This is a genomic window from Streptomyces sp. NPDC059740, assembly GCF_042733155.1.
Lineage (GTDB): Bacteria > Actinomycetota > Actinomycetes > Streptomycetales > Streptomycetaceae > Streptomyces.
This window is the reverse complement of sequence record NZ_JBHWGP010000015.1, coordinates 76,330-132,391: the sequence shown is the minus strand read 5'-3', so window position 1 is coordinate 132,391 and position 56,062 is coordinate 76,330. Positions and strand designations below refer to the sequence as shown.

Below are 56,062 nucleotides of genomic sequence, written 5' to 3'. Positions count from 1 at the left end.
GGAACCGACGCCGCTCGCCCGCAGCCGCTCGTCGAACCCGGCCTGCTGGTCACCACCCCCGTGTGGGCCTCACCGGACCGGCAGCAGGGGGACGCGGCCCGGCGGCTGCTGGAATCGACCCCGCTCACCGACGGCCTGCTCGCCCCCCTCATCAACACCGTGAAGGTGCTGGCGCTGGCCGGACCGGTCGACGAGGCCGAGGAGTGGTGCAACCGGCTGCTGGACCAGGCCGGGGACCGGGACGCGCCCGGCTGGCGTGCGGTGCTGCTCACGCTCCGGGCAGAGCTCGCCCTGCTCCGCGGCCGACTGCCGCTCGCCGAACGGCTGGCCGGAGAGGTCGCCGAAATCCTGCCGTCCGGCGGGGTGTTCGCGACCGGGGCCCGAGCGGTGCGGATCCTCGCGCGCACCGCGATGGGCCGGCACTCGGAGGCGGCGCAACTCCTGGACCAGCCCTACCCGGACGGGCTCTTCGACACCCTGTACGGACTGGGCCTGCTGCGGGCCAGAGGCCGCCACTACCTCGCCACGGGCAGCCACCACGAGGCGCTCGACGACTTCCGCACGCTGGGGCTGCTGGCAGGGGCCTGGGGCATCGACCGGCCGGGCCTGCTGCCCTGGCGCCTGGACGCCGTTCAGGCCCATCTGCTGCTGGGCGAACGGGAACCGGCCGAGGCGTTGCTCGAGGAGCAGATGGCCGACCCCTCATGCTCCGTGCGGACCCGGGGCATCGCCCTGCGGTTGCAGGCCGAGTTGGCCAAGGCCGCGCAACGCCCGCGGCTCCTGACCGCGGCCATCGAGCAACTCCACCTCTCCGGTGACCGGCGCGAACTGGGACTGGCCTACGACTGCCTGGCGACCGCCTTCGGGCACCTCGGGATGCGCCCGCGGGCCACTGCCATGCGGCGCACGGCGAGTGAGCTGGCCAGGGAGTGCGGTGACGTGTCGCCGACCCGAGCGGTGCCGGACGGCAGGGCCGGGGAAAGGCGGCCGGCCGAGGCGCGTACGGGCCTGGCGCCCGGCGGCCTGAGCACCTCCGAACACCGGGTGGCCGTCCTCGCCGCCCGGGGGCTGACCAACCGGGAGATCTCGCGCAGCCTGTTCATCACCGTCAGCACCGTGGAGCAGCACCTGACCAGGGCTTACCGTAAGCTCGGCGTCTCCCGGCGGCAGGAACTGGCTCTCGCCCTCCCCGAACGGGCCTGAGAACCCCCCTGCCGACCACGCCGTGAGGGGCCCGGACCGCCGTCGCGGTCCGGGCCCCGGCGTCTTTGCGCTCCGGCCCCCTGGCGTCGTTCCGCTCCACGCCGGTGCCGCCCCGACCGGGGGCGGCGGACCGCGCCCGGCCCCCGTTCCCTTCGCGCGGCGTACCCCGGCGACGGTCTGCCGGGGAGGAGCGGCCGGCCACCGCCCTCGTACGCCCGCCTCCCGGCGCCCGCACGCACCCGTCGTCCCCGCCCCGCACCCGTACCGGAAACGGACCGCGCGACGCGTGCGCCCGGTGGAAGGCCACGTGCACGGAGGCAGTAGGGGTTCGGTCGGTGGCCTGCGGCCGGTGGCGAGCGGTCCCCGGCCCCTCCGGTGCCTTCCGGCCTGCGCGAGGTTGTCCGAGGCTTGGCTGCCGATGGCGGTTCTCTTGGCCCGCGCTTGCCGTTTCCTTGGTGTGGGAGCCGTGTTTCTAAGGGGCATAGGGGTGCGGGTAAGGGTGCGGTCGGGCCCCCTCCACCTGCCAGGATCCTGGTGTAGGGCACGTAGTCGGGGTTCATGGGGAGAGACATTGCGGTACGAAGTCCTGGGTCCTCTGCGCGTCACCGGTCACGGGAAGGCGTCGTTCATCGCGGCCCGCAAGGCGGAGACGCTGCTGGCCGTGCTCCTGGTACGGGCGGGGCAGGTGGTGTCGACCGACGAGCTGGTGGCGGAGTTGTGGCTGGGGGCGGCACCCAAGCGGGCCAACGCGGCCCTGCACGTGTACGTCTCGCAGCTCCGCAAGATCCTCGGCCCCTCGGCCACGGGCGAGAGTCCCATCGTGACCAGGCCCCGCAGCTACCTGCTCCGTACCCAGCCGGGCGAGGTGGACGCGGGGGACTTCCTGGCGCTGACGGAGGAGGGGCGGGCCCACTTCGCCGGCAAGCGCTACGAGGCGGCCGCGGTGTGCTTCGAGGCGGCGCTCGCACTGTGGCGGGGCCCGGCGCTCAGCGACCTGACCGACAGCCCCATGATCCACGTCTACGCCACCTGGCTGGACGAAGCGCGCCTGGAGTGCCTGGAGTTGTCGATGGAGACCGCGCTGGCCCTGGGGCGGCACCGGCAGGTGGTCGGGCAACTGCGTTCCCTGGTGGCCGAGTACCCGCTGCGCGAGTCCTTCGACAGGCTGCTGATGATCACCCTCTACCGATGCGACCGGCAGGCGGAGGCCCTGCAGGTGTACCGGCTCGCCCGCGAGCGGCTGCGTGAGGAGATGGGCCTGGAGCCCTGCCGCTCCCTCCAGGAGGTCCACAACGCCATCCTGGTGGGGTCCGACCCGAGGGTCCGCCGGGCAGCCTGACCCGGACGGGCCGGCGCCCGCCCTCCCCGGCGCCACAGCCGCGTGAGCCTCCGTGCCCCCCGGGGGCGGGTGCGTGCTTATGATCGCCACCGCGAACGGTCTCCGGAGTGTCCGGAGGGCCTCGGAGTCCGGTGCCCGCGGGGTCGCCGGTGCCCCGGCGGCAGGAGGTCCGCGGCGGCTGCCGTCCCGTGCGGCGTGCGGCGATGCGAGGGAGGCAGGACATGACGGCGGTCCCCGGCGGCCTGGTGCTCGACGACCCGGTGGGGCAGTCGCTCGGCGGCCGGCACGCACCTCTCGCCCGCCGGCGCGGCCGGGCCGCCACCTACCTGCCGGAGGTCGCGACCTTCTCCACGGTCTCCGCCGCACCGCGGGCGGGGGACTGGGCCGACCTGGCCGGGCTGCTCGGTTCCGGCGCCCTCGCCGACATGTTCAGCTCTCCGGCCACTCCGCCGCCGGACTGGGAGCCGGTCTTCTCCCTCGAAGGCCGTCAGATGGTGTGGTCCGGTGGGGCCGGCCACCTCGGACGCGCCGAGGCGCGGAACGGGACCGAGGTGGTGGACCTGGGCGCGGACAGCGTGCCCGAGATGCTCGACCTCGTCGCCCGGACCCAGCCGGGCCCCTTCCGGCCGCGGACCCACGAACTGGGCACCTACCTCGGCATCCGCGAGCACGGCACGCTGGTGGCGATGGTGGGGGAGCGGTTGCGGCCGCCGGGCTGGACGGAGGTCAGCGCCGTCTGCACGGACCCCGAGGCGCGTGGCCGGGGCCACGCCGCCCGGCTGGTCGGCGCGCTCCTCACACGGATCGTGGGCCGCGGGGAACGCCCCTTCCTGCACGTCGCCGAGGCGAACACCGGTGCCCGAGCGCTGTACGAACGGCTCGGGTTCACCACCCGCAGGCAGGTGGTGTTCCGGGGGTTTCGCACGCCGTGAGGGGCCGGCCGGGCGGCAGACCGCGGGGCGTGGCCGGACAGGCCCGCGGCGGCACGGCCGCTCAGAGACGGCCGACCCCGCCGTAGTAACCGACGGCGCGGGCGTCGTGGGCCGGCTCGCCGTCCGGGCGCCAGAAGGGGACCTGCACCAGACCGGGCTCCACGAGCTCGAAGCCGTCGAAGAACCGCAGGATCTCGGCGTGCGTCCGCAGTTTCAGGGCGGCGGTCGAGCTGTTGTACACCGCCTCGGCCTCGGTGCGGTCGGGGTGGATGTCGTTGGCGGTGTGCGAGAGCACGAGGTAGCTGCCGGCCGGCAGCGCGTCGCGCAGGGTGGCCACGACACCCCAGGGGTCCTGCGCGTCGGCGATGAAGTGCACGATGGCGACGAGCGACAGGCCCACCGGCTGGTCGAAGTCGATCACCTTGCGGACGCCGGGGTGGTCCAGGACGGCCTGCGGGTCGTGCAGGTCGGCCATGACGATGCTGGTGTGGCCGACGCCCTTGCCCGCCATCAGCGCGTTGGCGTGCACGTTCACGATGGGGTCGTTGTCGACGTAGGCGACCCGGACGTCGGGGGCTATGGAATGGGCGATCTCGTGGACGTTGGGCGAGGTGGGCAGCCCGGTGCCGATGTCGAGGATCTGCCGGATGCCGTTGTGCACCAGGAAGCGGACCGCCCGGTTCATGAAGCTGCGGTTCTCCCGGACGCTCACCAGGACCTCGGGAGCGGTCTCCATGATGCGGTGCGCCGCGCTCCGGTCGACCTCGTAGTTGTCCTTGCCGCCCAGGAAGTAGTCGTACATGCGGGCCGGATGCGGCCTGCTGGTGTCGATCTCCTCGGCGGGGGTTCCGCGGTCGGCCATGACGCGCTCCGTTCACTGGTGCCACTGGTGTGTCCCGGACGCAGGCCACCCCTTCGTCCTCAGGACCGCACAGCCGCAGTCTCTCACCCCCGGTCGCGGCGGAGGCGGCCGGTCAACGCCGGTGACCGGTGACGGCGTTGCCGGCCGGGGCGAACAGTCCCCTGCTCGCCCCGGCCGGCGGACCGGTCAGTGACCGCGGTGGTGCGTGCGGACCGCGGGCGCCGGCTCCGCCGCGACGTCCGCGGCGTCGACCAGGGCCACGCGGTGGTCGTACTGGACGGTGTAGAACCGCCCGGCACCCTTGACCAGGGTCGCCTGGGTCGCGAAGTAGTCGTCCGAGCCGACGGCCGGCTGCGTGGCGACGTAGGCCTGGCCCGCGGGCACCGAGTAGGCGCTCAGCGGGGCCTGGGACGAGGGGTTCAGGCCCGAGGGGTACTCCGAGGGCTGGGGGTAGCCCTGACCGTAGACGGGCACGGCGGAGGTCCCGGTCGCGCTGACGATCTGCACGTTCCGGGCCGGAGTGGTGTTCTGCCCACCGGGGTTGTGGAACCACACCTTCTTCCCGCTGAACCAGACGGCCGTCCAGTCACCGCTCCGGTCGGCGACCACGAACTGCTGGCCGTCGGAGACGGTGCTGCCCCAGTCGCTGATCGCGTCGCTGCCCGCCGGGTCCTTCGGGTGGATCGCCGGGTCGGCGAAGAGCGGCGCCGTCGCACTGGGGGCGGTGCGCACGTACAGGAAGTCCGAGGGCTTCTTCTGCTCCGTGCACGCCGTGACCTCACCGCTCGGGTCGTCCGCCGGACAGACCTTCGCCGTCTGGAGGTTGGTGGCGAAGCCCGGGGTGATCGTCACCGCGGAGCCCACCGGCCCCACACCGCGCTCACCGCCGTCCGTCGGGGCGCCGAGCAGCCGCATGAAGGAGGCCCAGTCCCAGTAGGGACCCGGGTCCCAGTGCATGCCCGCGACGTAACTCGACGCAGGGCCGGGCACGTTGTCGTGGCCGATGATGTGCTGCCGGTCGAGCGGGACGCCGTACCGGGCGGCCAGGTACTTCACCAGCGTGGCCGTGTTCTCGTACTGGGTCTGCGTGTACCAGGTGGCGCCGTGGGCGGCGAAACCCTCGTGCTCGATACCGAGCGAGTGCATGTTGAACCAGTAGTTGCCGGCGTGGAAGGTGACGTTCTTGTCCGGCACCATCTGCGTCACCGCGCCGTCCGAGGACCGCATGACGTAGTTGGCCGCGTCGGCGCTGCCGGCCTTCTGGAAGGTGTTGATGGCCGACTGGTACGAGGACTCGGTGTCGTGGATGACGATGTACCGGACGTCCATGCCGTCGGCGGGGCGGTTCGCCACCTGGTAGCTGGTGGTGGCCGCCGGCAGGAAGGTGCAGTCCAGGTCGGACGGGCACTCGACCCGGGGGTCGGCGACGGCCTTCAGGCGCAGCCGGCCCAGTTGGCCGGTCGCCGGGTGCAGGGAGGGCCGGGCGGTCAGCGCCACCCGTTGACCCTCGGTGGTCGTCTGCCGCGCACCGGACTGCACACGGGCGAACACGCGGTCGGCGAAGGTCTTGGCGGCCTTCCGGTCGGGGGAGCCGCTGTAGCGGGCGACCGCGCCGTACCAGTCCGCCGGGTCGGTGGACGTGGAGCCGGTCAGCGTCTTCTGGTAGGACGCGAGCAGTGCGGCGCCGCCCCGGATGTTGTCGCGGGAGTTCTCGCGCAGCCGGTCGGCGGAGACTCCGGAGACCTCCGCGGCCTTCGTGAGGGTGTGGAGCGAGGGGTCGGAGACGAGGGCGCTCAGGTCCGCGCGGCCCGCCGCACCCGCCCCGCCCGCCGAGACCATCTTCTGCGTCACGTCGGTGAGGTTCATGGGTCCGTAGCCGCCACCGGTGTTGTACTGACCGGGGTGCGTGGCCCACGCGGACTCCTGGTAGGCCACGGCGAGCAGCACGGACTCGGGCACGTGGAACTCCGCGGCAGCGGCGGTGAAGTCGGCCTGTTCGGCGCCGGTTCCCGCCCCCGGGCCGTCGGCGTCGTGGGCCTGGGAGACGGCCGGGACGAGCGCCAGGCCCCCACCCATGATCACGCCACCGGCGACCACCGCGGAGATGAGGCGGCGTTTGCTTCTTCTGTGCAAGAAAGATTCCTTTCTCTACCACCGGGGGCGTGGAATCGCCCGAACCGCGGTGGAGTGCACCAGCAGTCACAGCAGTGCAATGCCGTCGATTATCTGTCAGCCGATGCCACGCGGGCGGCTCCGGCCGTGAGGGAAATCAAACCGAAGCGTGAAGTGTGTGTGGGCATGTGTCAGGAACTCCGCGGCATCGCTGAGCGGACGTCAGGTGACGGGCGGTCACCGGTACGAAAAATCCCCGCGCGCCCCCAACGCTCGCGCTGTACGTTGAACAGGCGCGCGTTTCCGCAGCTCAGAGGACCTATTCAAGGTAGACCCACGTGTTCTTGACGATCACCACCACCGGCACCCCGGAACGTGACGCCACCGACCTCGGCTTCCTGCTGCACAAGCACCCCGGGCGGGCCCAGGCGTTCTCGACCTCCTACGGCACGGCACATGTCTTCTACCCCGAGGCGACCGCCGAGCGGTGCACGGCCGCGTTGCTGCTGGAGGTCGATGCGGTGGCACTGGTCCGCCGCGGCAAGGGGAAGGGGCATGGTGGCGCACCGGACGCGGCGCTCGCCCAGTACGTCAACGACCGCCCCTACGCGGCGTCCTCGCTGCTCGGCGTGGCGCTGGGCGGGGTGTTCTCCAGCGCGATGAAGGGCCGGTGCACCGCCAGGCCGGACCTGCCGGTCCGCTGCCTGCCGCTGCGCATCGAGGTGCCCGCACTGCCCGCACGAGGCGGCGCCGCGCTCGTCCGCGCGCTCTTCGAGCCGCTCGGGTGGCAGGTGGCCCTCGACGTCGTCCCGCTGGACGAGCAGTTCCCCGAGTGGGGCGACTCCCGTTACGTACGCCTGGTGCTGGACTCGGAGGAACTGACCCTGGCCGAGGCGCTGCGCCACCTCTACGTGCTGCTCCCCGTCCTCGACGACGCCAAGCACTACTGGGTGACGGCCGACGAGGTCGACAAGCTGCTGCGCGCGGGCGAGGGCTGGCTGCCCGGGCACCCCGAGCAGCAGCTGATCACCAGCCGCTACCTCGCCCGGCGCTGGTCGCTGACCCGAGCCGCCCGCGAGCGGCTGGAGATGGTGCGGCTCGCGGAGTCCGACGACACCGAGGTCGAGCGGATCGACAACGCGGTGACCGAGGAGCCGGATCCCGAGCAGAGGAGCACCCGGGAGCCGGCCACGGACGGCGCGGCCCCGGAGATCGCGACCACGGTGAACGCGGCCCGGCGGAACGCGACGGCCGAGGAGGCCGGCACCGGGGAGACCGGCACCCACGAGAAGCCGGTGTCGCTCGCCGTCCGTCGGCGGGAGGCGATCCTCGCGGCGCTGCACGCCTGTGGTGCCTCGCGCGTCCTCGACCTCGGCTGCGGACAGGGCCAGTTGGTGCAGGCGCTGCTCAGGGACGTCCGGTTCGAGGAGATCGTGGGTCTCGACGTGTCGGTGCGGGCACTCACCGTCGCCGCCCGGCGGCTGAAGCTGGACCGGATGGGGGAGCGCCAGGCAGGGCGGGTCACGCTCCTGCAGGGATCACTCGCCTACACCGACAGACGCCTCAGGGGATACGACGCCGCCGTGCTGAGCGAGGTCGTCGAACACCTCGACCTGCCGCGGCTGCCGGCGCTGGAGTACGCCGTCTTCGGCTCGGCCCGCCCGCGGACGGTGATCGTGACGACGCCGAACGTGGAGTACAACGTCCGCTGGGAGACGCTCCCCGCCGGCCACGTCCGGCACGGCGACCACCGCTTCGAATGGACCCGGCAGGAGTTCCGGGAATGGGCCGACCGGGTGGCCGGGCGGCACGGCTACGCCGTGGAGTTCACACCCGTCGGCCCCGACGACCCCGAGGTGGGGCCGCCGACCCAGATGGCCGTGTTCACGCTGACCACACCGTCCACGAAGGAGGAGAAGGCCGCATGAGCGACACCACCGTCACCCAGGGGCGCGTCCTGCCCGTCACCGACCTCTCCCTCGTGGTGCTGGTCGGCGCCTCCGGCTCGGGCAAGTCCACCTTCGCCCGGCGCCACTTCACACCGACCGAAGTCCTCTCCAGCGACTTCTGCCGGGCTCTGGTCGCCGACGACGAGAACGACCAGAGCGCCAGCAAGGACGCCTTCGACGTCCTCCACCACATCGCGGGCACGCGGCTCGCCGCCGGACGCCGGACCGTCGTGGACGCCACGAGCGTGCAGCAGGACAGCCGCCGACCGCTCGTCGAACTCGCCCGGAAGCACGACGTGCTGCCCATAGCCATCGTGCTGGACGTCCCCGAGGAGGTGTGCGCCGCACGCAACGCCGCACGCGCCGACCGAGCCGCCATGCCGCGCCGCGTCATCCAGCGGCACACCCGCGAACTGCGCCGCTCCCTGCGGCACCTGGAGCGCGAGGGGTTCCGCAAGGTGCACGTCCTGCGGGGCGTGGCCGAGGTCGAAGCCGCCGTCGTCCGGACCGAGAAGCGCTTCAACGACCTGACCCACCTCAGCGGACCGTTCGACATCATCGGTGACGTCCACGGCTGCGCCACCGAACTGGAGACGCTGCTCGCCAGGCTCGGCTACGTCGACGGATCGCACCCCGAGGGCCGCACGGCCGTCTTCGTCGGCGACCTGGTCGACCGCGGACCGGACACCCCCGGCGTGCTGCGGCGCGTGATGTCCATGGTCGCGGCAGGCGACGCGCTGTGCGTCCCCGGCAACCACGAGAACAAGCTCGGCCGCCACCTGGCCGGGCGCCGGGTCCAGCACACCCACGGACTCGCCGAGACCGTGGCGCAGCTGGCCGAGGAGGACGACGCCTTCCGGGCCCGGGTCAGGGAGTTCGTCGAGGGCCTCGTCAGCCACTACGTCCTGGACGGCGGCCGGCTCGTGGTCTGCCACGCCGGGCTGCCCGAGAAGTACCACGGCCGCACCTCGGGCCGGGTGCGCTCGCACGCGCTGTACGGCGACACCACCGGTGAGACCGACGAGTTCGGGCTGCCGGTGCGCTACCCGTGGGCGGAGGACTACCGCGGCCGGGCGGCCGTGGTCTACGGCCACACCCCGGTCCCCAGGGCCACCTGGCTGAACAACACCATCTGCCTGGACACCGGTGTCGTCTTCGGCGGCAGGCTCACCGCACTGCGCTGGCCGGAGCGCGAACTCGTCGACGTACCGGCCGAGCAGGTCTGGTACGAGCCGACCAGGCCGCTCGCGACCGAAGCGCCCGGCGGACACGAGGGCCGGCCGCTGGACCTGGCGGACGTACACGGCCGACGGGTCGTCGAGACCCGGTACGCCGGACGGGTGTCCGTCCGCGAGGAGAACGCGGCGGCGGCCCTGGAGGTCATGAGCCGCTTCGCCGTGGACCCGAGGCTGCTCCCCTACCTGCCGCCGACCATGGCGCCGACCGCGACCTCCCACCGCGACGGCTACCTGGAGCACCCCGCCGAGGCGTTCGCCCAGTACCGCGAGGACGGGGTGGCCCGCGTCGTGTGCCAGGAGAAGCACATGGGGTCCCGGGCGGTGGCACTGGTGTGCCGCGACGCCGCAGCGGCGGCGGAGCACTTCGGGGCGGAGGGACCCACGGGCGCGCTGTACACCCGCACGGGCCGGCCCTTCTTCGACGACCCCGCCGCCACCGAGGAGGTCCTCGGGCGGCTGCGAACCGCCGTCACCGAAGCGGGGCTGTGGCAGGAACTCGCCCCTCCCGGCAGTGCCGGTGGTGCGGTCGACTGGCTGCTGCTCGACGCGGAGCTGATGCCCTGGTCGTTCAAGGCCTCCGGGTTGCTGCGCCGGCAGTACGCGGCGGTCGGCGCCGCCTCCGGCGCCGTCTTCCCCGGGGTGCTGGCCGCGCTGGAGGCGGCAGCGGCGCGCGGGGTCGACCTCGGCGACCTGCCGGCCCGGCAGCGCGGGCGTGCCGCGGACGCCGAGGCGTTCACCTCGGCCTACCGGCGCTACTGCTGGACCACGGACGGCCTGGAAGGGGTGCGGCTCGCACCGTTCCAGCTCCTGGCCGTGCAGGGACGCAGCCTCGCCACGCTGCCCCACGACGAGCAGCTCGCCCTGATCGACCGGCTGGTGGAGCACGACGCGAGCGGTCTGATGCAGACCACCCGACGACTCCTCGTCGACACCGGGGACCCGGAGTCGGTGCAGGCCGGAATCGAGTGGTGGCTGGAGATGACCGGCCGCGGCGGCGAGGGCATGGTCGTCAAGCCGGTCGGGGCGGTGGTGCGCGACGGGCGGGGACGGCTGGTGCAGCCCGGTATCAAGTGCCGGGGACGGGAGTACCTGCGGATCATCTACGGCCCGGAGTACACCCGCCCGGAGAACCTCGCACGACTGCGCCGACGCCTCCTCCACCACAAGCGGTCCCTGGCCGTCCGCGAGTACGCGCTGGGGCAGGAGGCCCTGGACCGGCTCACGGCGGGCGAACCGCTGTGGCGGGTGCACGAGGCGGTGTTCGCCGTCCTGGCCCTGGAATCGGAACCGGTGGACCCGCGGCTGTAGACCGCTGCCGTCTCCTTCCCGGCCGCCGCCGGCGGGAAGGAGACGGCAGGGGCCGGCGGGCCGGCTCGGTCTGCCGGCCCCGCCCGAGGGGCCCCGCGGCCCACCGGGGGCTCTCCCGCCCGAGTGCTTCCGCGCCCTCCGCCCTCCCGGCAACGGGCGTCACAGGAGTTCCCCCACCGTCGCCACCACGACCCCGTACAGGTCGGCGACGGTGGCGAGGGCACCCTGGTGCACCTGGGCGGCTGCGAGGTCGGTACCGGCCACCGGCAGCGAGCGGGTGGCGGTGGCCTCGGCGACGACCGTGGGACGGTTGCCGCGCAGGAAGGCGCCCTGTGCGGTGAACGCCACGCACATGTGCGTCATCCAGCCGGCGATGACGACGTCCTGCCCCTCGGGAACGTGCGTGGCCAGGTCGGTCCCGTGGAAGGCGTCCGGGGCCTGCTTGACGACGACCGGCTCACCGTCGACCGGGGTGAGGCGGGGGTGGATCTGCCCGATCTCGGCCCGGATGTCGTACGGGGTGCCCTCGCCGCCGTCGTGGACGACGTGCACGACCCTCGTACCCTCCGCACGGGCCCGGGCCAGCAGGCGCGCGGCGGCGTCGAGAGAGGCCTCCCAGCCTTCGAGCTCCAGCACACCGCGGGTGTAGGTGTTCTGGAAGTCGACCAGGATCAGCGTCGACCCGGCGAGCCGGGCAGGGCTCTGGTCGAAGCCGTTGAGCTCGCGCAACGTCGTTCCGGACATGGGGATACCGCCTTCGTGAGAGTTCGGGGAGGGCAGCCCCGGTGAGGTGGTGGGCTGCGGGTCTCACGCTATGAGGCCCCCGTGATGTCGGCAATGACGGCTAACATGCAGAAACAGACACGACGCCAACGGGGATCGTGCCGGCAGCAGTTGTGCCACCGGACGGGGCGTCGTGACGAGGACCGGCCGAGGGGGACCGTGGTGGACATCGGCAGGAGACGCGTCGTCATCGTGCTCTTCGAGGGCGTCGACCTGCTCGACGTGACCGGACCGCCGGAGGTCTTCTCGCTGGCCCGGCGGGAGAGCGGCGAGGCGGCGGGCTACGACGTCGTCCTCGCCGCCGAGACCACGGACCCCGTCACGACCGGCGCCGGAGTCCGCGTCCTGCCGGACATCACCTTCCGGCAGGCCGCGGCCGAAGCCATCGACACCCTCCTCGTACCCGGCGCGGTCGAGGTCGACGGTGAGCGCCGGGTGCACGCCCTGGTCGACCCGGTGCTGGTCGACCGGGTGCGCGTCCTCGCCGGCCGGGCCCGCAGGACCGCCTCCGTCTGCGTCGGAGCCCACCTCCTGGCCGCCGCCGGACTTCTCGACGGCCGCCGCGCCACCACCCACTGGTCCACCGCGCCGCAGCTGGCAGCGGAGCACCCCGCCGTCCGCGTCGACCCCGACCCGATCTTCATCCGCGACGGCACGGTGTGGACCGGAGCCGGCATCAGTGCCTGCCTCGACCTGACGCTGGCACTGGTCGCCGACGACCTGGGCGAGGCCCTCGCGCTGCGGGTGGCCCGGCAGCTGGTGATGTACGTCAAACGCCCCAGCGGCCAGAGCCAGTTCAGCGTCCCGCTGGAACAGGTCTCCACCACCCGGCGCATCGAGGAACTGCGCCACCACATCCTGCGCCACCTCGACCGGCCGCTGACGGTCGCGGACCTCGCCGCACACGCCCACGTCAGCGACCGGCACCTCACCCGGCTGTTCCAGGCCGAACTGGGCATGACCCCGCACACCTACGTCGAGTCGGTGCGCGTGGAGAAGGCCCGCCACCAGCTGGAGAGCTCGGACGCCACCCTCGAACGCATCGCCTCGGGCTGCGGGTTCGGCTCGACCGACACCCTGGTGCGGGCCTTCCGGCGCCGGCTGAACACGACGCCGACGGAGTACCGCAGCAGGTTCAGAGCGGCGTCGCCCGGGTGACGTCCTCGGGGTGACCCGGCCCGGCCGCCGCCTGCCCGTCGCCCCGGCGGCCGGTCAGCCCCGCCCACCGCCGAGCAGTACCACCGCCGAGTCCACCCCGCCCTCCGCCACGGCCAGGGAGCGCACGTCGGGGAACGCGCCGGCGGCGAGACGGGTGAGGGTGGTGCCCGGTGGTGCCTCGACGAACAGCCGCACGCCGCGCTCGTACAGGGCTGTGGTGGCGTCGTGCCAGCGCACCGGTCGCGCGGTGCTCTCGGCGAGGTCCTCGGCCACCTGCCGGGCGGTGCGCAGGACCCGGCCGGTCAAATCGGCGGCGTAGCCGTGGCGCGGGCGGCTGAGACGCCCGGCGTCCGCCAAGGCTCGCAGTTCCGCGGCGAGCCGGTCGCGCACCGGAGCCATGAGGGGGCAGTGGGCCGGCACCGGGACGGCGAGGGCCACCGCCTTCCGCGCGCCCGCCGCACGCGCCGCCGCCACCACGCGCCGCAGCGCCTCCCGCGGCCCGGACACGGTCACCTGGTCGGGGGCGTTGACGTTGGACGGGTAGGCGCGGCACCCCTCGGGCCCGGACGCCTCGGCGAGCCGGGCCACGCGGCTCTCGGGCAGCCCGGTCAGGGCGACCATGCCGTGGCCGCGGTCCGGCGGGAAGAGCTCGGCCATCGACTCGCCCCGCAACCGCACCAGACCAAGCGCGTCGGGGAAGGACAGCACTCCCGCCGCCACCGCTGCGGTGAACGCACCGACGGAGTGGCCGGCGACCTGCTCCCAGGCCGCGCCCCGCTCCTCCAGGGTGCGGAAGGTCGCGGTTCCGGCGACGAGGAGGGCGAGTTGGACGGCGGTGGTGTCCGAGGCCATCGCCGTCGGGCCGTCCAGTGCGTCACTCCCGTCGTCGCCGGGACCCACCCGGCGGCCGAGCAGTTCGGCGGCCTCGGCCAGGGTGCGGTCGGTGGCGGGCCCGGGCGGCAGCCGGTGGAGCATGCCGGCGACCTGTGCACCCTGACCGGGGAAGAGCAGTGCGCTGTCCATGATCTCCTTCAGGCGGGGGAGGGGAGGCTCGGGTTCCAAGGGCACCTGGTCAGCACGGGGCCGGCCGGGGTGCGCAGGAGCACCGGGCCCTCGCCGCGCGCGTACTCGCCGAGCGCGACCGCCCCGTGTCCCGTCTCCAGCAGGGCGTCGGCCCGCACCGGGAGGCCGTGGAGGAGGCGGACGAGACGCCGGGCCGTCCCGGGCGCCAGGGGGTGCTCAGCCCGCAGGACGAGGTCGAGGTCGCTGCCGGGTGTGGTCGTCGGTGCGCCGCTGGCCAGCTCGAACCCGACGCTGCCGCCCGGCCCCCACGGCAGGCCGAAGGGGGCGAGCAGCGCGGCGGCGGCGGGCAGGGCCCGCAGCGCGGGCAGGGCGGTGCTCCGGTGCGCCCCGAGCCGGTCCACACGGGACGGCAGGTCCTCCGGGGCGAGGCGCTGCTCCACGGCGGCGGGGTCGACCCAGGCCGCCAGCCGCTCGGCCCGGGTGGCACCCCGGACCCCCACCGCCACCCGGCCGTCCGGTGCCGGAGCCGCCCGGCGCACCACCACCCACGGGGTACGGCGCAGGGCCCGTCCCGCCCAGTCCGGCAACGGGCCTCCGGTGGCCTCCGGGCCCTCGCAGGCCGTCAGGTTGCGCGACGGGTCGGTGATCCGCAGCAGGTCGTGTACGCGCATCGGTTCTCCCCTCTCCACTGGTGCCCGCTCCGGGCGGCTCTCGGTGCCTGCGGCGTCCGGGGTCAGTCCTCCCACTGGGCGGCCAGCCGGCGGCGGACCTCCAGCGAGGGCCCGCGGCGCTCGCGGGCGCCCTCGGAGGCCAGCCGGACGGACAGGTCCCCAGGACCGGTGAGGATGTCCGCGACGGTACGGGCCAGCGCCTCGGTGAACCTCGCGACGTCCTCCGGGGCGGGTGTGTCGGGGCGCGCGACGGTGAGGAGTTCGTGCACCGCGCCGAGGGTGGCGAAGGTGGCGCCGTCGTAGGCGGTGGCCGGGACCCGGCGGGCCGCCTCCTCCAGCTCGGCGACGGTGCGCTGGGTGACCCGGGCCGCGGACTCCTTCGACATCGCCTGCACCTGCACGGCGTCGTCGGCCAGCGCCAGGATGCGGTGGGCCTGCAGGCCGTGGGCGAGGAAAGCGCCGGAGATCGCCTTGCCGACGAGGAGAGCGACCACCGGGTGACCGGCGAGCCGGGCGGCGGAGTACGCGTCGACGGCGGCGGCGAGGGCCTGGTGGATGCCGAGCAGCTCCTCCTGGTAGCCGTACGCCTGCGAGGGGGCGTCCACCACGGCGACCAGGGTGCGCGGGGTGCCGCTGCCGGCGTCGGCGGTGACCGCCTCGCGCACGGCGGCGGCCAGCCCCCAGCCCTCGTCCAGGCCGATCTCACCGCCACGGGCCCGGGGGCGGCGGGCCCGCGGGTCGGGCCGGGTGGCCAGCACGCGTGCCGGACGGCCGGCGAGGGTGGTGTCGGCGACGAGGAGGGAACCGGTTGTGGGGGCGGCGGCGCCGGTGAGGGCGGTGAACCACCGCTCACCGCGGGTGGCGGTACGGGGGGTTTCGGGGGCGGTCATGCCTGCTGCTCCTCGGTGTCGTGCTGCTTCTCGCCGCGGCCGTCGGCGGTGCCCCAGGCGGCGCGGAGCCACTGCGGGTCCAGGGCAAGGGCCGGGTCGGCCCCGGCCAGGCGACGGGTGAACTCCTCGACGCGGGCGCTGCGGCACTCGGCGTCGGGGCGGGGGCCGCGGGCGAAGACGGCACGGACCGCGTCGCGGACCGCGGTGGTGTCGTCCGGCACGAGGACGTCGGCGAGGCCTACGGCGGTGCGCTGGCTGCCGCCGGAGTAGGCCCAGATCATGCCGCGGTCGCGGGAGTCGAGCTCGGCCACACCGGCCTCGTTCTCGATGACCTCGGGTCCGTTGAGCGCCAGCCGGCCGGCGGCCGTCATCACCAGGTCGCTGCAGAGCCCCGCGGCGATGCCCATGCCGCCGTAGGCGCCGATCATGCCGGTGATCACGCCGACGACGGGGACGTGCCGGCGCAGCGCGGCGATGGCGGCATGGATCTCGGCGATCGCCAGCAGCCCGAGATTGGCTTCCTGGAGGCGGATGCCACCGGTCTCCAGCAGCAGCACGGGACGCACCGGGCGGCCCGACCCGGCGTCGCGCAGGGCCAGTTCGAGCGCCCCGGCGATCTTCGCTCCGGACACCTCGCCGATGCCGCCGCCCTGGAAGTCGCCGTCGACGGCCAGGACCACGGCCCGCTCACCGTCCAGGGTGCCGCGGGCGACGACCACGCCGTCGTCGGACTGCGGGGTGATGCCCTGCGCCAGGAGGTGGGGTGAGGCCAACTGCTCGAAGGGGTCGATCAGTTCGCGGAACGTCCCCTTGTCGAGGAGGGCACGGGCGCGTTCGCGTGCGGTGAGTTCGGTGACCGGGTCGCGGTCGGTGAGGGCGGGGCTCATGCGGCGATCTCCTTGAGCTGGGCCAGGCGCAGCGCGACGGTTCCGGGGGTGGCTCCGGCATCGTTGACGGTCAGGTCGGCGGCGAGCGGTGTCCGGGCGAAGAAGGCGTCCAGGACCTGCTGCCAGATCGGGCCGAATCCGTCGACGCTGGTGGTGACGGTCACCGTGGCCCGTCCGTCGGTGCGGGGCACGGCCAGGATCTCCAGGTCGCCGGAGGCCACCACACCCACCCGTGCCCGCCGGGCGGCGGGGGCGGGGGAGGCGAAGTCGTAGGTGAGTTTCTCCATCGGGTCAGGACTCCTCGTGAGGTGGTGGGGGAGCGGGGTGGTGGGTGAGGGCGGCGGGACCACCGCGTGCGGCGGGGCGGACGGGGCCGTGGTGCTCGTCGTGGCTCCCGAGGCCGCCGAGTACCGCACGGCCCTGGCGACCGGAGTGCCGGCCGGCCCCGTCGAGCCCGTCCAGGAGGAGCGTGGCCGCGAGCAGGTCGGCGCAGCCGCCGGGAGAGAGGCGCTCGGTGCGCAACTGCTCGTCGAGCGCGGCCAGGGCGGTCCGGCCGGACGGGGTGGCGGCGCCCCCGGCCGCCAGCACGCGGCGTGCGCCCTGCTGGACCGTGGCCAGTCCCGCCGGGCCGCCGCGGTGCAGCACGCAGGTGTCGTCGAGGCGGGCCATCAGGGCGAGCAGGGCGTCCAGGCGGGCCGTGGCGGTGGTGGCGCCGGCGCTGCGCGCGGCCCGCAGCGCCGGCAGGGCGACGTCGGTGACGTGGGGGAACGCCGCGCGGGCCTGGCCGCGGGCGCCGTGCACACCGTAGTCGGCGTGCACGGCAGCGCCGTGGGTGCGGGCTGCGTCCGCCGGGCAGGCGGTGTCCGGGTGGCGGGCGATCGCGGCGGCCCGGGCGGCGACCTCGCGAGCGGAGGGGCGGCCCGGGGGGAGGGCGGCGCCGGCGACGAGCAGGCCCAGCGCCCAGATCGCGCCGCGGTGGGTGTTGACCCCGCCGGTGGTGACCATCATGCGGGCCTCCGCGGCGCGTCCCAGCGCGGCCAGTTCCTCCCGCAGCGCCTGCGAGGCGTGGCCGTGGCGGTGCGCGGCCCGGGCCATCTCGGCGAACCCGTCGCGGAGGGTGCCGGCCGAGGCGCGGAGCAGCGCCAGGTCCATGTCGTGGTGGGCGCCACCGCCCCGGGCGTCCACCAGGCCCGGCTTCGGGGTGAGTTCGGCCTCTGCCACCAGGGCGGCGTGGGCGGCGTCGGCGAGGGCCTCGGCGGACGGGGCCGCCTGCGGTGGTGTACCGGGCCGGGGCCGCCCGGTGGGGGGTGCGAGGGTCACGGGGCTCACCAGCTCCGGAACTTCGACGGCGGTTGGTAGAGGCCGCCGGACCACTCGACGAGGTCCTCGACCGAGCGCGCGGCGAGCAGGGAGCGGCGGGCGTCGGTGCGGCGCACACCCAGGTCCTCGGGGGAGGCGATGATCCCGGCGCGGTGCAGTGCGGCGTCGTGCTTCCGGTCGCGGGCCCGGCCGAGTTCGGTGGCGCCGGCCGCCCAGGCGACGGCCTGGCGGCGTTCGGCCAGGTCACGGCACTTGTAGAGGTAGGCGACGCCGTTCTCGGTGACGAGGTGGGTCACGTCGTCGCCGTAGATCATGACGGGCGTGACGGGCAGTCCGGCCTCGCGTCCCACCCGGACGGCGTCCAGCGACTCCACGAAGTGCGGCAGCCCCCGTTCACCGAAGGTCTCCACCATCTGGACGACGAGCTTCCGGCCGCGGCCCCCCTCGGACCCGGCGAGGTTCAGCCAGGCCGGTGAGGAGTGGCGGCGGCCGTGCGGGCTGTAGCCGAGGTTGGGGGCGCCGCCGAAGCCGGAGATCCGCCCGGAGGTGACGGTGGAGGAGTTGCCGTCGGCGTCGATCTGCAGGGTCGAGCCGATGAACATGTCGTTGGCGTAGAGGCCGGCGGTCTGCGCGGCCATGCGGTTGGAGCGCATGGTGCCGTCCGGGCCGACGGGGAAGATCTCCGGGTGGGCCGCGCAGTAGTCGGCCATCCCCACCTCGCCGCCGAACGGCATGATCGAGCGGACCCAGCCGCTCTCGATGGCGGGGATCAGGGTGGGGTGGGGGTTGAGGGCGAAGTCGCGGCAGATCCGGCCCTTCAGCCCCAGCGACTCGGCGTAGGTCGGCAGCAGCAGTTCGACGGCGGCAGTGTTGAAGCCGATGCCGTGGTTGACGGAGACGACCTCGTGGCGTTCGTAGACACCGCGGATGGCGAGCATCGCCATGAGGATCTGCACGTCGGTGATCTTGCGGGGGTCGCGGGTGAAGAGCGCCTCGAGCTGGTAGGGGCGGTCGGCGGGCACCACGACGTCGACCCAGTCGCCGGGGATGTCCACGCGCGGCAGTTCGCCGCTCTCGACCAGCTCGTTGACCTGGGCCACCACGAGCCCGCCCCGGAAGGCAGCGGTCTCGCAGGTCACCGGGGTGTCCTCGGTGTTGGGCCCGGTGTACAGGTTGCCCTCCCGGTCGCCCTTCTCGGCGGCGACCAGGGAGACCTGCGGGAAGAGGTCGAGGTACATGCGGGCGTACAGCTCGAGGTAGGTGTGGATGGCGCCGACCTTGAGCGTGCCCTCGGACATCATCTGGGCGACGCGCAGCGACTGCGGGCCGGAGTAGGCGAAGTCGGCGCGCTCGGCGATGCCGTCCTCGAAGAGGTCCAGGTGTTCGGGGCGGGTCAGACAGGACATCACCATGTGGAGGGAGTGGACGCGGCCGGGGTCGACCCGGGCGAGGGAGCGGGAGAGGAAGTCGGCCTGCTTCTGGTTGTTGCCCTCCAACGCCACCCGGTCGCCGGGTTCGAGGACTTCCTGGAGGGCGTCCACGGTGCGGTCGGTCGGCAGGACCTTGCCGGTCAGCAGCGGCGCGATCCGCTCCAGGCGTCGGGACTTGGGGGTGGTCATGGGGGATTCTCTCCTTGCGGGGCGGCGGGTCTACAGGGCGAGCGCGGGGTGGCGGCGCCAGGCCCCGGTCGCGGTCTCCACGGCGTGGGCGAGTTGCAGGACGCCGAAGTCGTCACCGTGGCGGCCGATGACCTGGAGGCCGATCGGAAGTCCGGCCCCGGTGAAGCCGAAGGGCACGGAGGCGGCAGGGTTGCCGGTGAGGGAGATGCGCGAGCAGATCCGCATCCACTCCCGGTAGTACGACTGCCGGACGCCGGCCACCTCGCGCGGCCAGGGCTCGTCGACGGGGAACGGCGGGAGCTGCACCACGGGGGCGATGAGGAACTCGTGGTCGGCCAGGAAGGCGTGCATGCGGTCGTGGGCCGCGGCGCGCAGCGTCTCGGCGCGGCCGAGGTCGTCGACGGTGAGCCGCAGGCCCTGCTCGATCTCCCACACCACGCTCTCGCCGAACTGGTCGGGGTGGAGACGGTAGGTGTCGGCGTGGGCCCCTCGGTAGTAGGCGGCCCGCATGATGTCGAAGGCCTCGTCCGCGCCGCTCAGGTCGGGTTCGGCGGGTCCGAGGGAGGCACCGAGGGTGTCGGCGAGCAGGATCCGGGCGGGCGCCATGGCGGCGGTGACCTCGGGGTCGACGGGGAGGCCGCCGAGCGTGTCGGACCAGGCGATCCGCACGCCGGTGAAGTCCCGGTCCAGGGGCGCGGCGAAGTCCGCCTCGGGCGCCCCGAGCAGGGAGCGGCTGTCGGGCCGTGCGAGGACCTGCATCAGCAGGGCGACGTCGCCCACGGTGCGGCCCATCGGGCCGTACTGGGCCAGGGTGAAGACCGGACGGGGATTGGGCCACAGCGGCACCCGCCCGGTGCTGGGACGCAGGCCCACGACGTTGTTCCAGCAGGCGGGGTTGCGCAGGGAACCGGCCATGTCGGAACCGTCGCAGAGCGCGGCCATGCCGGTGGCGAGCGCCACGGCCGCGCCGCCGGATGACCCACCGCAGGTCAGGGTCGGGTCGTAGGCGTTGCCGGTGGCGCCGAAGACCCGGTTGTAGGTCTGCGAGCCGGTGCCGAACTCGGGCGTGTTGCTCTTGCCCGTGGTGACGGCGCCCGCGGCCACCATGCGCTCCACCACGAGGGTGTCGCGCTCCGGCACGTGGTCGGCGGTGAGCGGCGAGCCGTAGGTGGTGCGGATGCCGGCGGTGTCGGCCAGGTCCTTGTGGACGACCGGCAGGCCGTGGAGCGGGCCGAGCACCCGGCCCTTCGCCACGGCGCGGTCGGCGCGCTCCGCCAGTCTGCCGGCGTGCTCCGGCACGAGCGTGACCACGGCGTTGAGCTGCGGGTTGACCTTCTCGATCTGCTCCAGGTGCGCGTCGAGCACCTCGCGGGCGGAGACCTCGTGGCTGGTCATCATGGCGACGAGGTCGCGGGCGGAGCGCAGGACGAGATCCGTGCGGTCGGACATGGCGTCGGTCCCTTTCGGCTCTGACGTGGGTGCACGCCGGGCGGCCCGGAACCGAGCAGGACCGGCGGGGCGACCAGGTGGAAATTGGCTAGGCCACCTGGCCACGTGACCACCATAGCTACACTGGGGGTGCACGGGGCAAGCCCCCCGGACCACCACCACCCGACGGAAGGACGCGATGTGTCGGACGCGCTGAGCCCGATCACCCGCACCCGCCTGCCCGAACAGCTCGCGGAGCGCCTCCGCGCCTACGTGCGGGAAGCGGGCCTCACGGTCGGTGACCGGTTGCCCGCCGAGCGGGACATCGCGGCACGGCTGGGCGTCAGCCGGGTGTCGGTGAAGCAGGCGCTGCTGATCCTGGAGGTGCAGGGCGCCATCGCCACCCGGCAGGGCGGTGGCAGCTACCTGCTCCGCGAGGGCGCCGAGAGCCCCGAGAGCGTGGCCCAGCTCGCCGAGCGCCGCAGTCGGCTCCCCGAGGCGCTGGAGGCGCGGCACGCCCTGGAGGTGAAGTTCGCACAGCTCGCCGCGGTCCGCCGCACCGAGGCGGACCTGACCGTCATGGAGGAGGCGCTGGCGGCGATGGCAGCCGAGATCGAGGCGGGCGGCCTCGCCGAGGAACCCACCCGCCGCTTCCACGAGGCCGTCTACGCCGCGGCGCACAACCGCGTCCTGGCCGCGCTCATGGACCAGTTCGCGCCCTACGTCACCGAGACCCGCAAGGAGTCCCTGCGGCAGCCCGGCCGGCCGGCCCGTTCCCTCGCCGAGCACCGCGCCCTGCTCGACGCGGTGCGCGCAGGCGACCCGGCCGCCGCGGTGGCCGCCGCCGACACCCACATGGCCACGATCGCGGAAGTGCGCCTGCTGGACTGGTCGCCGGAGGAGGGCGTCGCCTGTCCTGAGCCCTACCTGGGGGAGCCGGGCGCCTACCGCCCCTGACGCGGCCCCCGCCCACCCGCCGCGGGCGGCGTCCGGTGGGCATCGTCACCGGGTGGACGCCGGCGGCCTCCGGCCGCCGACCCCGCGCCCGGGGCGCGGCACCTCAGAGCGTGAACCGGTCCGGGTCGGCGGCCTCCCAGTCCGCGGCCCACGACTCGGGCGGGCCGGCCAGCAGCTCTCCGGGTGCGAGCCGGTCGTACAGCTCGGCGAAGGACCGCACCGTGCCCGCGTCGACGCGTCGGCGCAGCATGTGGGGTTGCAGTTCGGCCGGATCGTGGACGCCCATCGAGGCCATGATCTGCAGGGCGCTCTTGACGGTCGCCTCCTGGAAGCGCTGCACCCGCTGCGACTTGTCGGGCACGTCCAGCGCGCGGGCGCGCTTCGGGTCCTGCGTGGTCACGCCGGTCGGGCAGGTGTTGGTGTGGCACCGCTGCGCCTGGATGCAGCCCACCGCGAACATCATCGCGCGGGCGGCGTTGAGGTAGTCGGCGCCCTGCAGCATCCGTTTGACCATGTCGGTCCCGGTGGCCACCTTGCCGCTGGCGCCGATCCGCACCCGGTCTCGCAGTCCGGTGCCGACCAGGGCGTTGTGGACGGTGTTCAGCCCTTCGGTCAGCGGCATCCCGAGGTGGTCGGCGAACTCCAGCGGTGCCGCGCCGGTGCCGCCCTCGGCACCGTCCACCACGACGAAGTCCGGCGTCACCCCCTCCTCGCGCATCGCCTTGCAGACCGCCAGGAACTGGGCGCGTGACCCGGGGCAGAGCTTGAACCCGGTCGGCTTGCCACCGGCCAGCTCCCGCATCTCGGCCAGGAACCGGACCAGCTCGCGCGGCGTGGAGAAGACCTCGTGGTACGGCGGCGAGATGACGGTGCGGCCCTCGGGCACCCCTCGGACGCGGGCTATCTCCGCGTTCACCTTGCCGCCGGGCAGCACCCCGCCGATCCCCGGCTTGGCGCCCTGGGAGAGCTTCAGCGACACGCACCGGACGTGGTCGTGCGCGGCCTTGTCCGCGAACTGCCGCCGGTCGAAGCCGCCGTCCTCGGTGCGGCAGCCGAAGTAGCCGGTGCCGATCTCCCACACCAGGTCACCGCCGGGCCGCAGGTGGTACTCGGAGAGGCCGCCCTCGCCGGTGTCGTGGGCGAACCCCCCCAGGGCCGCACCCGTGTTGAGGGCGAGGACCGCGTTGGCGGAGAGGGAGCCGAAGCTCATCGCCGAGACGTTGAGCAGCGCCATATCGTACGGTTTGCGGCAGTCGGGGCCGCCCACCCGCACCCGGGGCGGGTCCTCGCGGACCGGCACCGGGGCCATGGAGGGTGTGAGGTACTCGTACCCCTCGGCGTAGGTGTCGCGCTCGGTGCCGAACGGCTCCTCCGCGTCGACGCCCTTGGCCCGCTCGTAGACGATCGACCGGGTGTCGCGGTCGTAGGGCCGGCCGTCGAAGTTGCGCTCCACGAAGTACTGCTGCAACTCGGGCCGCAGCCCCTCCAGCGCGAAGCGCAGATGCCCCAGCACCGGGTAGTTCCGCAGCACCGAATGGCGCTTCTGCACGAGGTCGAAGACGGCGAGAGCGGCCGTCGCGCCGCACAGGACCACGGCGATCCACCACAGGGGCGAGAGGAGGACCGCGAGGCAGACGGCCACGGCGGTCAGCAGCGCGGGCAGGCAGGCGGCACCGATGCGGAACATACCGCCCGTCTGTCCCGGCCCCGCCCCCTCATGCCCGTCGGGCCGGTTCTGCGGCGGGCGTCACCCTCGCCGGGCCGGCACCGGCCGGGGCGGGCCGGTCAGGCCGGGCCGTGTGCCTGCTGGGCGTGCCGGGGCAGCAGGCCCACCAGGAGCAGCGTCAGGAGGTTCAGGCCCGCCACGAGGGCGAAGACCAGCTCCGCGGCGTCGAGGCGGGACCGCGGGGACGGGTGGTGCCCGGCGTGGGCGAGGAAGAGCGTGCCGAGGGCGGCGACGCCGATGGCGCCGGCGAACTGCTGGACGGCGTTGAGCAGGCCGGCGCCGGTACCGACCTCCTCGGTGGTGGCGTCGCCGATGATGAAGTCGACCAGCGGGACGAAGACCAGCCCCGAGCCGAAGCCGGTCAGCAGCAACGCGGGGGCCAGCCTGAGGAAGGTGAGGCCGGTGCCCCAGTGCGCGACGGTCAGCCACAGGCCCAGCAGCCCGATGACGGCGACGGCCAGGCCGAGGTGCAGGGTGGCGCGGCCCAGCTTCTCGGCGAGCACGGCACCGGCGAGCAGGACGGCGACGGCGGTGCCCAGCGCCCAGGGGATCAGCGTGAGGCCGGTGTGCAGCGGCGTCCAGCCCAGGCCCTGTTGCAGCAGCAGGTTGACGACGAGGACGAACGCGCTCAAAGACGCGTGGAATCCGGCCACGATCACCAGGCCGACGACGAAACTGCGCTTGCGGAACAGCGTCGGAGTGATGACCGGGTGGTCGCTGCGGCGCTGGGAGACGACGAACAGGACGAGCAGGGCGACCGCTGCGGCCAGCATGAGGTACGTCCAGGCGGGCCAGCCGAGCTCGCGTCCCTGGATGAGCGGGACGATCAGAAGAGCCGAGGCCGCGGTGAGCAGTCCGACGCCGGTGAGGTCGAGGCGGGCCGCCGGGTCCTCGCCGCCGCGGTGCGGAAGGACACGCACGCCGAGTCCCAGGGCGGCGAGACCGAACGGGACGTTGATCAGGAAGATGGAGCGCCACTGACTGCCGAAGAGGTCCAGGTGGAGCAGCCAGCCGGCGAGGATGGGGCCGCCCACCATGGTCAGGCCCATCAGCGGGCCGATCGGGGTCAGCGCCCTGCGCAGGTGCCGGGGCGGGAAGACGACCTTCACCAGTGCCATGCCCTGCGGGATCATGACCGACCCGCACAGCCCCTGCAGGGTGCGGGCCACGATGAGGAAGACCGTGCCGGGGGCGAGGCCGCAGGCCAGTGAGGTCAGGGTGAAACCGGTCATGCCCAGCAGGAACAGGCGACGGCGACCGAGCAGGTCCCCGAGCCGGCCCGAGGTGACCAGGCCGAGTGCGAAGGCCGCGGTGTAGGCGCTCAGCACCCACTGCACCGTGCCCTCTCCGCCGCCGAGGTCCGCGCGGATGGACGGGCCGGCGAGGTTGGCGACGCTGGAGTCGATCAGATCCATGATGTCGGCCGCCACGACGACGACCAGGACGAGCCACGCGGTGCGCAGCGGCAGCGTGGACGTGGGCGCCCGGGGTGGGCGCTGGGTAATAGTCACGAACACCGTTCTACATACGATCGCTGTTCGCTGCAAGGCGAACGCCGTTCTGATTCATGCGGAACGCTGTTCGCCGGCTGGCTAGACTTTCCTCATGTCACCGACTCCACAGGAACGGCGCGCAGCGCGGCACCAGCTCGGCACCGGTGCGGCAGCGCCCGCGACGCGGCGAGGGCCGTCCGGCGGCCGGAAGAAACCGATCACGGTCGACGCCATCATCAGCACCGCGTTCGGCATCGTGGAGCGGGAGGGGTACGACGCGCTCACGATGCGGCGTCTGGCCGCCGTGCTGGAGACCGGGCCGTCCTCGCTCTACGCCCACGTGGTCAACAAGGAGGACCTGGACGAGCTGCTCATCGGCCGTCTGTGTGCCGAGGTCGAGCTGCCGGAGCCGGACCCCGCGCAATGGCGGCAGCAGATCGCCTGGATCTGCACCCGGCTGCGTGACCAGTACCTGCGGTACCCGGGCATTTCCCAGGCCGCCTTCGCCGCCGCCCCCGCCAACCTGGACACCCTGCGTGTCGGTGAGGGGATGCTCGCCGTCCTGCTCGCCGGGGGTATCGAGCCGCAGGCCGCCGCCTGGGCGATCGACTCGCTGATGCTCTACGTCAACGCCTACAGCCTCGAGTTCTCGCTGGCGAGTGGACGGCTCGGCCGCGGCGAGGACTGGGTCGTCAGCCGCGAGGAACTGCTGCGCCGGTTCGCCGCGCTGCCCGCCGGCTTCCCCCAGACCAGGCGCTACGCCACCGAGCTCACCGCCGGCACGCCCCACGAGCGCTTCGACTTCACCGTCGGCGTGATGATCGACGGGCTCACGGCCGCACGCCGGGAGGGGTGAGCGCGCCCCACGGCTGCGGCCTCGGCCGCCCTCGCCTGCTGTCGTCGCGGGGGCCGGGCCCCGCCCCTCCCCGGGCCCGGTCCGCGTGCCGTTCCGCCTCCCTCCTCGGTTATCCGACACCCGTCCGGTTGTCGAGCCCGGACTCACACCACACCGTGATGCGGATTGCTATCGTTTGGGCGATTTGTCCTTGTCGATGGTGCCCAGGAGTGCTCGATGAAGGTTGTCTGTGTCGGAGGTGGCCCTGCGGGCCTGTACTTCTCCCTCCTCATGAAGCGGCAGGACCCCGCCCACCAGGTCGCCGTCCTGGAGCGCGACGAGGCGGGTGCCACCTACGGGTGGGGGGTCACCTACTGGCGTGCGCTCATCGAGGAACTCGACGCGCACGACCCGGTCTCCGCCGCCACCATCCGCAGGAGTTCGGTCTGCTGGCAGGGCGGGACGGCGCACGTCGGCCAGGCCGTCGTCCACCAGGAGGGCGACCAGGGGCACGGCATCGGTCGCCACCGCCTGCTGGAGATCCTCACCGACCGGGCCCGCGAACTGGGCGTGCACGTGGAACACCGCCGGGAGGTGTCTGCGCCAGGCGACCTCCCCGAGGCGGACCTCGTCGTCGCGGCGGACGGCGTGCGGAGCCGGCTGCGGCAGGCCGGCGCCGAGCACTTCGGCCCGCTCGAGACCGCCGGCCGGAACACCTACCTCTGGCTGGGCACCACCAGGGCCTTCCCGACCTTCACCTTCGCCTTCCGGGACACCCCCCGCGGTTGGATCTGGTGCTACGCCTACCCGTTCGACCAGGAGCAGGGCACCTGTGTGGTGGAGTGCGCGCCCGAGACGGCGCGGGGGCTGGGGCTGGACCAGTGTTCGGCGGCCGAGGGGCTGGCGCTGATGGAAGAACTCTTCGCCGACCCGCTCCAGGGCCACCGCCTCACCACGCGACAGGTGTCCGGCGGCCGACTGCCCTGGCAGACCTTCCGCACCCTGACCAACCGCACCTGGCACCACGGCAACCTGGTACTGCTCGGCGACGCGGCCCACACCACGCACTACTCGGTGGGGGCCGGCACCACCCTCGCCCTCCAGGACGCCGCGGCCCTCGCCCGCGCGCTTCAGGGCGGCGGCGACCTGGACGTCGCCCTGGCCGCCTACGAGTCGGAGCGGAAGGCCGCCCTCCTGCCGGTGCAGAGCGCCGCCCGCTACAGCGCCCAGTGGTACGAGAACCTCCCGCGCTACCTGCGCCTGCCCCCTGAGCAGATGTTCGCGCTGCTCGGCCAGCGGCACTCGCCGCTGCTGCCCTACGTGCCACCCCAGTGGTACTACCGGCTGGACCAGGCCGCCGACAGTCTGCAGACGCTCAAGAAGATCAAGCGGTGGGTCGGCCCCCGGGTCGCCGGCGCGCTCCAGGGCCGCTCCCGCACGCACGTGTGACCTCGGCGGCCCCGCGCCCGGACCCGCCTGGTCCGTGCCGGGGGCCGGCCCCCCGTCCTCGCGGGACCCCGTCGTCGCGCGGACCCCGGGCGTCCGCAGTCGCAGGCTGCCCGGGAGTGCCGCCGCCGGCCCCACCTCGTCGCGGTACCGCTTTCCCCGTGTCCCACCTATTGACGTGCCCATGGCGCACTTCTAGCGTGGCAAGCGCTTTCCGTCCCTGAGTCGCACTCCCCCGCCTGCCCCGCAGGCGACACCGAGAAGGACGAGGACCCATGAAGCCCAGAACCCCGCTGTCCTTACTGGCCTGCGCCGCCCTGGCCGCCGGCGCCGTCGTGACCCTGCCCGCCGCCACCACGGCCGCCGCCCCCGCGCCCCAGTACCCGGGCCGCGCGCTCGCCGCCGGCGCGCTCTACGTCGCGCCGGACGGCTCCGAGGGCGCGGCCGGAACGGAGTCGGACCCGACCACCCTCGACGCGGCGATCGGCCGCGTCAGCCCGGGCGGCACCATCTACCTGCGCGGCGGCACCTACCCCTACGCGCGGACGGTCACTATCCCACCCGGCGACGACGGCACCGCCGCCGCGCGCACCACCCTGTCCGCCTACCCGGGGGAGACCCCGGTGCTGGACTTCTCGGCCATGAGCGAGGACTCGGCCAACCGCGGACTCGCGCTGAACGGGTCCTACTGGCACCTCACCGGCCTGACCGTCCAGCACGCGGGCGACAACGGCATCTTCGTCGGCGGCAGCCACAACGTCATCGAACGTTCCGAGACCCGCTTCAACCACGACTCGGGGCTGCAGATCTCCCGGATCGCCTCCGACACCCCCCAGGACCAGTGGCCGTCCGACAACCTGGTCCTGAGCGTGGAGTCCCACGACAACGCCGACTCCGACGGTGAGGACGCCGACGGCTTCGCAGCCAAGCTCACCGCCGGCCCCGGCAACGTCTTCCGCTACGACGTCTCCCACCACAACATCGACGACGGCTGGGACCTCTACACCAAGGACGACACCGGCCCCATCGGCGCGGTCACCATCGAGGACTCCCTCTCCTACGGCAACGGCACCCTCACCGACGGCACCCAGAACAAGAGCGGCGACCGCAACGGGTTCAAGCTCGGTGGCGAGGACATCAAGGTCGACCACGTCGTCCGGCACAACATCGCGTACCAGAACGGCAAGCACGGGTTCACCTACAACAGCAACCCCGGCTCGATGACGGTCTCGGACAACGTCAGCATCGACAACGGCGAGCGCAACTTCTCCTTCGACAAGGGGACGTCGGTCTTCCGCGACAACGTCTCGTGCCGCAGCGAGGACGGGTCCAACGACAAGACCGTGGGCGACGCCGACAGCTCCAACCAGTTCTGGCTCGGGACGAACGGCCCCGCCTGCTCCTCCTACAGCGGCGCCATGGACTGGTCCTACGCGGCCGACGGCACCCTGGACGTGACCTTCGGCGGCACACCGGTGCGGCCGTAACCGCACCGGTCTCCCCACCGCGACGGGGCGGGACGGGCCGGCGTCCGGCCACACCTGCCCTGTCCGCCCCCCGCCCCGGCCCCTGTCCCGCGTACCGGCCGATGCCTTCGGCCCGGCAGCGCTTCGGGGGCCACCGGCAGTGCCGGGAACGCCGGACGGACGCCGCCCCCCCGGCCCGTCACCCCGTCACCCCGTCACCCCGTCACCCCGTCACCCCGAGAACGCAGGCCGCCGGCGCGGCAGGTGACCGCTGCGGCGCTGCGGGCCACCGGACCCTCAGGCTGCCCACTGCTCGTCGAGAACCGCCTCGGCGATGTGCTCCGCGATCGCCATGGAGGAGGTCGCGGCAGGTGAGGGAGCGTTACGGACAGCGGTGACGGGCCCGACCCGGTGCACGGTGAAGTCGTCCACCAGCGATCCGTCCCGGCCGAGCGCCTGGGCGCGGACACCGGCCCCGCCACGCACCACGTCCGCAGCGTGGATGTCCGGTACGTAGGCCGCAGCGGCCTTCATGTAGGAGCGCACCGACAGCGAGCCCCACATCTCGCGGACGCCGGTGCGCCAGTGCGTCCGCGCCATGCGCCACATACCGGGGAAGGCGGCCAGGCTCCGCAGCTCGCGCGGGTCCACGTCGGTCAGCCGGTAGCCCTCCCGGGAGAAGGCCAGCACGGCGTTGGGCCCGACCTCGACCTGCCCGCCGACCCTGCGGGTGAAGTGCACGCCGAGGAAGGGGTACCGCGGGTCCGGGACCGGATAGATGAGGCCCCGTACCAGGTGCGCCTTCTCCGGCCGCACCGTCATGTACTCGCCGCGGAACGGGACGACGCGGGGCTCCGCACCGTCGTCGGCCAGACGCGCGACCCGGTCGCTGTGGAGTCCGGCACACAGCACGAGGCGGTCCACCCTGAGGGAGCCGGCCGCCGAGGCCACCTCGACGCCACCACCGGCGCGCCGGGTGACGCGGCTGACCGGGAACCCCAGCCGCACCTCGCCGCCCGCCGCCTCGACGTCCTCGGCGAAGGCACGGGCGACAGCGGTGTAGTCGGTGATCGCGGTACGCGGGGAGTGGAGGGCGGCGCTGCCCGACGCGTGCGGCTCGATCTCGCGCAGCTCGCCCGCCGAGACCCGGCGCACACCGGGCACCCCGTTCTCCAGCGCGTTGGCGTGGAGGGCTGCCAGCCGCGGCAGCTCCTCGTCGGTGACCGCGACCACGAGCTTGCCGCACTCCTCGTACGGCAACCCCCGCTCCTGGCAGTACTCGCGGAGCATGGCCATGCCCCTGGTGCACAGCCGGGCCTTGAGGCTGCCGGGGGTGTAGTAGATCCCGGCATGCACCACGCCCGAGTTGTGACCGGTCTGGTGGGCGGCGACCTCCCGCTCCTTCTCCAGCACCACCACCCGGGTGCCGGGACGGCGCCGGGCGATCTCGCGGCCGGTGGCGAGTCCCACGATGCCGGCTCCGACGATGCCGATCGTCTCGTCAGCCATCGGTCTCCTCCTTGTCTTCCGGGGCCTGACGCCCCTTCGGGCATGGTGCAGGAGGATCCCAGGCCCCGGAGCGGATCGCGAGGGTCCGGGCCCCGGCGGGGAGCTACCGGAGCCTTGTCTCCGGGCTGGACGGCCCGCGAACGGGATCTGCCTGCCGTCGCCGCGCCGCCGTACGCTGCTGGAATGGATCTCTTCTCCCGTGCGTGGACGGTCCTGCGGACCACGGTCGCCGATCTCCCCGACGAGGCCTTCGCACGCCCCTCCGGCTGCACCGGCTGGCTCGTGCGGGATCTGGTGTGCCACCTGGTCATCGACGCACAGGACGTCCTGATCACCCTCTCCACCCCCACCGAGGCGGAACCGACTCGCGACGCGGTGACCTACTGGGAGCTCGCCGAGGCACCGCCCACCGGTGACGACCCGCTCGACGCGCTGACCGTGCGACTGGCCGCCGCGTACCAGGAGCCGCGGCTGCTGAAGTACCACCTCGACGACGTCGGTTCCGCCGCCGGTCGCGCCGCCGCGCTCGCCGACCGGCACCGCCGGGTCATGACCCGGGAGGAGGTCCTCACCGTGGACGACTACCTCAGCGCATACGTCCTGGAGTGGACGCTGCACCACCTCGACCTCCTCGCACACCTCCCCGGGGTGGCGGGGCCTCCCGCGGAGACGCTCAGCCGGTCCCGCGGGACAGTGGAGAGGATCGCCGGGGCCGCTCTGCCCGCCTCGTTCTCCGACCAGGACGCCCTTCTGGTCGCCACCGGACGCCGCGCCCCGACCGCGGCGGAGGCGGCCGCACTCGGGGAAGCGGCCGGAAGGTTCCCGCTCTTCCTCGGCTGACCGCCCGGCCGACCCCAGCCGGGCCGCCGACGCGGCGCGCCCCGTTGCCGTCGTCCGCTCGCACGGACGCTCGCCCGGTCGGCGAGCAGGGCCTTGCCGCGCCCGTCGCGTCGCCCCGGTGACCAGTGGCCTTGAGGTTTGCGGCGCCGTCGTCCGCAGTTCACCTCGGCGTCCGTCCAGGGCCGCCTGGTTGGGGTGATCTTGCCCCATGCGTTACGGATCGGATGACGAGATGCTGCGCCACCTGGACACCGACGTGGCGGAGCTGGGCGCGAGGGCGCGGCGGGCCGCCGAGGCCGTTGCCGGGTGCGCCGTCACGCGGACGGCACCCGACCGGTCGGTGACGGTGACCGTGGGGGCGAGCGGAAACCTCCTCGACATCGCGTTCGGCCGGAACGCCTCGGCGTTGCCGCCCCAACGACTGGCGGCGCTGGTCATGAAGCTCGTCGGCGAGGCGAGTGCACGCGCGGGAGGCGAGGTCCGCGCGGCCTTCGGCGACCTGGTCGGCGGGAACCCCGCGGCGATGGACGTGCTGTCCCCGTTCGTGGACGCCGCGGGCGGAGCGACGCCCCCGGGGCACGTGCGCCCGCGCACGGATCGGGACGCCGGCAGCCGCCGGCGTCCCGGGGGCCCGGCGTGACGCGGGCCGCCACCGAAGCGTCGAGCGCGGGGAGTTGAGGGCGGGATGGCACAGAGCGGCGCGGTCGGCGTCGACACCGACAGCCTGCGGCGGTTCGCCGACTCCCTCCAGTACGGCACGGCCTCCGCGATCCAGCGGGTCTCCGAAGGCGTGCACACGCTCAACGGCGGTGACGTCAACGCCTTCGGCGTGCTGCTCGCCCAGGTGCTCGGCGTACCCGCCCGGATCGCGATGGCGGTGACGGCCGGCCATCTCGACGACCTGGCGCACACCATCGGCGACGTCTCCAGGACGGTCCGCGACACCGCCTCGGTGTACGAGGACACCGAGCAGGCCAACGTGCAGCTCTCCCGGGCCCTGGCCGAGGGGTGACCCGGTGTCGCAACTGGAGGTCACCTCATCCGACTGGTCCTCGGGAGCCGGCATCGTCGACAGCTTCAACGGGCTGGTCCAGGGGGTGCGCAGCGCCCAGGACGGCGACCGGGCTGCCGCCGCCGCAGAGATCGGCATCGGCGTGGTCTCCTCGGTGCTCGACGTGGTCTCGGTCGGCCTCGACCCACTGGGCAAGCTGACCGCCGCGGGGCTGGGCTGGCTGATCGAGCACGTGGCGTTCCTGCGCGAGCCGCTCGACATGCTGGCGGGGGACCCGAAGGCGGTGGCCGCGATCGCGGAGTCGCTGCACGAGTACGCACAGGACCTCCGCAACACGGCCGAGGAGATGACCGCGTCGGCCCGCGCCCACACCGCCTCCTGGGAGGGTGCGGCCGCCGACGGCTGCCGCGAGAGCGTCGACGGCCACGCGCAGCGGATCGCGGCCGCGGGCAAGGCCGTGGACACCACCGGCTACGTGGTCGAGACGACGATGGCGGTGATCACCGCGGTGCGTGCCCTGATTCGCGACATGATCACCTCGGTGCTCGGCGACATCATCGCGACGATGATCGTCGCCCTGGCCGCCGCGGCCTGGACCTTCGGTGCCTCACTCGTCGTCGGCGTGAGCCGCTGCGTGATCCTCGCGATCACGGAGGTCACGCGGATGATGACGAAGGTCGGCCAACTGGCCGGCCTCTCGGGCCGTGCCGCTCACCGGATCGACTCGCTGGTGGACGTCCTGGGCAGGCTGACGGCCGACTCCCGGGCCGCCGGCGGGGTACGGAATCGCGCGGCGCCGCGGCCCGGCGAGGACGCGACCGGTCACGAACTCGCCACCCTCCACGTCCCCGTGCCGGCGCCCGGGCACAGCACGACCTCCGCGAGCGGAAGCGCCGCAAGCGGCACCGGGACGAACGCGCCGCTCAGCGGGTTCCACGACGACGGGCGGGGCGACGACGTCTACCGGGACTGGCTCGCCATGGACCGGGTGCTGAACCCGCCCTCCCAGGTACACGGGACCACCCCCGCGCAGACCTCCCACGAGACCGCCGGGGCCGCGGCGGACACCGCCCACAGCGTCCCCGCCGGCGATCCGGCACGCGCCTCGGCGGACTCCGCCCGCACCCCGTCCGCATCCTCGCAGCACGGAAGTGCCGGCGGTGAGCGGCCGTCCGGCTCCCCGGCGACCGGGCCGGTCAGGGACTCGCCGCTGAAGAGGTTCGACGTCGCGCTGCTGAAGAAGCACGAGAACTGGTTGCGGAACTCGCGGTTCAGTGCCGCCTTCGACCGGGTGAAGTTCGTGGACACGTGGACCAAGTCCCACTTCCCCGCCGCCTATCCGACTCTCAAGGCGATCGCCGACGCCAAGAGCTCGAAGAACTACGTCGGCCTGGCGGACAAGTTCGCACTGACGCTGGGCAAGTCCCTGACCGGCATCCAGCAGCAGGCCGAACAGGCGTGGGCCGCGTCCGACCAGCAGCAGGCACAGGAGCCGGCGCAGGGGGAGGGGAGCGTCAGCGGCGGCGCCGCGTGAGGCCTGCCGGACGCTCCCCGTCCCCCGGCCGCCGGGGGCCCGACCCCCCGACCCTCCGGCGGCTGTTTCCCCGCTCCTCGCAAGGAGGCGGATGACTCAGTCCTGGTAGACCTTGTTGGTGCCCGGGCCGCCCGAGAGCGTGTCCTGCCCCGGGCCGCCGTGCAGCAGGTCGTTGCCGCTGTTGCCGTAGAGGACGTCGTCGCCGTCCTCGCCGTAGAGCTCGTCGTCGCCCTGGGCGCCGTACAGCTTGTCGTCGTCGGCACCGCCGTGGAGGACGTCGGCGCCGGTCCCGCCCTGGAGGGTGTCCTCGCCGGCGTCCCCGTACAGGGTGTGCGTGGGGACGTCGTCGCCGCCGGCCGCGGTGAGGGAGTCGTTCCCCGCGCCGCCGTGGCACTCCCAGGAGCAGCCGGTCAGGACGTCGTCGCCGTCGCCACCCCAGGCGCCGTAACTCTCGCCCTCTATGCGGTCGTCGCCGCCCTCGCCGAAGTAGGCGTTCCAGCCGGTGCCCTTGATGACGTCGTCCCCGTCGCCGCCGTGTATCGCGGCGGTCGCAGAGGTGTCGGGGTTGTCGTTGGTGACGGTGTCGTCGCCGTCCCCGAGGTCGATGTCGTAGATGTCGGAGTCGTCGGAGCCCAGCGGTTCGGGCACCGTGCACCGGACGGTGGTGTGGTCGGTCGCGCTCGGGTAGGTGCAGCTCTCCGCCTCGCTCGGGTCGATGGCGATGTCCCCCTGGTCCCGGAAGGTGAGGAGGTAGTCGCTTCCGAACTGGGACGGGTCGACGTCGGTCGTGTCCACGGACACCGTCAGGTCGTTGGCCTGCCCGGGTGCGGCCTTGTACCAGAGCTCGCCGTCCAGGTGGACCAGGGAGCCGGCATCCGCGGTGGCGGCCTGGGCGGTGGCGGTGGTGGCGAGCAACGTCCCGCCGAGGGTGAGGGCGAGCGTGGCGGTGGCGGCGATGATGCGGTGCGTGCGCATGCCGGAAAACCTTTCGCGAAATAGGTGTTGACCAGGCCGAAAAGGCGCCGGTGAATTCACCGCCGTGGTGTTCGGCGGTCCGGGCCGCTGGGGCCGGTGTCACGTGTCGGGTGGTCGCTGCTTCCGACCACCCGTTAAGACGTCACATCCCGGCTCCCGGTTGTATCCGGAACCGATTTCTTTCACCGGGAGCGACGTTTGCGGCCACTTCTCCGTATGCGTCCGCCGCTGGTGAAATCCGCCAAGGTGTACGGAGGGGAATGCGAGGTGAACGAAAGGTTTCGCGTCGGCGAATTCAAGGAAAGGCGGCATGATTACGCGACGGGCCGCCGCCGGAAAGCGTCCTTTCCGCGCTGCGGAAATGTGTTGGTCTGCCGGTTCCGAATATCAGGCCCGGAACTCCGGGTGGCGTGTGCCTGGTCGGCCGTTGCAGGTCCGGTCCGGCTTTCTGCTCCCGTTCTTCTCCGCTCCGGTGGTCGACGCGGGCCCGGAGGAGGGGGGACTGCTCCTCGTCCCCGCCGGAGCAGGGACGCGGCTTCTGCGGCTCACCCCGTCGCGACGGTGTGCCGGTGGAGGACTCGGAGGTTGACCGTCAGGGTCGCGGCGGCGGCCAGCCCCATGCCGAGGACCGCGCCGCCCAGTCCCCACACCGGCGTGCTGAAACCCAGCGCCAGGACGACCAGGGCTCCCACGGTCACCAGGGGGCCGCTGCTGACGGCCCCGATGCCGGCCACCCGGTGCAGTGCGGCCAGTAGCACCAGGAAGAGCACCACCGGTAGCGCCACGGCCAGCCCGGCCGCCTGCGGCGAGAGGTGGGCGTGGTCTTCGGCGGAGTCGATCGCCGCCTCCAGCCCGGCGCCCAGTGCGGCGAGCGCGGCGAAGACCGCGAAGTGCCCGTAGCCCCATGTCAGGGCGGTGCGCAGGCTGGTGAGGGCGGCCTGTGCGCCGGAGAAGTACATCCACCACAGTGCGAAGACGAGCAGCAGACCGCCCAGCGCGATCAGCAGGACGGAGGTGGAGAGGCCGCGGGCGGACACGGCCGACTCGACCGCGGTGAGGCTGGCGAGGATGACCTCGCCGAGCACGATGAGGGTGAACAGCCCGTACCGTTCGGCGATGTGGTCCGGGTGCCATCCGGTGCGGTAGCCGCGGTACTCCGCCCAGGCGGGGACGGCCAGCTCCGCGACCACCAGCAGCAGGAACGTCACCGGGGCCCAGGTGCCGGAGGTCCACAGCCGGGCGATCCACCCCACCTGCACCACGGTGATGCCTGCCGCGTAGCGCAACGCCCCGGGGCGTCCCTGCGGATGTGCTGCGGCGGCCCGCAGCCACTGAGTGATCATCGCCATCCGCATGAGGACGTAGCCGACCACGACCACGGAGAAGTCCCCGTCCCCGAACGCCTGCGGGATGCCCGCGGCCAGCACCAGGACGCCCGCCATCTGCACCAGCGTCAGCAGCCGGTACGGGACGTCGTCGGTGTCGTAGGCGGAGGCGAACCAGGTGAAGTTCATCCACGCCCACCAGATGGCGAAGAACACCGAGGTGTACCCGACCAGTCCGGCGCCCAGGTGCCCCTCGGTGAGCGCGTGGTGCAGTTGCGTGGCCGCCTGCGAGACCGCGACCACGAACGTCAGGTCGAACAGCAGCTCCAGCGGTGTCGAGGCCCGGTGCTCCTCCTCCGGGTCGCGCCCGCGCATCCGTCCTCGTGGCCCCACCGCGTGGACGGCGGTGTTCCCCTGCGTGCTCATCGCCTCTCCCGGCCTCGTGGCTTCCGCGGGCGCCTGTCCCCTCGCGTGCGCGTCGTACCGGCGTGCCGCGAGCGGGCAGGCGGCCCGTCCGACCGGGGCAGCATGGCATGCCGCGCCCGAACGGGCCGGGGCCCGGGCCGCTCCCGCGCGTCAGCGTGCGCGTGTCTCGTGCCTCGCGGTGGGGAGCCGGACCGTCAGCGGCGTTGCCGCGGTGAAGCACGCCGGGGCAGGGGTCGTCGGCCTGACGGCGTGTGACGTGCTGGGAGCGTCAGGAGTGCGCGGGGGCGGCGAAGGAGGGCTCAGGGGCGCGGCCAGGGGCGGCCGGCCAGGCGCTCGATGTCGGTGTTGAAACGCCTGAGGTAGCCGGCGAAGGCGACGACGTCCTCCTCGGACCAGTCGTGCATGACCCGGTCCAGGGCGTCGACGATGCCCTCCCGCTCCTCCTCCAGGATGCGCGCGCCCTTGTCGGTGAGGCGGAACTTGCGGGCCATGCCGCCCTCGGGGTCCGGGATGCGGTCCACCAGACCGGCGCGCATCGCCGCCGCGGTCTGCCGGTTGAGGGTCGAGGCGTCGAGCCCGAAGGCCTCGCTCAGCTCGCCGATCGACATCGGGCCCTGCATGTTGATCCGGCTGAGCAGGATGTAGGCGCTGCGCTCCAGCACTCCGTCCTCGCGCCGGCCACCTCCGCGGCTGAGGAAACTGTGGCGGCTGAGCAGCATCTGCTCGTACTCGACGTCGCGCGTCGACCTGCCCATCGCGTGCTGCCTTCCCTGTTCGCGCCAGGACGCCGGGCCTCTTTCCAAGGCGTCGCTCCGGTCATTCTCGCACAGGGGCATGCATCATGCATGTGATGTGCTCCATGCATTCAACATGTACGATGCACATCGCGAGCGGACGGCCGCTCGACCAGTCCTCGTGAGGAGTCCCGCCATGGACGCCCCCCAGCAAACGGTCCGCTCCGGCCCGGTGGTCGCCACCCTGGCCTTCGCCGGGACCGTGGCAGCGGTCATGCAGACCCTGGTCACCCCGCTCATCGCCCGACTGCCGCAGATCCTGCACACCACCGCGGCGGACTCCGCCTGGGTGATCACCGTGACCCTGCTGGCCGGAGCGGTGTGCGTACCGATCTCCGGGCGCCTCGGGGACCTTTTCGGCAAGCGCCGCATGCTCCTGGCGTGCTCGGTGCCGCTGGTCGTCGGCTCCGTGGTCTGCGCCCTCTCCTCCACCGTCGTACCCATGATCATCGGGCGGGGCCTGCAGGGCATGGGGATGGGCATGCTGCCCCTCGGCATCGCGCTGCTGCGCGACGTCGTACCGGCCGAGAAGCTCAGCTCCTCCATCGCCCTGGTCAGCGCCTCCATGGGGATCGGCGGCGGCCTCGGCCTGCCGCTCGCCTCCGCCGTCGCCCAGTACGCCGACTGGCGCTGGCTCTTCTGGGGATCGGCCGTCCTGGCCGCCGTCATCGCGGTCCTGATCCGCTTCCTGATACCGGACGTCCCGGCCGCCGCCTCCGGCCAGCGGTTCGACGCCCCCGGCGCCCTCGGCCTGGCCGCCGGGCTGGTCTGCCTGCTGCTCGCCGTCTCCAAGGGCGCCGAGTGGGGATGGGGTTCGGCCGGGACGCTCGGCCTCTTCGCCGCGGCCGTCGTGGTCCTCCTGCTCTGGGGAGCCTGGGAACTGCGCACCCGCGACCCGCTGGTCGACCTGCGCACCACGGCCCGCCCCCGGGTCCTGATGACCAACGTCGCCTCGGTCTTCGTGGGCGTCGGGATGTACGCGAACATGCTGATCGTGCCCCAGCTGCTCCAGTTCCCCGCAGCCACCGGCTACGGCCTGGGCCAGTCGATGCTCGCGGCGGGCCTGTGGATGGCACCCGGCGGCATCATGATGATGATCGTCTCCCCCCTCGGCGGAAAGCTCACCGACGCCCGGGGGCCCAAGTTCACGCTGATCAGCGGCGTGCTCGTGATCGCGGTCGGCTACGGCCTGGCCCTCGCGGTGATGGGTGGGGCCTGGGGCCTGATGCTGGTGTGCATGGTCGTCAACAGCGGTGTCGGCCTGGCCTACGGCTCGATGCCCGCGCTCATCATGAGCTCGGTGCCGCTCTCCGAGACCGCCGCCGCCAACGGCTTCAACACCCTCATGCGCTCCCTGGGAACCTCGGTCGGCGCCGCCGTGATCGGCGCCGTCCTCTCCCAGCTGACCGTCGGCCCCGTCGGCCACCGCCTCACCTCCGAGAGCGGCTTCCGCACCGGGCTGCTGATCGGCTGCGGCGTCGCCCTGGTCGCCGCCGCCCTCGCCGCCGCCATCCCCGCCGTGCGCAACGCCGCCGCCGGCACCGACGGCCCGGGCCCCACCCCCGGCACCGTCTCCGACCAGAGCGTCGTTTGGACCTGAGCAGGCCGGACCACCCGGCGCGCCCCCGCGGCAGCAGCGCACCGGACCACCGCCCGCCCCGCACCACCGGCCGCCTTCGCCACCACACAGGAAGAGAGGGACCCATGTCCTCCCCCCGACCCGCACCCCACGCCACCTCGGCCCTCCCGGAGGAACCGGGCATCGACGTCGACGCGCTGCGGGCCCGCTACCGCGCCGAACGCGACCGCCGCATCCGCCCCGAGGGCAGCGCCCAGTACCAGCGCGTCACCGGTGAGTTCGGCTACTACGACGAGGACCCGTACGCCGACGCCGACCACTCCCGCGAGCCGCTCACCGACCGGGTCGACGCGGTCATCGTCGGAGGCGGGTTCGGCGGCCTGCTCGCGGGCGCCCGGCTGCGCCAGGCCGGCCTGGAGCGGATACGGGTCATCGAGAAGGGCGGCGACTTCGGCGGCACCTGGTACTGGAACCGCTACCCCGGCATCCACTGCGACATCGAGTCCTACATCTACATGCCGCTGCTGGAGGAGGTCGGCTACGTCCCGAAGTGGAAGTACGCGCCGGGCGAGGAGATCCGGCAGCACGCCCGGGCGATAGGCCGCACCTTCGACCTCTACCGGGACGCGTGCTTCCAGACCCAGGCCACCGAACTGCGCTGGGACGACGCGGAGTCGGAGTGGACCGTCAGCACCGACCGCGGCGACCGCATCCGCGCCCGGTACGTCGTGACGGCCAGCGGCACGCTCAGCGAGGTCAAACTCCCCGGCATCCCCGGCATCGAGACCTTCAAGGGCCACACCTTCCACACCAGCCGCTGGGACTACGCCTACACCGGTGGCGACGCCGACGGGAACCTGGACCGGCTCGCCGACAAGCGGGTCGCCCTCATCGGCACCGGCGCGACCGCCATCCAGTGCGTACCGCACCTCGGCGCCGACGCCCAGCACCTCTACGTCTTCCAGCGCACCCCCTCCTCCGTCGACGTGCGCGCCAACCGCCCCACCGACCCGCAGTGGGCCGCCTCGCTCAAGCCCGGGTGGCAGGAGCGCCGGAGGGAGAACTTCCTGCGGCTGGTCACCGGGGGCCGGGAGGACGAGGACCTCGTCGCCGACGGCTGGACCAGCACCGCCCGCCTCCAGCAGAAGATGATCCCCACCGACGGCTACCGCGAGGTGCCCGAGGAGGAGCGCGAGCGTCTCTACGAACTCGCCGACCACCGCAAGATGAACGAGATCCGGGCCCGCGTCGACTCCGTCGTCAACGACCCGGGGACAGCCGAACTGCTCAAGCCCTGGTACCGCTACATGTGCAAGCGGCCCACCTTCAGCGACCTGTACCTCCAGACCTTCAACCGGCCCAACGTCACCCTGGTGGACACCGCCGACAGCCACGGCGTCGAGCGCATCACCGAGAACGCCGTCGTCGTCGGCGGCACGGAGTACGAGGTCGACTGCATCATCTTCGGCACCGGCTTCCAGGTCGGCGTCTCCGGCATCACCTCCGGACGGCTGCCGGTGTACGGCAGGGACGGCCTCAGCCTCGGCGAGGCGTGGAAGGAGGGCCCCCGGACCCTGCACGGCTTCTACAGCCACGGCTTCCCCAACCTCTTCCAGCTCGGCCCGCTGCAGAACGCCTCGGCCGTCAACTTCGTGCACGTGCTGGACGAGCAGGCGACCCACGTGGCCGAGGTCGTGGCCGCGGCCCGCGCACAGGGGGCCCGCTACGTGGAGCCCAGCGAGGAGGCGGAGGCGGCCTGGGTCACCACCATCCAGGAGAACGCCCCCGACCTGTACGCCTTCCAGGCCGAGTGCACCCCCGGCTACTACAACAACGAGGGCATGCCCAGGGAACGCCGCCACTCCTACGCCGACGGTCCCGTGGCCTTCCACGCGCTGCTGCGGGAGTGGCGCGCCGGCGGCATGCGCGACGTCCTGGTCGGTGCCGAACAGGGCACGGTGTGACCGGCCCCGGAGCGGTCCCCGCAACCGCCGGCCGCTACGGCACCGACACCCCCGGGCCCCGCACGGCAGGGCGCTGGAAGGCGCGGCGCCTCAACCTGCCCAACCCGCTGTGGGGTTCCAACGGCGTGGCGTTCGGCCCCGACGGGAGGCTGTACGTCGCCCAGTACCTGGCCGGACAGATCAGCGCCGTGGACCCGGCCTCCGGCGAGGTCGAGGTGGTCGTCCCGATGGACGGCCCGGTGCAGTCGCCGGACGACCTCGCCTTCGGCGCCGACGGTTCGATGTACGTCGCCGACCTGGTGCCGGGCATCGTGTGGCGCCGCAGCCCGCAGGGCGAGTACAGCGTGGTCTCCGACCAGGTGAAGGTCCCCAACGGCATTACCTGCGTCGGTGACCGGCTCTTCGTCAACGAGATGAAGACGCAGGGCCGGCTCGTGGAGCTCTTCCCCGACGGCCGCGACCCGGTGGTGCTCGCCGAGGGCCTGGCCATGGGCAACGCCATGCAGACCGGCCCCGACGGCTGCCTGTACTACCCGCACATGCTGACCAACCAGGTCTGGCGCGTACCGACCGACGGGGGCGCACCGGAGGTCGTCGCGGAGAAGGTGCACGACCCCGTAGCGGTCCGCTTCGACCAAGGCGGCGTGATGCACGTCCTCTCCCGCGGCGAGGCGGGCTTCGTCACCCGCATCGACCTCCACGGCACCGGCTCCCGCCACCTCGTCACCTCCGGTGTGACCGGGCTCGACAACGCCGCCTTCGACGCGGAGAACCGCATGTACGTCTCCAGCTACGCCACCAGCGGCGTGGTCGAGATGCACCCCGACGGCCGCACCCGCGAGATCGTGCCGCGCGGCCTGGCCGGCCCGTTCGGCGTGACCGACCTGGGCGGGACGGTCCACGTCGCCGACCACTACCGGCTGGCCGTCCCCGCCGAGCCCGCCCCCGACGGCACGCCCGGCGCGGGGGGCGGCACCACCACCCAACTGCGGCCGTTCGCCCACGGCATCACCGCGGCGGACGGGCTGCTCCACCTCACCTCGCAGTACGGGGAGGTGAGGACCTACGACCCCGAGCAGGAGACCACCCGGGTACGCGCGAGCGGCCTGCGCCGACCGACCGGCATCGCCGCCCGCCCGGACGGCACCCTCCTCGTCGCCGAGACCGACGCCGGACGGGTGCTGGCCCTCGCCGAGGACGACACCGTCACCGTCCTCGCCGAGGGTTTCGACCGCCCGGTGGACGTGGCGGTCGACGCGGCGGGCAACTGCTACGTCAGCGACGAGGTGGGGGGCGCGGTGTACCGGTTGGCCGACGGCCGGGCCGTCCCTGTCGCCGAGGGGCTTGCCGCCCCCCAGGGCCTCACCGTCCTCGGCGAGGAGCTGTACACGGTGGAGAGCGGGACCCGCCGGTTGCTGGCCCTCTCCCTCACCACCGGCGAGGTCCGCACCGAGGCCGAGGACCTGCCCGTCGGGCCGCCGCCGGGCACCGGGCCGCGCACCCAGCCGGCCCTCTTCACCCACGGCATGCCCGGCGTACCGCACCGGTTCGCCGGTCTCGCCGCGGCCTCCGACGGCACCCTGCTGCTCTCGGCCGACGGAGAAGGGACGGTGTTGCGGTTGACGCGGCGGGACGGGGAGAAGGACGCGGGAACCTGAACTCGGCAGCAGAGAGGCCGGGTTGATCCGTCGGACGAAGACGTCCCGACGTCTCACAGGGGTCTGCGGCTGCGCGCGTTGGCCTCGGCGACCAGGGCGCGGAGCAACTCCGCCCGGCCCAGCGTCCGCAGAAGGTCCGGGTCCGCCTCCCAGGCGGGGCCCGGACCGAGCGGACGCAGCAGCAGGCGGCAGCTCCCGGCGCGCGCGACCTGACCCAGGACCTGGCCCACGCGACCGAGGACGGAGTCGTGGACGACATCCCCTGGGCCGGGGCGTGCGCGCAAGGGTGTGTGCGGGGCTTCGGCCTCCTCGCCCTCGGTCACCGCGCCAGGCCCCGCGAGATGACCTCGGCGAGCGCGTGGGCCACGGGCGCCGAGCACACGCCGAGGTGGACCAGGGCGTACCGGGCCTCCCCCTCCCGCTCGTCGTACCAGGGGGTGCGGACGTCCATCGCGGGGAGTTGGACTCCGGCCCGGGTCAGGGCGGTGGCCAGGGCGTCGCGGGCGTCCAGGGCTTCGCCGACCTTGCGGTCGGACCGGTCGGGGTCGACGGGCATGGGAGCCTCCTCGATGGTGGTGTCTTCCGTCGAACCGCCACTCGGTGGCGGTGACACGCATTACGGTGCGTGATGCGGGCGTTACGAGGATGCGCCCGGCGGGGGAGCGGCATGCCGTGGGTCGGGCGGTGCTTCCCCGTCGACAGCAGGTCGTTCCACTCGTTCCACATCTCCTTGCGTGTGACCCGCGCGAGAGTGCACGGAGGGCAGCGGTATGCCGCAGCGTCGCATCGTCACGGGCCGTAGTCAGGAGCCGCGGCAGCGGTTCGCCGAGGAGCTGCGGACGCTGCGGTCGTCCAGCGGGGCGAGCCTGCGGCAGCTCGGTGAACGCCTGGGCTGGGACTGGTCGTTGTTCGGCAAGATGGAGAAGGGCGAGACGCTCGGCAGCCCGGAGGTCGTCCAGGCCCTGGACACCCACTACGGCACCCCGGGCCTGCTGCTCGCGTTGTGGGAGCTGGCGGCCGGGGACCACACGCAGTTCCGCGAGCGGTACCGGCGCTACATGGAGCTGGAGGCGAAGGCCGTCAGCCTGTGGCACTTCGCGGTGAGCGTCCTGCCCGGCCTCTTGCAGACGCCGGCCTACGCCCGGGAGGTGCTGTCGGCGGGCGGCCTGAAGGGCAAGGAACTGGAGCAGCAGGTCGAAGCCCGCATGAGCCGGCGTGACCTGCTGGAGGGGGACGACGCACCGCCGTTCCGCACGATCCTGTCGGAAGCGGTGCTCCGGACACCGCTGCGGAACGTGGGGGAGTGGCGGGGGCAGTTGGAGCATCTGGTGGAGGTGGGGGAGAGGTCGGGGGTGGCCTTGCAGGGGCTGCCGCTCGGTGCGGGACTCCACGGGTTGACGAACGCCACAGTGATGTTTCTGCGGTTGGCTGACGGGTCGACGAAGGCTTACATCGAGAACGGTTACCGGGGCGATCTCATCGAGGAGAACGTACTGGTCGAGCGTATGCAGCGTGCGTACGATGCGATGCGCGACCTGGCTCTGACGCCGAACGAGTCGCAGAAGTTCGTCCAGGCCATGTTGGAGGAAACGCTGTGCGAACCATCGACCTGAGCGTCACGACCTGGCGTAAGAGCAGCCACAGTAACCAGGACGGAGGGGAATGCCTCGAAGTCTCCGACGACTACACCGCCGCCGTCCCGGTGCGTGACAGCAAGTCCCCGCACGGCCCGGTGCTGGTGTTCCCGGCCGAGCGCTGGGCGTCCTTCGTCGCGGAGGTCAGGAGCGGGCGCCTGACGGCCTGAAGACGTGTGGCGAGGGCCCGTGGCGGACGTCCGTCACGGGCCCCGGTCGTGAGCGCGGCCCCTCACCGTGCGTCTGCCCTCACAATCCCAGGTCCCGCATCGCCCCCGCCACCGCCTGCCGGAAGGCCGCGGCGCCGGCTGCCCCGTCCTCGTCCGCCGAACCGGCCCATTCCTCCGCTGCGACGCGCAGCGCGGCGTTGAGCATGACGGCCTTGATCCTCGGGAGCAGGTCGCCCGGGTCGGCGCCGATGCGGGCGGCGACGACCTCGGTGAGAACGGGCTCCGCGTCGTGGTGGACCCGGAACCAGACGGCACGCAGCCCTGGCTCGTCGGGGAGGAGCCGAAGCAGTCGCCGCAGCGCCACGGCGTCCTCCTGGCGGCCGACCGTCGAGGTGAGGTCCGCCTGGACGGCCTCGCTCAGTGGGCGGTCGGTGGGCCACTCGCGCAGCCGCCGGGCGGTCGCCTCCAGACCGGCGGCCAGAAGCGGACGGACGCACTCCTCCTTGGAGGGGAAGTAGCGCCACAGCGTGCGGGGCGAGACGCCGGCAGCACGGGCGACGGCCTCACCGGGGGTCGCGGTGACACCCTGTTCGGCGAAGAGGCGCACCGCCACGTGTGCGATCTCCAGCCGGGTGGCCGCCTTGCGCCGCTCGGTCAACGGTGGTCGCCCCGGGGACCGGGTGCCACCGGGCGCCGCCTCCCGCACTCCTGGCTGGTCCACGCTCTTCCCCGTCCGCTGCTCAGGGTTGTTGTCGATGGAGTCACCCTAACGACCGGGGCCCTGCGTGCCCGGGGGAGAGGTGGTGGTCAGCCCGAATATCGGCGCTGAGTGCCATATTGGCAGTGAGTGCCATGAAGTCTAGGGTGGCAGAGGCTGGGCGGACGCGCGGGCCGGTCGGCCCGGGGCCCCCGCCGGGGAAGACGAGCGAGGAGCGCACATGAGTGGCACCGGTCTGGCTGGACGTGGCGTCGTCGTCACGGGAGCGGCGTCGGGGATAGGGAAGGCCGCGGCCACGGCTCTCGCCCGGGAAGGAGCGAAGGTCCTGGTGGCCGACCTGCGTCAGGAAGGCGCCGAGGCCGTCGTCGAGGCCGTCCGGGCCGAGGGCGGCACCGCCTGCGCCGTGGTCGGCGACCTCAGCGACCAGAAGGTGGTGGACGAGGTCGTCACGACGGCCGTGGACACCTTCGGCAGCCTGGACGTCCTGGTGAACAACGCCGGGATCATGGACCGCCTCTCAGCCGTGGCTGACACCGAGGACGCCGAGTGGGAGCGGGTGCTGCGCATCAACCTCACGGCGCCCTTCCTCCTCACCCGCGCCGCGCTTCCGCACATGCTCGCCGCCGGCCGCGGCTCGATCGTCTTCACCGCCTCCGAGGCCGGGCTGCGCGGCAGTGCGGCGGGTGCCGCCTACACCGCCTCCAAGCACGGAGTGGTCGGCCTGGTGAAGAACCTCGCCGTCATGTACCGCGACAAGGGCGTCCGCACCAACGCCATCGCACCCGGCGGAACCGTCACGGGCATCCAGGTCGATGCCGTGCCCGGGGCCCACGGACCGGCCGCCGTCGGCGCCTACGCAGCCAACATCGGTCGCGTGTCGACCGCGGAGGAGCAGGCCGCGGCCATCCTCTTCCTCGCCTCCGACGCGGCGAGCAACGTCAACGGCGTGGTGCTGCCCGTCGACAACGGGTGGGCTGCGGTCTGACACTGGACTCGGGGGCCCGCCGGTGAGGCAGGCCCCCGCGTGCCCGTGACCGGCCAGGGCCCCTCACCGGTGGCGCCGGGGACCGGCTACTTCCCCTGACCGACCACGACTGTCACCAGGTGACCGGCAGCTCGTAGACGCCGTAGACGGCACCGTCGTGCTTGAACGGCACGCTGTCCAGGTCGGTGGCGAGCGCCAGGGTGGGGATGCGCCGGTAGAGGGTGCCGTAGACCACCTGCAGCTCCAGACGGGCGAGTTGCTGACCGAGGCACTGGTGCACCCCGAAGCCGAACGCAAGGTGCCGGCGGGCCTGGCGTGACAGGTCCAGGTGGTCCCCGTCCTCGAAGACGCGCGGATCGCGGTTGCCGATGTCGTTGGCCATGATCAGGCCCTCGCCCGCCCGGACGACGACGTCACCGACCTCGATGTCCTCCAGCGCGACCCGGCGCCGGCCGTTGTGGGTGATGTTGAGGTAGCGCAGCAACTCCTCGACCGCGGAGGCCACCAGCGCCTCGTCGCCGGAGCGCAGGGCGTCGAGCTGCTCGGGGTGCTCCAGCAGCGCCAGCGTGCCGAGCGCGATCATGTTGGCCGTCGTCTCGTGCCCGGCGATGAGCAGCAGGACGCCCATCTGGGCCGCCTCGCCTCGGGTGAGTTCGCCTTCCCGCACCCGCTCGGCCAGCCCGGAGAGCAGGTCGTCCCCCGGCTTCTCCATCTTGTCGCCGACGAGCCGGGAGAGGTACTCCGTCAACGCCTGGTGGGCGGCGGTCCGCTCCTCGGGAGGGGTGCCCCGCTTGATGATGGCCTTGCTGTTGTCCTGGAAGAAGTCATGGTCCGCGTAGGGCACCCCGAGCAGTTCACAGATCACCAGCGAGGGCACCGGCAGGGCGAACGCCTCGACCAGGTCCACCGGTTTGGGGCCGGCCAGCAGCTCATCGATTTTGTCGTCGACGAGCTGCTGGATCGCCGACCGCATCCGGGCCACGCGGCGGGTGGTGAACCAGGACGTGATCATGCGCCGCAGCCTGGAGTGCTCCGGGTCGTCCATCAGGATGAAGCTGATCTTCGAGCCGCCGGGGGGTATCGGTGAGCCGCTCGGGTAACCCGGGTTGGACGGGTCCGAGCTGACGCGCGGATCACCCATCAGGGCCCGCTGGTCCGCGTGACGGGTCACCAGCCAGGGCGTGCTGCCGTCGGCCAGGCGGACCCGGACGAGCCGGGCCTCCTCCTGCCGGGACATGAGCGCCGGAGGCGGGTCGAAGGGGCAACCGCTCGCCCGGGCCATCGGGAAGGACGGGGCCTCGACGGTGTCGTCCGCCGCCTGTGCCGTGGTGCTGGTCATGCGTGCTCCTCGCAAACTCGATCCGCGTCGGTGCGGAGGGGGAGGGGAAGACAGGGGACGGCCGCGTCGTGCCGGTGCCCGTTCCGGGGCCGCAGGGCGGGGCCGCGGGGGCCGGGTGCAGGAGGGCAGCCCGGGGGGCCGGATCGGAAGGCGGGCCGGCAGCCGGAGGGACCGGGGCCGGGTTTCGGGAGGCGGGCCGGGACGGAGCCGGTGTGCGTCACTTCCGTCCCGGCTTCACACCGGGCCAGGCGGGTCAGGGGGGCCAGAACACCCTGTACAGCAGGTCGTTCAGGCGCTCTCGTGGACGGTGATCGCAGCAGCGGGGCAGACGGTGGCGGCCTCACGCACCGCGGCGTACTGGTCCGCGCCGGGCTCCGCCGCCAGCAGCACGACGATGCCGTCCTCGTCCCGCTGGTCGAAGACCTCCGGCGCCACCAGGACGCACTGGCCCGCGCCGCAGCACTTGTCCTCCTCGACCGTCACCTTCATCGTCACCACTCCTCGTCATCGGTCGGAAATCGGTACGTCTGCGGCTCTCACCGCGTGGTGGTCGGTGCCGTCCACAGCCCCACCAGGGCGTCGACCAGGCCCGACCCCGCTTCTTGCCAGGTCGCCCTCGGGGTGGGCGAGTCGTCGGCCAGGGCCCGCTCCCGTTCCGCGCAGACGTGCACGATCAACAGGCCGGCCATCCGGTCGCGTTCTTCCTTCACCTCGGCCGGCACATGGGGCAGGCACCGGTCGAGTTCGGTGATGATGCGCTGGAGGCAGGGTGTGCTCAGCGCTTCCTCCGACATGACCTCGCGCAGCACCGGGTCGGCCATGACCTGCGCACCGAAGCGGGCGTACCAGGTCGGGCCGCCCAGCTCGGCCAGGTGGTCGGTGACCGGGCGGACCAGACACGACACCCAGGTCCGCACGTCGGTAGCCCCTTCGGCAGCCGCCACCATCCGGCACCGCAGCACCTCGGTCTGGACCGCGTGACGACGGATGAGGGCGCGCACCAGGTCGGTCTTGGTGCCGAAGTGGTATCCCACCGCGGCGGTGTTCCCCTGCCCTGCCGCCTCACTGATCTGGCGGTTGGAGACGGCGAAGACACCGTGTTCGGCGAAGAGGCGCTCCGCGGTGTCGAGGATCTGCTCACGGGTGAGGTGCGCACGCTCGGCGCGGCTGGGTCTGGCGGCCATGGTCACCACCGTACGGGGACCTCACGCAGCCCGCCGACGGCCAGGCCCTCCACCCGGCGCAGCTCCTCGGCGGGTACCGCAAGCCGCAGGGTGGGCAGGCGGCGCAACAGGACGTCCAGGACGGCCTGCAGCTCGGTCCGGGCGAGCGACTGGCCCAGACAGGAGTGGGCGCCGGCGCCGAAGGCCAGGTGGGGGTTGGGGGAGCGGTCCAGGCGCATCTCGTCGGCGCCCTCGAAGGCCTTCTCGTCCCGGTTGGCCGCAGCCATGGAACACATCACGGTGGTGCCGGCCGGCACCACCGTGCCGCCCACCTCGCTCTCCTCGGCGATGTAACGCGGCATGCCGAGGCCCGGGTTGGCGTCGAAGCGCAGGGCCTCCTCCACCGCCGAACGGACCAGGGACCGGTCGGCGAGGAGTCGTTCCCAGCGCTCCCGGTCGGCGAGGAGCATGCCGGCCATCTTGCCGATCATGTTGGCCGTGGTCTCGTGCCCGGCGATGAGCAGCGCCTGGCCGGTGGCGACGAGCTGCTCCTCGGTGAGCCGGCCGCCCTCGGCGTCGGTCGCGGTGAGCAGTTCACTGAGCAGGTCGTCCTTGGGGTCGGCGCGGACCGCCTCGACGTGCGCCTGCATGTAGGAGACGAACTCGCGCTGGGCGGCCTCGGTCTCCTCCTTCCCGTAACGGGTGAGGTTCAGGAAGGTGTCCGACCAGTACGCGAAGCGGTCCCGGTCGGACTCGGGGACACCGAGCAGCTTGCAGATCACCCACACCGGCAGGGGGAAACCGACCGCCGCATTCAGGTCGGCCGGATGACCGCCGGCGACCATCTCGTCGACGAGCCGGTCGGTCATCGCCTCGATCTCCGGGCGCAGCGCGGTCATCCGCTTGGCGGTGAACCACCTGCTGAGCATGCGGCGCCACCGCACGTGACCCTCACCGCTCTGCGGCAGCGGGGTGGGCCGGTTGAAGACGCCGCCCTCCTCGTCGGTGCCGATGCGGGCGGCGTCCGGGGCGTGCAGCATCCGCGTGAAGCGCGGGTCGGACAGGACGTCCCGGACGTCCTCGTAGCGGGTCAGCAGCGAGGCGCCGTCTCCGCTGGGCAGCCGGATGTGGGCGACGGGGCACCGCTCGCGCAGCTCCGGCCAGACCGCCGGCGGCTCCAGGGCGGTGGGGTTGGGGAGGGGGTAGTCCAGTACCTCTTCATCGCCGTGGCGGCTCATGCGCTCTCCAATGACCGGGCTCCGCGTGCATGCCCAGTACATCGATCAGCCCACTCGTAAGTCAAGCGATTGATTTAAGTTGCGTCGAAGAGGGTGGCCGAACGGCGTGGCGGTGACGGTTCCGGGGTGCGGCGAACGGCCGGTGACCCCGGGGAACGCGCCGGCTCCTGCGCCCCGGCGCGTCGGGCCGGATGAGGGGGGACTTCTGATGACCTTTCGCCTTCAAGGGCGGTTTATCCGCTTCAGGTCTGGTTTCTGTCGCGGACCTGTGGCTTCTTCGTCAAGGAGACAATTCACCGGCCTCCCGGTCCGGATGGCGCGACCGCCGCGGACCGGAGAGCAGAAGGAGACCATGACATGCGCATCCGCTCGTTCGTCCTTACCTGTGCCGCTCTGACCGCGGTCTTCGGCGCCGTGCCCGCCGCAGCGGCCCCGGCCGCCCCGGCGGCGCCCACCCGCGCGGCCTACAACTGCTCCCCCGGGCACTTCTGCCTCTACAGCGACTGGAACGGCCGGGGAGTGCGCTGCCAGTGGCCGCAGCGCAGCAAGGCCAACACCGCCGACGACTGCTCCTTCATCCAGCGGGGCAGGCCGGTCCGGTCCCTGTGGAACGCCACCGGCCACCGGGTGGAGTACTACACGCAGACCAACTACCACCACCGCGTCGGTTCGACCCCCGCAGACCGGGGCGGCAACCTGCAGGGCAACTACCAGATCCGTTCCTTCAAGCGGCAGTAGGCCGGTGGCGCGGTGGCGGTGGTGGCCCCCGAGGTGACGGCCGGGCCACCTGATGCCTCCCGGCGGCGGTCGGGTCCACCTCGCGCTCTCCCCGCCGGCAGGGGAGCGGAGGGGAGGGAGTGAGCGCCCGCCGGAAGCGAACACCGCGCCCACCGCGTGGCGTTGCGGGCCACCCACCAGGGGTGGCCCGCAACGCGTCAGGAGGCGGCCACGCCCGACGGCTCCGGGGCGGGCGGAGAGACCCGGCGGGTGGCCAGGGCCGCGTCGACGGAGTAGGCGCCGGGGCCGAGCACGAGCAGCAGCAGGCAGGCCCAGCAGAACAGGACCGCCGGTTCCCCGCCGTTCTGGAGGGGGAGCAGGGCCTGCGGTTGGTGGACCGTGAAGTACGCGTACGCCATCGACCCCGAGCAGACCAGGGCCGCCGGCCGGGCCGCCAGTCCCAGCATGAGCAAGGCCCCACCGGTCAACTGGATAGCCGCGGCCCACCAGCCCGGCCACTGGAAGACGGCAGGCGTGGCACCGTGGCCCCCGCCGAAGAGGCCGAAGAGCGTCGCCGCCCCGTGGCACAGCAGGAGCAGCCCCACCACCAGGCGGAACAGGCCGAGTACCGCCTCGGTCGAGCGGGCGAGCAGAGCGGACATCGCGGGTGACCTCCGGGGTGGGCGGAAGGGCGGCGGCGCGGGGGCGGTCGCCGCGGACGGCACGTGCGCGGGAGGGAGCCGAGGGCTGTGTCGTCGTGCGGTCGGCACCCGTGCGCCAGGGGGCCGAGGGGCGTGGCGACGTACGGTCAGCACGACTGGGGCGAGGAGCCGAGGGCCACGTCGTCGTACCAGACGGTGTCCGCTCCGCTGCCGTAGCTCTCCCAGCCCAGGCGCAGACCGGTGGGCCGGGGTGCCGTGCCCGAGCGCAGCCACTGGCCGTCCACGTCCTGCGTCGGGGTGCCGTCCACGTGGAGACCCGGGACCTCGGCATCGTCCAGCCAGGTCGCCATCGACTGCCGGGTGGTGTCCACCTCGAAGCGCAGGCAGGCCCACCGGTCGGTGGGGAGCGGGGTGCTGAGCGCCACCCCGGCGGGGCTCTGCTCGGGCAGCGTCGCGTCGTCGGACTCGCGGTTCCACTGAAGGGCGCCGTTCTGGCCGCCGACGCGCAGTGCCCGGCCCCCCTGGGAGGCGTCCGGCATGGCCACCATCGTCACGTGCGAGGCGGGCAGCGGCGTGGTGTGCCGGACCCACAGCCGCCCGTAGACCACCGGCCCCACCGAGGAGAGGTCGGCGGTGGTGGCCACGAACACGTGGTTGCAGTAGCCGGTGCCACCGTCGACACGGATCGAGCGGGTGCCGCTGTGTGCGACGGCGGTGTCGACGGTGGCGGTGCCGGTGCCCTGGCAGTCGGGCGCGACGGTCTGCCAGGCTCCGCCGGGAGTGGAACCGCTCTGGTCCTCGAAGTCGGTGCAGACGGCGGCGGCCTGGCAACCGGCGTCCGCGGGGGAGGAGGAGGCCACCGCGGTGGTGCCCTGGCCGACCGCGCCGCACGCGAGCAGCAGGGCAGCGCCGGCCAGCGAGGCCGCCCGGACCGGTCCGGCGAGGCGCGCCCGGCGTCCCCCGGGGCCGGGCGCCGCGGCCTCGACGGTGGCGCGGCGGGGCGGGACGGCAGTGGTGGAGTGCGCCGGGAGGCTGGGCACGGCAGGTGCGGAAGGTAACGCGCACTCGCGGGTACTGCCGCTGCCGTGGGTCTCACGGGTGGCGCGGGGGCGTGGTGCGGTCGGACGGGACGGTGCCATGCGGGGTCACCTCCGGAGGAGTGCCGAGCGCGGCGTGCGCCGGCGGACACGGGGATCGCTGTGCGGGGGCGCAGCGAGGTGAGGAGCGGGTGGCGCAGTGGGGCGAGAGCGGATGGCGCGGCGGGGCGTGCCGTGGCGCGGGCCTGATCGGGCCCCTCAGGGGTGCGTCAGCTTTGGGAGCGCTCCCACAATCGAGAGCCTGCCTGGGTCTGTCAAGGGGGTGCGCGAGGATCGCCTCGCGGTGTGACCCGGCCGCCCTCCCCGGGCTGCCGGCGCCCCACCCTCCTTCCGTTCGACTTCGGCCAACTGGGCGGAAAGGCGCACCTGTTGAGGATGGTCGGGCGCCTCCGTGCCGTTGAATGCGGGGCAGTTTCCGAAGGTGCGCTGGTCAGCCCGGGGCGGGGTGCCGGGGTGGGTGGGACGTTCCGGTCCGCGCGTGAGGTGTCCGTGTCCGGATTCCGTGCCGTGAGGGGGCGCCGGACAGCTGAGGGAATGGCGCGTCAACCCTCTTGTCGTCGCCCAGGGGTTTCGTTGTTCGTCATGCTCGGGTAAAACGGCGGCAACGTGGGAGCGCTCCCCACGGCACTCACCTCACCCCGCTCAAGTCGACGGAGGACTGCATGCGTTGTCATGTTCGTAACAAAAGGAAGACGGGTGTGCGCACGGCAGGCTTACTGGTGGCCGCGCTGCTGTCCCTGCTCATCTGGCCGGGCAGCGCGTCGGCCCACGGCTCGGTCGTCGACCCCGCCTCCCGCAACTACGGCTGCTGGGCGCGGTGGGGGGACGACTTCCAGAACCCGGCCATGGCGCAGGAAGACCCCATGTGCTGGCAGGCGTGGCAGGCCAATCCCAATGCCATGTGGAACTGGAACGGCCTCTACCGCAACGGACTCGCCGGGAACTTCGAAGCCGCCATCCCCGACGGCCAGCTGTGCAGCGGCGGTCACGCGGAGAGCGACCGTTACGACGCGCTGGACGCGGTGGGGGCGTGGCAGACCACGTCCGTGGCAGACGACTTCACCGTCACCCTGAACGACCAGGCCGCCCACGGAGCCGACTACTTCAAGGTCTACGTGTCCCGTCAGGGCTTCGACCCGACGAGCCGGCCGCTCGGCTGGGGCGACCTCCAACTGCTCACCACCACCGGCCGCTACGCGCCCGCCAACACCTACGCGATCGACGTCTCCACCTCCGGGCTCACCGGTCGGCACGTGGTCTACACGATCTGGCAGGCCTCGCACATGGACCAGGCGTACTTCCTCTGCAGCGACGTCGACTTCGGCTGACGCAGCGGTTTCGGGCCGCGGCCGGGCGGACGGCCGCGGCCCGAAGTGCTACCGGACACGAGGGACGTCCGGTGTGCCGGGCGGCCGGGCGGGGCGGACAGCGCGGGGTCTCCGCATGCGGGCCCCGGGCGGGGCCGGCATGCGGCGCCGCGTCAGTCCTCCGCTCGCCCGGCGACCGGACTGTCGGCGGGCTCGACCACCGCACCCGTGGGGCCGCTGTCCTCCGGGAAGACGTCCTCGGGGCCGAGGGACCGCCCTTCCCAGCTCAGCACTCGCCAACCCTGCCGGGGATCGCCGGAGAGCACGACGACGCCCGTGTTCTGCAGTTCGTGGGAGGAGGCGAACGCGACGTCGACGTTCTCCGCCCTGGCCGCCGTCCACATCCGGATCGCGGCACCGTGGCTGACCATCGCCACCGTCGCCGCGCCCGTCCCGGCAGCCTCGTCGATCACGGCGTCGTACCTGCTCAGCGCCTCCGCGCCGCTCTCCCCACCCGGCATGGTCCGCTCGGTGTCCCCGGCGGACCACGCGAAGGTGGTGGTGAGGTAGGTCCCGATCGCCTCCTCGTCGCCCCGCATCTCCAGCTCGCCGGCCGTCAGCTCGCGGATGCCGTCGCGGACCCGGACCTCCAGCCCCGTCCGGGCGGCCAGCGGCGCTGCGGTGAGCTGCGTGCGCAGCAGGGTGGAGGCGTAGAGGGCGTCGATGCTCTCCCCGGCCAGCGCCGTCGGGAGGGCCGCCGCCTGCTCCTCCCCGAGCGGGGTCAGGCCCGGCCCCGGGACGGCGGTGTCCAGGAGGTGCTTGACGTTCGAAGGGGTCTGGCCGTGGCGGATGAGCAGCAAACGCATCGAGGATGTCTCCAGGGAAGCCGGTGATCTCCTCCCCACTGTGTCACTCCGGGCAGCGGCCGGCGCAGGTCCGCCCGCGCGGTGGCAGCCGCAACCCCGGCCCGACGGGGCATCGCCGTCGTGGACGTGTCCGGTCTCACGCGGCGGGCCCCGGCCCGAGCCCCGCAGTCACGGCCCACCGGAAACCCTCCGCCGCCGATCGTCACCAGCCGTCACCACCTGCTGCGGTCTGCGGCCGCTCCCCCTCACGCCGCCGCCCGGCTCCCTCCGCGAAGCGGGTGGAGCCGGGCGGGCGCAGCGGACGGTAGGCCCTCAGCGGGCGCCGAGGAGTTCCAGGACCTTGTTGACCGCCTCCAGCGCGGGCCGGCCCACCTCCCCGACCGTCGCAGCGATGCCCGCGACGGCCAGCAGGGCCCGGTGCCGGGCGCGGGGTTGCACCTCGCCCTCGTCGCCGATGTCGGGCAGCGACTCGTCGATGGCCTCGGCACTCACCGGGGAGACCTGGCCGCGCAGCTCCGTCAGCAGTCGGCGCAGCTCCCCGAGGGCCTCCTGGAGCTCCGGCTGCTGCTGCGACCCGGCGGGCGCCGACTGGTTCTTGATCATGCCGATGTTGCCGCGCCCGCCGTTGACGGTGACGCTGTCGCCGAAGTGGTAGTTGTCGCCGCTCATCCCTTGGCCATTCCCGTGTTGCCCGATCCGCCGTACATGTTGACGCTGTCGCCGAAGTAGTAGTTCTGCGGGTTGAAGGTGATCGTCTCCACCTGCACGTGGAACTCCGTGTCGGGGTTCTCGAGTGCGTTGGCCAGGTACTGCGCCAGCTGACGCAGGTGGCCGGGGTTCTGGCTGGTGACCACCGCGGTGGAGGGCCCGGAGGTCTCCACGGCCAGGACGTAGTGGGACGGCGCCATCAGCACGATGATCAGGTCCGCGAGGTAGTAGATCAGTGCCGCCACACCCACGAGCCAGATGAGGGTCAGGAAAGTGTCCCCGCTGTCGCTGGTGAGCGTCGCCAGCCCCACCATCAGCGTGGTGAAGAACAGCGCGGGCAGGGTCAGCCCCACTCGTTTCAGGAAGCGCGTCACCGCCTCCTGGCGCCGGGGGAGCAGCGTGAAGGTGTGGATCCGGGCGATGTTGTGCAGCGGGTAGGCCGCGTCCCCGACCCACAGCAGCCGCTTGCTGATGCGCATCTCCACGGAGCCGTGGAGCTCGGCGGCCGGTGCCGGGACGTCGGGATACCCCTCCGCCCCGGCAGGCGGCACGTCGGAGCGGCCCTCCGGGGCCGGGGCGGCTGAACCGGCCGTGGCGAAGTCTCCGGCCGGTATGGACGGGGAGTGGTCCGGCGGCGGGCCCGGGGCGTGCCCGGGGGGAGGGCCGCCGGCAGGCCCGCCGGCACCCGGGCCGGCCGTGGCCGCGGTGCTCGCAGGCGGTTGCTGCGGTCTGGGCGGGCCCACGGGGCCCGGTGGGTCGTCGGACCCGCTCGGCTCGGTCGTCTGCATACGTCCCCCTGAGTGCGGAGCGCCCCGCAGGCCGCTCCGGTCGACGGTGTCGTGGCAGTGAGGGCGCACGGGACCCCGGCCGCCGCGGGCCCGGTCGGGACGCCGCGCGAGCGGAGGCCCCGCTGACCGGTGCGCAGGCGGCCGGAACCGACGACCTCGGCGGAGGGCGCGCGACAGGACGGAAGCCACACCGTCGCACCACCCGCCCGGCACGGCAGCGTGCCAGGCAGAACTGACGCCCCCTCACCACATGGGCTCCTATTAAGCCCGGCGGCCGGACGTGGCGCAACACGGTTGGCCGGGAAGCGGGGGGGCGCGCGCGGGGGGGCGCCCCCGGCCCCCCCACCGCCCGGCGGAGACCGGCGTGGTATTGTGTTTTAACCCGCGGGGGGGCGGCGGGCGAGGGCCC

The 56,062-nt window shown here is 73.1% G+C and carries 51 protein-coding genes (1 of these 51 cut by a window edge); 22 read left to right on the top strand and 29 right to left on the bottom strand.

Annotation, left to right across the window (positions count from 1 at the left end):
• The 3 genes from ACFV3R_RS19625 to ACFV3R_RS19615 form a co-directional block, all read left to right on the top strand.
• Positions 1-1,203, top strand: the 3' portion of a protein-coding gene (locus ACFV3R_RS19625) for an AAA family ATPase (RefSeq protein ID WP_385584203.1). Its footprint begins 1,518 nt before the window's first position; 1,203 of the gene's 2,721 nt are visible here — the last part of the coding sequence; the start codon falls outside the window, past its left edge; its stop codon occupies positions 1,201-1,203.
• A gap of 571 nt (positions 1,204-1,774) precedes the next feature.
• Positions 1,775-2,542 (top strand): BTAD domain-containing putative transcriptional regulator, encoded by a 768-nt coding sequence (locus ACFV3R_RS19620; protein ID WP_385584200.1) that lies wholly within the window; start codon positions 1,775-1,777, stop codon positions 2,540-2,542.
• A gap of 221 nt (positions 2,543-2,763) precedes the next feature.
• Positions 2,764-3,474: a GNAT family N-acetyltransferase gene (locus tag ACFV3R_RS19615; RefSeq protein ID WP_385584197.1), complete on the top strand. Its 711-nt coding sequence runs from the start codon at positions 2,764-2,766 to the stop codon at positions 3,472-3,474.
• A 61-nt stretch (positions 3,475-3,535) separates the two neighbouring features.
• On the opposite strand, the gene ACFV3R_RS19610 is transcribed toward ACFV3R_RS19615, so the two are convergent.
• Both ACFV3R_RS19610 and ACFV3R_RS19605 read right to left on the bottom strand, forming a co-directional pair.
• Positions 3,536-4,336: an SAM-dependent methyltransferase gene (locus ACFV3R_RS19610; RefSeq protein WP_385584194.1), complete on the bottom strand. Its 801-nt coding sequence runs from the start codon at positions 4,334-4,336 to the stop codon at positions 3,536-3,538.
• Positions 4,337-4,522: 186 nt separating this feature from the next.
• Positions 4,523-6,469 carry an N-acetylmuramoyl-L-alanine amidase gene (locus ACFV3R_RS19605; RefSeq protein ID WP_385584190.1) on the bottom strand — a complete coding sequence of 649 codons (1,947 nt, stop codon included), beginning with the start codon at positions 6,467-6,469 and terminating at the stop codon, positions 4,523-4,525.
• A gap of 317 nt (positions 6,470-6,786) precedes the next feature.
• Between ACFV3R_RS19605 and ACFV3R_RS19600 the strand changes: the two genes are divergently transcribed.
• Together ACFV3R_RS19600 and ACFV3R_RS19595 are read left to right on the top strand one after the other, a co-directional pair.
• Positions 6,787-8,376 (top strand): 3' terminal RNA ribose 2'-O-methyltransferase Hen1, encoded by a 1,590-nt coding sequence (locus ACFV3R_RS19600; protein ID WP_385584187.1) that lies wholly within the window; start codon positions 6,787-6,789, stop codon positions 8,374-8,376.
• Positions 8,373-10,943, top strand: coding sequence for a polynucleotide kinase-phosphatase (locus ACFV3R_RS19595; protein ID WP_385584184.1), 2,571 nt, complete (start codon positions 8,373-8,375; stop codon positions 10,941-10,943). The genes ACFV3R_RS19600 and ACFV3R_RS19595 overlap by 4 nt, the downstream gene beginning before the upstream one ends.
• 159 nt (positions 10,944-11,102) lie before the next feature.
• Here the strand turns inward: ACFV3R_RS19595 and ACFV3R_RS19590 are convergent, their stop codons facing one another.
• Positions 11,103-11,687: an isochorismatase family protein gene (locus tag ACFV3R_RS19590; RefSeq protein WP_385584181.1), complete on the bottom strand. Its 585-nt coding sequence runs from the start codon at positions 11,685-11,687 to the stop codon at positions 11,103-11,105.
• A 201-nt stretch (positions 11,688-11,888) separates the two neighbouring features.
• On the opposite strand from ACFV3R_RS19590, the gene ACFV3R_RS19585 reads away from it, so the two are divergent.
• Entirely contained in the window at positions 11,889-12,884 is a 996-nt protein-coding gene (locus tag ACFV3R_RS19585) for a GlxA family transcriptional regulator (RefSeq protein ID WP_385584179.1), read from the top strand.
• 54 nt (positions 12,885-12,938) lie between these two features.
• Here ACFV3R_RS19585 and ACFV3R_RS19580 read toward each other — a convergent pair whose 3' ends face one another.
• From ACFV3R_RS19580 to ACFV3R_RS19545, 8 genes are all read right to left on the bottom strand, one after another.
• A complete protein-coding gene (locus ACFV3R_RS19580) occupies positions 12,939-13,907 on the bottom strand; it encodes an ACP S-malonyltransferase (RefSeq protein ID WP_385584176.1) in 969 nt (322 codons plus the stop codon).
• Between the two features lie 8 nt (positions 13,908-13,915).
• Positions 13,916-14,578, bottom strand: coding sequence for a malonate decarboxylase holo-ACP synthase (locus ACFV3R_RS19575; protein WP_385584172.1), 663 nt, complete (start codon positions 14,576-14,578; stop codon positions 13,916-13,918).
• Positions 14,579-14,640: 62 nt separating this feature from the next.
• A complete protein-coding gene (gene mdcE, locus ACFV3R_RS19570; protein WP_385584169.1) occupies positions 14,641-15,468 on the bottom strand; it encodes a biotin-independent malonate decarboxylase subunit gamma in 828 nt (275 codons plus the stop codon).
• Complete coding sequence (locus tag ACFV3R_RS19565; protein ID WP_385584167.1) at positions 15,465-16,355, bottom strand: biotin-independent malonate decarboxylase subunit beta; 891 nt, start codon at positions 16,353-16,355, stop codon at positions 15,465-15,467. Before ACFV3R_RS19565 ends, mdcE begins: the two co-directional genes overlap by 4 nt.
• Positions 16,352-16,642, bottom strand: coding sequence for a malonate decarboxylase acyl carrier protein (gene mdcC, locus ACFV3R_RS19560; protein WP_385584164.1), 291 nt, complete (start codon positions 16,640-16,642; stop codon positions 16,352-16,354). The genes ACFV3R_RS19565 and mdcC overlap by 4 nt, the downstream gene beginning before the upstream one ends.
• Before the next feature lie 4 nt (positions 16,643-16,646).
• On the bottom strand, positions 16,647-17,675 hold the full coding sequence (locus tag ACFV3R_RS19555; RefSeq protein ID WP_385584161.1) for a triphosphoribosyl-dephospho-CoA synthase: 1,029 nt from the start codon (positions 17,673-17,675) through the stop codon (positions 16,647-16,649).
• Positions 17,676-17,680: 5 nt separating this feature from the next.
• A complete protein-coding gene (gene mdcA / locus ACFV3R_RS19550) occupies positions 17,681-19,294 on the bottom strand; it encodes a malonate decarboxylase subunit alpha (RefSeq protein ID WP_385584158.1) in 1,614 nt (537 codons plus the stop codon).
• Between the two features lie 30 nt (positions 19,295-19,324).
• Positions 19,325-20,743 carry an amidase gene (locus tag ACFV3R_RS19545; protein WP_385584155.1) on the bottom strand — a complete coding sequence of 473 codons (1,419 nt, stop codon included), beginning with the start codon at positions 20,741-20,743 and terminating at the stop codon, positions 19,325-19,327.
• A 180-nt stretch (positions 20,744-20,923) separates the two neighbouring features.
• On the opposite strand from ACFV3R_RS19545, the gene ACFV3R_RS19540 reads away from it, so the two are divergent.
• Positions 20,924-21,679 carry a FadR/GntR family transcriptional regulator gene (locus ACFV3R_RS19540; protein ID WP_385584152.1) on the top strand — a complete coding sequence of 252 codons (756 nt, stop codon included), beginning with the start codon at positions 20,924-20,926 and terminating at the stop codon, positions 21,677-21,679.
• Between the two features lie 103 nt (positions 21,680-21,782).
• On the opposite strand, the gene ACFV3R_RS19535 is transcribed toward ACFV3R_RS19540, so the two are convergent.
• Positions 21,783-23,366, bottom strand: a complete 1,584-nt coding sequence (locus tag ACFV3R_RS19535; protein ID WP_385584149.1) for an FMN-binding glutamate synthase family protein — start codon at positions 23,364-23,366, stop codon at positions 21,783-21,785.
• A 98-nt stretch (positions 23,367-23,464) separates the two neighbouring features.
• Positions 23,465-24,916, bottom strand: a complete 1,452-nt coding sequence (locus ACFV3R_RS19530) for an MFS transporter (protein WP_385584146.1) — start codon at positions 24,914-24,916, stop codon at positions 23,465-23,467.
• Between the two features lie 94 nt (positions 24,917-25,010).
• On the opposite strand from ACFV3R_RS19530, the gene ACFV3R_RS19525 reads away from it, so the two are divergent.
• The 3 genes from ACFV3R_RS19525 to ACFV3R_RS19515 all read left to right on the top strand — a co-directional run bounded on the left by ACFV3R_RS19525 (position 25,011) and on the right by ACFV3R_RS19515 (position 28,666).
• A complete protein-coding gene (locus ACFV3R_RS19525) occupies positions 25,011-25,754 on the top strand; it encodes a TetR/AcrR family transcriptional regulator (RefSeq protein WP_385584143.1) in 744 nt (247 codons plus the stop codon).
• Between the two features lie 216 nt (positions 25,755-25,970).
• Positions 25,971-27,182 carry an FAD-dependent monooxygenase gene (locus ACFV3R_RS19520; RefSeq protein WP_385584139.1) on the top strand — a complete coding sequence of 404 codons (1,212 nt, stop codon included), beginning with the start codon at positions 25,971-25,973 and terminating at the stop codon, positions 27,180-27,182.
• A 272-nt stretch (positions 27,183-27,454) separates the two neighbouring features.
• A complete protein-coding gene (locus tag ACFV3R_RS19515; RefSeq protein ID WP_385584134.1) occupies positions 27,455-28,666 on the top strand; it encodes a right-handed parallel beta-helix repeat-containing protein in 1,212 nt (403 codons plus the stop codon).
• 276 nt (positions 28,667-28,942) lie between these two features.
• Here the strand turns inward: ACFV3R_RS19515 and lhgO are convergent, their stop codons facing one another.
• Complete coding sequence (gene lhgO, locus ACFV3R_RS19510) at positions 28,943-30,154, bottom strand: L-2-hydroxyglutarate oxidase (protein WP_385584132.1); 1,212 nt, start codon at positions 30,152-30,154, stop codon at positions 28,943-28,945.
• Positions 30,155-30,337: 183 nt separating this feature from the next.
• Between lhgO and ACFV3R_RS19505 the strand changes: the two genes are divergently transcribed.
• The 4 genes from ACFV3R_RS19505 to ACFV3R_RS19490 all read left to right on the top strand — a co-directional run bounded on the left by ACFV3R_RS19505 (position 30,338) and on the right by ACFV3R_RS19490 (position 33,540).
• Positions 30,338-30,994, top strand: a complete 657-nt coding sequence (locus tag ACFV3R_RS19505) for a maleylpyruvate isomerase N-terminal domain-containing protein (protein ID WP_385584129.1) — start codon at positions 30,338-30,340, stop codon at positions 30,992-30,994.
• Between the two features lie 208 nt (positions 30,995-31,202).
• On the top strand, positions 31,203-31,634 hold the full coding sequence (locus ACFV3R_RS19500; protein ID WP_385584126.1) for a YbaB/EbfC family nucleoid-associated protein: 432 nt from the start codon (positions 31,203-31,205) through the stop codon (positions 31,632-31,634).
• A gap of 45 nt (positions 31,635-31,679) precedes the next feature.
• On the top strand, positions 31,680-32,006 hold the full coding sequence (locus tag ACFV3R_RS19495; RefSeq protein WP_385584124.1) for a hypothetical protein: 327 nt from the start codon (positions 31,680-31,682) through the stop codon (positions 32,004-32,006).
• A 4-nt stretch (positions 32,007-32,010) separates the two neighbouring features.
• Positions 32,011-33,540, top strand: a complete 1,530-nt coding sequence (locus ACFV3R_RS19490; protein WP_385584122.1) for a hypothetical protein — start codon at positions 32,011-32,013, stop codon at positions 33,538-33,540.
• Positions 33,541-33,636: 96 nt separating this feature from the next.
• Here the strand turns inward: ACFV3R_RS19490 and ACFV3R_RS19485 are convergent, their stop codons facing one another.
• The 3 genes from ACFV3R_RS19485 to ACFV3R_RS19475 all read right to left on the bottom strand — a co-directional run bounded on the left by ACFV3R_RS19485 (position 33,637) and on the right by ACFV3R_RS19475 (position 37,021).
• Positions 33,637-34,515 (bottom strand): calcium-binding protein, encoded by an 879-nt coding sequence (locus tag ACFV3R_RS19485; protein ID WP_385584117.1) that lies wholly within the window; start codon positions 34,513-34,515, stop codon positions 33,637-33,639.
• Between the two features lie 545 nt (positions 34,516-35,060).
• Positions 35,061-36,266, bottom strand: coding sequence for a low temperature requirement protein A (locus ACFV3R_RS19480; protein ID WP_385584114.1), 1,206 nt, complete (start codon positions 36,264-36,266; stop codon positions 35,061-35,063).
• A gap of 299 nt (positions 36,267-36,565) precedes the next feature.
• Positions 36,566-37,021: a MarR family winged helix-turn-helix transcriptional regulator gene (locus ACFV3R_RS19475; RefSeq protein ID WP_385584111.1), complete on the bottom strand. Its 456-nt coding sequence runs from the start codon at positions 37,019-37,021 to the stop codon at positions 36,566-36,568.
• Positions 37,022-37,196: 175 nt separating this feature from the next.
• Here ACFV3R_RS19475 and ACFV3R_RS19470 point away from each other — a divergent pair, with 175 nt between their 5' ends.
• The 3 genes from ACFV3R_RS19470 (at position 37,197) to ACFV3R_RS19460 (ending at position 42,261) form a co-directional block, all read left to right on the top strand.
• Positions 37,197-38,660 carry an MFS transporter gene (locus ACFV3R_RS19470; RefSeq protein WP_385584108.1) on the top strand — a complete coding sequence of 488 codons (1,464 nt, stop codon included), beginning with the start codon at positions 37,197-37,199 and terminating at the stop codon, positions 38,658-38,660.
• 104 nt (positions 38,661-38,764) lie between these two features.
• Positions 38,765-40,603 (top strand): flavin-containing monooxygenase, encoded by a 1,839-nt coding sequence (locus ACFV3R_RS19465; protein ID WP_385584105.1) that lies wholly within the window; start codon positions 38,765-38,767, stop codon positions 40,601-40,603.
• Complete coding sequence (locus ACFV3R_RS19460) at positions 40,600-42,261, top strand: SMP-30/gluconolactonase/LRE family protein (RefSeq protein ID WP_385584103.1); 1,662 nt, start codon at positions 40,600-40,602, stop codon at positions 42,259-42,261. The genes ACFV3R_RS19465 and ACFV3R_RS19460 overlap by 4 nt, the downstream gene beginning before the upstream one ends.
• A 53-nt stretch (positions 42,262-42,314) precedes the next feature.
• Here the strand turns inward: ACFV3R_RS19460 and ACFV3R_RS19455 are convergent, their stop codons facing one another.
• Together ACFV3R_RS19455 and ACFV3R_RS19450 are read right to left on the bottom strand one after the other, a co-directional pair.
• A complete protein-coding gene (locus ACFV3R_RS19455) occupies positions 42,315-42,584 on the bottom strand; it encodes a hypothetical protein (protein WP_385584100.1) in 270 nt (89 codons plus the stop codon).
• Positions 42,581-42,817, bottom strand: coding sequence for a hypothetical protein (locus ACFV3R_RS19450; protein ID WP_385584097.1), 237 nt, complete (start codon positions 42,815-42,817; stop codon positions 42,581-42,583). The genes ACFV3R_RS19455 and ACFV3R_RS19450 overlap by 4 nt, the downstream gene beginning before the upstream one ends.
• 214 nt (positions 42,818-43,031) lie before the next feature.
• On the opposite strand from ACFV3R_RS19450, the gene ACFV3R_RS19445 reads away from it, so the two are divergent.
• Both ACFV3R_RS19445 and ACFV3R_RS19440 read left to right on the top strand, forming a co-directional pair.
• Positions 43,032-43,874, top strand: coding sequence for a helix-turn-helix domain-containing protein (locus ACFV3R_RS19445; RefSeq protein ID WP_385584094.1), 843 nt, complete (start codon positions 43,032-43,034; stop codon positions 43,872-43,874).
• Positions 43,856-44,065: a DUF397 domain-containing protein gene (locus ACFV3R_RS19440; RefSeq protein WP_385584091.1), complete on the top strand. Its 210-nt coding sequence runs from the start codon at positions 43,856-43,858 to the stop codon at positions 44,063-44,065. Before ACFV3R_RS19445 ends, ACFV3R_RS19440 begins: the two co-directional genes overlap by 19 nt.
• Before the next feature lie 79 nt (positions 44,066-44,144).
• Here the strand turns inward: ACFV3R_RS19440 and ACFV3R_RS19435 are convergent, their stop codons facing one another.
• Positions 44,145-44,786: a TetR/AcrR family transcriptional regulator gene (locus tag ACFV3R_RS19435; RefSeq protein ID WP_385584088.1), complete on the bottom strand. Its 642-nt coding sequence runs from the start codon at positions 44,784-44,786 to the stop codon at positions 44,145-44,147.
• Positions 44,787-45,003: 217 nt separating this feature from the next.
• Here ACFV3R_RS19435 and ACFV3R_RS19430 point away from each other — a divergent pair, with 217 nt between their 5' ends.
• Positions 45,004-45,768: an SDR family NAD(P)-dependent oxidoreductase gene (locus ACFV3R_RS19430; protein ID WP_385584085.1), complete on the top strand. Its 765-nt coding sequence runs from the start codon at positions 45,004-45,006 to the stop codon at positions 45,766-45,768.
• 112 nt (positions 45,769-45,880) lie between these two features.
• Here ACFV3R_RS19430 and ACFV3R_RS19425 read toward each other — a convergent pair whose 3' ends face one another.
• The 4 genes from ACFV3R_RS19425 to ACFV3R_RS19410 form a co-directional block, all read right to left on the bottom strand.
• Complete coding sequence (locus ACFV3R_RS19425; protein WP_385584082.1) at positions 45,881-47,107, bottom strand: cytochrome P450; 1,227 nt, start codon at positions 47,105-47,107, stop codon at positions 45,881-45,883.
• 288 nt (positions 47,108-47,395) lie between these two features.
• Positions 47,396-47,596 (bottom strand): ferredoxin, encoded by a 201-nt coding sequence (locus ACFV3R_RS19420; RefSeq protein ID WP_385584079.1) that lies wholly within the window; start codon positions 47,594-47,596, stop codon positions 47,396-47,398.
• Positions 47,597-47,643: 47 nt separating this feature from the next.
• Positions 47,644-48,291 (bottom strand): TetR/AcrR family transcriptional regulator, encoded by a 648-nt coding sequence (locus tag ACFV3R_RS19415; protein ID WP_385584076.1) that lies wholly within the window; start codon positions 48,289-48,291, stop codon positions 47,644-47,646.
• Positions 48,292-48,293: 2 nt separating this feature from the next.
• Positions 48,294-49,508 (bottom strand): cytochrome P450, encoded by a 1,215-nt coding sequence (locus ACFV3R_RS19410; protein ID WP_385584073.1) that lies wholly within the window; start codon positions 49,506-49,508, stop codon positions 48,294-48,296.
• Between the two features lie 357 nt (positions 49,509-49,865).
• Here ACFV3R_RS19410 and ACFV3R_RS19405 point away from each other — a divergent pair, with 357 nt between their 5' ends.
• Positions 49,866-50,246 (top strand): peptidase inhibitor family I36 protein, encoded by a 381-nt coding sequence (locus tag ACFV3R_RS19405; RefSeq protein WP_385584070.1) that lies wholly within the window; start codon positions 49,866-49,868, stop codon positions 50,244-50,246.
• Between the two features lie 197 nt (positions 50,247-50,443).
• Here ACFV3R_RS19405 and ACFV3R_RS19400 read toward each other — a convergent pair whose 3' ends face one another.
• Together ACFV3R_RS19400 and ACFV3R_RS19395 are read right to left on the bottom strand one after the other, a co-directional pair.
• Positions 50,444-50,887, bottom strand: a complete 444-nt coding sequence (locus tag ACFV3R_RS19400) for a DoxX family protein (RefSeq protein ID WP_385584067.1) — start codon at positions 50,885-50,887, stop codon at positions 50,444-50,446.
• 146 nt (positions 50,888-51,033) lie between these two features.
• A complete protein-coding gene (locus ACFV3R_RS19395) occupies positions 51,034-51,927 on the bottom strand; it encodes a cellulose-binding protein (protein ID WP_385584064.1) in 894 nt (297 codons plus the stop codon).
• A gap of 719 nt (positions 51,928-52,646) precedes the next feature.
• Here ACFV3R_RS19395 and ACFV3R_RS19390 point away from each other — a divergent pair.
• Positions 52,647-53,312, top strand: coding sequence for a lytic polysaccharide monooxygenase (locus ACFV3R_RS19390; RefSeq protein ID WP_385584060.1), 666 nt, complete (start codon positions 52,647-52,649; stop codon positions 53,310-53,312).
• 152 nt (positions 53,313-53,464) lie between these two features.
• Here ACFV3R_RS19390 and ACFV3R_RS19385 read toward each other — a convergent pair whose 3' ends face one another.
• The 3 genes from ACFV3R_RS19385 to ACFV3R_RS19375 form a co-directional block, all read right to left on the bottom strand.
• The gene (locus ACFV3R_RS19385; protein WP_385584057.1) at positions 53,465-54,157 is read right to left on the bottom strand and encodes a histidine phosphatase family protein; all 693 of its coding nucleotides are present in this window, start codon (positions 54,155-54,157) and stop codon (positions 53,465-53,467) included.
• A 312-nt stretch (positions 54,158-54,469) separates the two neighbouring features.
• The gene (locus ACFV3R_RS19380; protein WP_385584054.1) at positions 54,470-54,826 is read right to left on the bottom strand and encodes a hypothetical protein; all 357 of its coding nucleotides are present in this window, start codon (positions 54,824-54,826) and stop codon (positions 54,470-54,472) included.
• The gene (locus ACFV3R_RS19375; RefSeq protein WP_385584052.1) at positions 54,823-55,416 is read right to left on the bottom strand and encodes a DUF6232 family protein; all 594 of its coding nucleotides are present in this window, start codon (positions 55,414-55,416) and stop codon (positions 54,823-54,825) included. Before ACFV3R_RS19375 ends, ACFV3R_RS19380 begins: the two co-directional genes overlap by 4 nt.
• Positions 55,417-56,062: the final 646 nt, after the last annotated feature.

Coding starts and splice junctions, on each gene's coding strand:
- ACFV3R_RS19615 (WP_385584197.1), top strand. CDS start 2,764: ATGACGGCGGTCCCCGGCGGCCTGGTGCTCGACGACCCGGTGGGGCAG.
- ACFV3R_RS19610 (WP_385584194.1), bottom strand. CDS start 4,336: ATGGCCGACCGCGGAACCCCCGCCGAGGAGATCGACACCAGCAGGCCG.
- ACFV3R_RS19595 (WP_385584184.1), top strand. CDS start 8,373: ATGAGCGACACCACCGTCACCCAGGGGCGCGTCCTGCCCGTCACCGAC.
- ACFV3R_RS19590 (WP_385584181.1), bottom strand. CDS start 11,687: ATGTCCGGAACGACGTTGCGCGAGCTCAACGGCTTCGACCAGAGCCCT.
- ACFV3R_RS19580 (WP_385584176.1), bottom strand. CDS start 13,907: ATGGACAGCGCACTGCTCTTCCCCGGTCAGGGTGCACAGGTCGCCGGC.
- ACFV3R_RS19575 (WP_385584172.1), bottom strand. CDS start 14,578: ATGCGCGTACACGACCTGCTGCGGATCACCGACCCGTCGCGCAACCTG.
- mdcE (WP_385584169.1), bottom strand. CDS start 15,468: ATGACCGCCCCCGAAACCCCCCGTACCGCCACCCGCGGTGAGCGGTGG.
- ACFV3R_RS19565 (WP_385584167.1), bottom strand. CDS start 16,355: ATGAGCCCCGCCCTCACCGACCGCGACCCGGTCACCGAACTCACCGCA.
- mdcC (WP_385584164.1), bottom strand. CDS start 16,642: ATGGAGAAACTCACCTACGACTTCGCCTCCCCCGCCCCCGCCGCCCGG.
- mdcA (WP_385584158.1), bottom strand. CDS start 19,294: ATGACCACCCCCAAGTCCCGACGCCTGGAGCGGATCGCGCCGCTGCTG.
- ACFV3R_RS19545 (WP_385584155.1), bottom strand. CDS start 20,743: ATGTCCGACCGCACGGATCTCGTCCTGCGCTCCGCCCGCGACCTCGTC.
- ACFV3R_RS19535 (WP_385584149.1), bottom strand. CDS start 23,366: ATGTTCCGCATCGGTGCCGCCTGCCTGCCCGCGCTGCTGACCGCCGTG.
- ACFV3R_RS19525 (WP_385584143.1), top strand. CDS start 25,011: ATGTCACCGACTCCACAGGAACGGCGCGCAGCGCGGCACCAGCTCGGC.
- ACFV3R_RS19520 (WP_385584139.1), top strand. CDS start 25,971: ATGAAGGTTGTCTGTGTCGGAGGTGGCCCTGCGGGCCTGTACTTCTCC.
- ACFV3R_RS19515 (WP_385584134.1), top strand. CDS start 27,455: ATGAAGCCCAGAACCCCGCTGTCCTTACTGGCCTGCGCCGCCCTGGCC.
- lhgO (WP_385584132.1), bottom strand. CDS start 30,154: ATGGCTGACGAGACGATCGGCATCGTCGGAGCCGGCATCGTGGGACTC.
- ACFV3R_RS19505 (WP_385584129.1), top strand. CDS start 30,338: ATGGATCTCTTCTCCCGTGCGTGGACGGTCCTGCGGACCACGGTCGCC.
- ACFV3R_RS19500 (WP_385584126.1), top strand. CDS start 31,203: ATGCGTTACGGATCGGATGACGAGATGCTGCGCCACCTGGACACCGAC.
- ACFV3R_RS19495 (WP_385584124.1), top strand. CDS start 31,680: ATGGCACAGAGCGGCGCGGTCGGCGTCGACACCGACAGCCTGCGGCGG.
- ACFV3R_RS19485 (WP_385584117.1), bottom strand. CDS start 34,515: ATGCGCACGCACCGCATCATCGCCGCCACCGCCACGCTCGCCCTCACC.
- ACFV3R_RS19480 (WP_385584114.1), bottom strand. CDS start 36,266: ATGAGCACGCAGGGGAACACCGCCGTCCACGCGGTGGGGCCACGAGGA.
- ACFV3R_RS19475 (WP_385584111.1), bottom strand. CDS start 37,021: ATGGGCAGGTCGACGCGCGACGTCGAGTACGAGCAGATGCTGCTCAGC.
- ACFV3R_RS19470 (WP_385584108.1), top strand. CDS start 37,197: ATGGACGCCCCCCAGCAAACGGTCCGCTCCGGCCCGGTGGTCGCCACC.
- ACFV3R_RS19465 (WP_385584105.1), top strand. CDS start 38,765: ATGTCCTCCCCCCGACCCGCACCCCACGCCACCTCGGCCCTCCCGGAG.
- ACFV3R_RS19450 (WP_385584097.1), bottom strand. CDS start 42,817: ATGCCCGTCGACCCCGACCGGTCCGACCGCAAGGTCGGCGAAGCCCTG.
- ACFV3R_RS19445 (WP_385584094.1), top strand. CDS start 43,032: ATGCCGCAGCGTCGCATCGTCACGGGCCGTAGTCAGGAGCCGCGGCAG.
- ACFV3R_RS19430 (WP_385584085.1), top strand. CDS start 45,004: ATGAGTGGCACCGGTCTGGCTGGACGTGGCGTCGTCGTCACGGGAGCG.
- ACFV3R_RS19425 (WP_385584082.1), bottom strand. CDS start 47,107: ATGACCAGCACCACGGCACAGGCGGCGGACGACACCGTCGAGGCCCCG.
- ACFV3R_RS19420 (WP_385584079.1), bottom strand. CDS start 47,596: ATGAAGGTGACGGTCGAGGAGGACAAGTGCTGCGGCGCGGGCCAGTGC.
- ACFV3R_RS19415 (WP_385584076.1), bottom strand. CDS start 48,291: ATGGCCGCCAGACCCAGCCGCGCCGAGCGTGCGCACCTCACCCGTGAG.
- ACFV3R_RS19410 (WP_385584073.1), bottom strand. CDS start 49,508: ATGAGCCGCCACGGCGATGAAGAGGTACTGGACTACCCCCTCCCCAAC.
- ACFV3R_RS19405 (WP_385584070.1), top strand. CDS start 49,866: ATGCGCATCCGCTCGTTCGTCCTTACCTGTGCCGCTCTGACCGCGGTC.
- ACFV3R_RS19400 (WP_385584067.1), bottom strand. CDS start 50,887: ATGTCCGCTCTGCTCGCCCGCTCGACCGAGGCGGTACTCGGCCTGTTC.
- ACFV3R_RS19390 (WP_385584060.1), top strand. CDS start 52,647: ATGCGTTGTCATGTTCGTAACAAAAGGAAGACGGGTGTGCGCACGGCA.
- ACFV3R_RS19385 (WP_385584057.1), bottom strand. CDS start 54,157: ATGCGTTTGCTGCTCATCCGCCACGGCCAGACCCCTTCGAACGTCAAG.
- ACFV3R_RS19380 (WP_385584054.1), bottom strand. CDS start 54,826: ATGAGCGGCGACAACTACCACTTCGGCGACAGCGTCACCGTCAACGGC.